Source organism: Streptomyces sp. NPDC097640, from assembly GCF_040302705.1.
Lineage (GTDB): Bacteria > Actinomycetota > Actinomycetes > Streptomycetales > Streptomycetaceae > Streptomyces.
On record NZ_JBEOSB010000048.1, the window covers coordinates 1 to 57,671 of the forward strand.

A 57,671-nucleotide genomic window follows, 5' to 3' on the forward strand; every position below is an offset into this window, starting at 1 on the left:
CAATTATTTTTTTTTTTTTTGTTTTTTTTGTTTTTTGTTTTTTTTTTATCTTTTTTACCTGATCTTCGAGGGCCCACACAAACCCGGCCCTGGGGTCGGGAAGGGGCGGGGTGGGGAAAGAGTCGGGACACCGCCCGTCGCCGCCGCGAGGCGAGCCGTGGCCTACAGCCAGCCCGCGAACTCCAGCAGCAGCTCACCCCGCCGCCGGTCGCCGACCGCCGCATGCCGCAGTCCCGCCTCGACCGCGCGGAACAGCGTCCACCCCCGCAGCCGCTCCCGGTCGACGTCCAGGGAGTCCGCCAGCTTCGCGACCCGCCGCCGCACGGCCGCGGCCGGTCCCGACCCGGCGGCCAGGTCCTCGAAGCGGTCGAGCACCAGCTGCGCCAGGTCGTACGCCCGCTCGCCGACGAGCGGCGCGGGCCCCACCGCCAGCCACGGCGCGCGCTCCCCGGCCAGCACCTTCCCCTGCCGGAAGTCGCCGTGCAGCAGGACGTGTTCGGGCGTCTGCCCGGACAGCTCGGCGCGCCGCTCAAGCGCCTCGTCGAGCAGCGGCCGCGCGTCCGCAGCCCAGGTCCCAGCGGCGATCAGCCGCAGCGTCTCGACCCCCGCGCCGGTCCGGTCCGCGACCGAGGCGAAAGGGTGCCCCTCAGCGGGCGGCACCCACAGCCGGCGCATCGTGCCCGCCGCCTCCAGCAGCGCCTTGGCCTCGGGCAGCGAGCGCAGCGACACCGCGCTGTGGAGGCGCTCCAGCAGCAGCGCGCCGTCCTCCGGGTCGGCGCGCAGCAGCTGCGCCGCGCCCCAGCCGTTCCAGTGCGCCAGCGCGGCCCGCTGCTGCTCCGCGTGCGAGCCCGGCGCGGGGAGCTTCAGCGCCGCGGGGGTGCCGTCGGCCTGCCGTACGAGCGCGATCAGGCTGCTGCGGCCGCCCGGGCTCGGCACCCGCTCCAGCGTCAGCTCCCAGTCGTGCAGCCGCCGCGCGACCAGCTCGGGCAGCCGGGCCAGCCAGGCGCGGCCCGCGCTCTCGGGGTCGTTGCTCAGCGAGTCCAGCAGCCGCTGCGGCAGGGTGATGGGGGCCGCTTCAGGGCCTCCGGGCTGCGGTGCCGATGCCATCGCCGCGCTGTCCCCTTCATCTCATCTTCATACGTTTCGCGCGCGGTCTGCCGCCGCACCCGTCCGCCCGCCCACCGGGCACACCATGATCCAACAGTCGTGGCCGACCGTCACAACTCGTCCGCGGCACCGCTCGGCGTCGCCGACGGACTTGCCGCGGCGGCGCGTTCGGTGAGCCCAGGGAAGGCTACGCCGCTGCCCCGCCAGCGCACCGCCCGGACCGCCGCCTCACGCAGCGCCCCGGCCGCCTCGCGGCGCAGGGCGCCCTCGGCGGCCCGGACCAGATCGGCGTAGACGGCGGCCACCCGGCTCTCCAGCTCCGCCGCGAGCCGCACCGCGGCCGCGGCGTCCGGCACCGCGAACGGCAGCGCGTACGCGGGCGCCGCGCCCTCGGGCGTGCCGCCCAGGTCGTGCACCGTGCGCGCGAGCGCGTCCCGCCGCGCCCGGTGCGCGGCGTACCCGTCCCGCGCCTCCTGGAGCCGGTCGTCGCCGATCCGCCCGCCGACCACGCCGTATCCGTAGACGGCGGCGTGCTCGGCGGCGAGCGCCGCCTGCGTGGCCTCCAGCGCGAGAGCGCGTGCCCCGCGGCGCGCGCGGGCCGTCGAGGCGGTCATGTCAGTCCCCTTCCGCGGCGGCGCGTGCCGCCGATCGGTGTGGAGGCGGCCGGGGTCATGAGCCGCCCGCCGTGAGGAGGTACGCGTGGGCGGCGCCGCAGGCGGCGACCGAGGCCAGGAGGCGGGCGAGCTCGGGCGGGGCGTCGCGGAGGGCTGCCGTGCGGGCGTCGGCGGTGCGGCGCTCGGCGCGGGCGAGTGCCGTCAGGGCCTCCTTCTCGTCCTTCGGCACGTCCGCCGCACGCGCCTTGCCCGCGGAGGCAGACGCGGAGGCAGAAGCAGACGCAGACGCGGACGGCAAAGCGGAGCCAGACGCGGGCCGGTCGGCCGAGCGGAAGGCCTCCAGGTGGCGGGCGGTCTCCTCGCGCAGCGGCCCCAGCCGGTCCGCCAGCCTCGGATGCACGTCCGCGGTCGCGTCGTAGCGTGCCAGGAGCGCGGCGGAGTCGCGCGCGCTCCGGGTCCGCAGCCGCTCCTCGTCCGACCGGGAGCCGGACGCGTCGGGCCGGGACCCGGAGTCGCCGGAGCAGCCGGCCAGCAGCGCGGCGCCCGCCGCCGCGCCGCCGCCCAGCAGAAGGTTCCGCCGACCGGGCGAGAATCGGCCAAAGGAGAGCGGGCCAAAGGAGAGCACGCCGGAGGGGCGCGGGGGCGTGTCGGAGGGCAGGGGCGCGCCGGAAGGGCGCGGGTGCGGTGAGGGGGTCGTGATCGTCACGTTCCTCTTTCCGGGCTGCGACCGGTCCCGGCCGCCGTTGGTGATCACAGCAGGCGAGCGTACCCGCGCGCGGGCCGACCGCCGGGCACCAGCCACCGAATCGTCAGTCGGCCGCCGGAACGGATAGGCTTTGACCTGACACGCGACCTTCCCACAACAGCACACGCGGCCGAGGAGTCACCCGGATGAGCACCACCCAGAGCGAGAGGCTGCGCGGACTGCTGGAACCGCTGGTCAGCGCGCGGGACCTGGATCTGGAAGAGGTCGAGGTGACACCGGCCGGGAAGCGGCGCGTGCTCCGTATCGTGGTGGACTCCGATGACGGCGTGCAGCTGGACGCGTGCGCGGAGCTGAGCCGGGCGATCTCGCAGACGCTCGACGACGCCGATGCGATGGGCCAGCACCCGTATGTCCTGGAAGTCACCTCTCCCGGCGCCGACCGCCCCCTGACCGAGCCGCGCCACTACCGCCGGGCCACCGGCCGGCTGATCAAGGCGCGGCTGGCGGAGGGCGGCGAGCTCGTCGCGCGGATCACCGCGGTGGACGACGAGGGGCTGGACGTGGAGGTGCCGGGCGTGAAGGGGCGCAGACCCACGGCCCGGCGGCTGGCCTTCAAGGAGATCTCCAAGGCGCGCGTGGAGATCGAGTTCAACCGCAAGCCCGCCGAAGAGGCCGCGGGCGAGAGCGACGCGAGCAGCGACGAGAGCAAGGAGGAGGCGTAGCCGTGGACATCGACATGAGTGCCCTGCGGGGTCTGGTTCGGGAGAAGGAGATCTCGTTCGACCTGCTGGTCGAGGCGATCGAGTCGGCCCTCCTCATCGCCTACCACCGCACGGAGGGGAGCCGCCGCCGGGCCCGTGTGGAGCTGGACCGGGCCACCGGCCATGTGACGGTGTGGGCCAGGGAGGACGCCGAGGACCTGGCGGAGGGCGAGGAGCCCAGGGAGTTCGACGACACCCCCTCCGGCTTCGGCCGGATCGCCGCGATGACCGCCAAGCAGGTCATCCTTCAGCGGCTGCGGGACGCCGAGGAGGAGATCACCTTCGGCGAGTACGCGGGGCGGGAGGGCGATGTCGTCACCGGCGTCGTCCAGCAGGGCAAGGACCCGAAGAACGTTCTGGTGGACATCGGCAGGCTCGAGGCGATCCTGCCGGTGCAGGAGCAGGTCCCGGGCGAGGACTACGCGCACGGCACCCGGCTGCGCTCGTATGTCGTACGAGTGGTCAAGGGGGTGCGCGGCCCGTCCGTCACCCTGTCGCGCACCCACCCGAACCTGGTGAAGAAGCTCTTCGCGCTCGAGGTGCCGGAGATCGCGGACGGCTCGGTGGAGATCGCGGCGATCGCACGCGAGGCCGGCCACCGCACCAAGATCGCCGTCCGGTCCACCCGTTCGGGCCTGAACGCCAAGGGCGCGTGCATCGGCCCGATGGGCGGCCGGGTCCGCAGCGTGATGGCCGAGCTGCACGGCGAGAAGATCGACATCGTGGACTGGTCCGACGACCCGGCGGAGCTGGTGGCGCACGCGCTGTCACCGGCTCGGGTGAGCAAGGTCGAGGTGGTGGATCTGGCGGCGCGCTCCGCGCGCGTCACCGTGCCGGACTACCAGCTCTCCCTCGCGATCGGGAAGGAAGGGCAGAACGCCCGGCTGGCCGCCCGGCTCACGGGCTGGCGGATCGACATCCGGCCCGACACGGAACAACCAGCCGATCAAAGCTGATTCACGGGATGGCCCCCGAGGATTCAGCCGAAAACATCTGACTGTTCGATCACATCCCCCAAGGGGTGCGGTCGGCTCAGGGAGGTAGACTTAAGCAGTGTCTGGCCGCGCGCGTGCTGGCGCATGCCCTGAGAGGACCTGTGTGGGTTGCCGGGAGCGGGCGGCCAAAGACGAACTGCTGCGGATCGTGACGGCCGAGGGCGTTTGCGTCCCCGACCGGCGCGGTACGCTGCCCGGCCGGGGTGCTTATGTACACCTCACACGGGTCTGCCTCGACCTGGCGGTTCGCCGCCGGGCTCTTCCTCGGGCCTTCAGGGGGCCGGGGCCGCTCGACACCACGGCACTGCGCCGCTACGTCGAGCACGCCGAGCAGGCAGCGGCGCCGTAAGAAGTTGCAAGAACGGCACGGGACACCGTGCGGTCAGGTACCTCGCGAGTCGGAAGTAGGTCGAGATTGCGATGAGCACTCGATGAGTACGCGATGAGTACGCCCATGAAGTAGCGACGGTCCGGCGGACGACCACCCCGGACCAGAAGGAGCGAAGTGGCTAAGGTCCGGGTATACGAACTCGCCAAGGAGTTCGGAGTGGAGAGCAAGGTCGTCATGGCCAAGCTCCAAGAACTTGGCGAATTCGTCCGTTCGGCGTCTTCGACGATCGAAGCGCCGGTTGTTCGCAAATTGACTGACGCTTTCCAGCAGGGCGGCTCCGGCCGGGCCGCTGGCAAGCCCTCGGCGCCGCGCAAGGCTGCGCCCGCCAAGCCGTCCGCGCCCACTCCGGCGTCGGCGGCACGTCCCGCTGCCCCCAAGCCCCCGATGCCCGGCCCCAAGCCGGTCGTGGCCGAGGGGCCCAAGAGCATGCCGTCGGCGCCCACCCCGGGCCCGCGGCCTACCGCTGGTGCCCCCGGTGCCCCCGGCGCCCCTGGCGCGCGGCCGACCCCCGGCCCCAAGCCGGCCCCGGCCCAGCCCGCGGCTCCGGCTCAGCCCGAGTTCACCGCCCCGCCGTCGCCGGCCCCGGCGGCCCCCCGGCCCACCGGCGCCAAGCCGGGCGGCCAGGCCAGGCCCGGTGCCGCTCCCGGCCCGCGCCCCGGCTCCCGTCCGGGCGGCCAGGGACAGGGCCGTGACCAGGGTCAGGGCGGGCGTCCCGGCGGCGCTCCGCGCCCCGGTGGCGAGCGCGCCCCGCGTCCGGCCGGTCCCCGTCCGGCCGGTCCGCGTCCGGGCAACAACCCCTTCACCTCCGGCGGCTCCACCGGCATGGCGCGCCCCCAGGCGCCCCGTCCCGGCGGTGCCCCGCGCCCCGGCGGCCAGGGCGGCGCCGGCCCGCGTCCGCAGGGCGGTCAGGGTGGCGGACAGCGTCCTGCCGGAGGCCCTGGCGGCGGACACGGCGGCGGTCACGGCGGCGGTCCCCGTCCCACCCCGGGCGGGATGCCGCGTCCGCAGGGCGCGCAGGGCGGTGGCCCGCGTCCCGGCGGTGGCCCCGGCGGCCCCCGTCCCAACCCGGGCATGATGCCGCAGCGTCCCGCCGCGGGCCCGCGTCCGGGCCCCGGTGGCGGCGGTCGCGGTCCCGGCGGTGCCGGTCGCCCCGGTGGTGGCGGCGGCGGTCGTCCGGGCGGCGGCGGCGGCTTCGCCGGCCGTCCCGGTGGCGGTGGTGGCGGCGGTGGCCGTCCCGGCTTCGCCGGCCGTCCGGCTGGTCCCGGTGGCGGCGGTGGCGGCGGCTTCGGTGGCGGCGGTGGCCGTCCCGGCTTCGGCGGCCGTCCCGGCGGTCCCGGTGGCCGTGGTGGCACGCAGGGCGCCTTCGGCCGTCCCGGCGGTCCGGCGCGTCGTGGCCGCAAGTCGAAGCGGCAGCGTCGCCAGGAGTACGAGGCCATGCAGGCCCCGTCCATCGGCGGCGTGATGCTGCCGCGCGGCAACGGCCAGACGGTCCGGCTGTCGCGGGGTGCCTCGCTCACCGACTTCGCGGAGAAGATCAACGCCAACCCGGCGTCCCTGGTCCAGGTGATGTTCAACCTGGGCGAGATGGTCACCGCGACGCAGTCCGTCTCCGACGAGACGCTTCAGCTCCTCGCCGACGAGATGAACTACAACATCGAGATCGTCAGCCCGGAGGAGGAGGACCGCGAGCTTCTCGAGTCCTTCGACATCGAGTTCGGCGAGAACGAGGGCGGCGAGGAAGCGCTCGTCTCCCGTCCGCCGGTCGTGACCGTCATGGGTCACGTCGACCACGGTAAGACCCGACTGCTGGACGCGATCCGCAAGACGAACGTCATCGCGGGCGAGGCCGGCGGCATCACCCAGCACATCGGTGCGTACCAGGTCACCACCGAGGTCAACGGCGACGACCGGAAGATCACCTTCATTGACACCCCGGGTCACGAGGCGTTCACCGCCATGCGTGCCCGCGGTGCCAAGTCGACCGACATCGCGATCCTCGTGGTGGCGGCCAACGACGGTGTGATGCCCCAGACGGTCGAGGCGCTGAACCACGCCAAGGCGGCCGATGTGCCGATCGTGGTCGCGGTCAACAAGATCGACGTCGAGGGCGCGGACCCGACCAAGGTGCGCGGTCAGCTGACCGAGTACGGCCTGGTGGCCGAGGAGTACGGCGGCGACACCATGTTCGTCGACATCTCCGCCAAGCAGGGCCTGCACATCGACAGCCTGCTGGAGGCCGTGGTCCTCACCGCGGACGCCTCGCTCGACCTGCGGGCCAACCCGGAGCAGGACGCGCAGGGCATCGCGATCGAGGCGCACCTCGACCGCGGCCGCGGCGCCGTGGCCACCGTGCTGGTCCAGCGCGGCACCCTGCGGGTCGGCGACACGATGGTCGCCGGCGACGCGTACGGCCGCGTCCGGGCGATGCTCGACGACAACGGCAACGCCCTGGAGGAGGCTGGCCCCTCGACCCCGGTCCTGGTGCTCGGTCTCACCAACGTCCCGGGCGCGGGCGACAACTTCCTCGTCGTCGACGAGGACCGCACCGCCCGCCAGATCGCCGAGAAGCGCGCGGCGCGCGAGCGCAACGCGGCCTTCGCCAAGCGGACCCGCCGGGTCTCGCTGGAGGACCTGGACAAGGTGCTCAAGGCCGGCGAGGTGCAGCAGCTCAACCTCATCATCAAGGGCGACGCGTCCGGTTCGGTCGAGGCTCTCGAGTCCTCGCTGCTCCAGCTCGACGTCGGCGACGAGGTCGACCTGCGCGTGCTGCACCGCGGCGTGGGTGCGGTCACCGAGACCGACATCGACCTGGCGACCGGCTCCGACGCCATCGTCATCGGCTTCAACGTGCGCGCCGAGGGGCGTGCCACGCAGATGGCCGAGCGCGAGGGCGTGGACGTCCGCTACTACTCGATCATCTACCAGGTGATCGAGGAGATCGAGGCGGCCCTGAAGGGCATGCTGAAGCCGGAGTTCGAAGAGGTCGAGCTCGGTACGGCGGAGATCCGCGAGGTCTTCCGCTCGTCCAAGCTGGGCAACATCGCGGGTGTCCTCATCCGCTCCGGCGAGGTCAAGCGGAACACCAAGGCGCGCCTCCTCCGCGACGGCAAGGTCATCGCGGAGAACCTCAACATCGAGGGTCTGCGCCGCTTCAAGGACGACGTCACCGAGATTCGCGAAGGCTTCGAGGGCGGTATCAACCTCGGCAGCTACAACGACATCAAGATCGACGACGTCATCGCCACCTACGAGATGCGCGAGAAGCCGCGCGGCTGACGCGCTGCTGCTCATCCGGGGCCGGTCGGCGGAAGTATTTCCGTCGATCGGCCCCGGCCATTGCGTGTACGGTTTCGGAGTCTGCACGCTTACGCAGGCACACGCCTAAGGCCCCACGGGTGGCTTGACCCGGACCGCATGTATGTAGGGACGCTGTCCTTCGACCTGCTCCTCGGCGACGTTCGGTCGCTCAAGGAGAAGCGCTCTGTCGTCCGTCCGATCGTCGCCGAACTGCACCGCCGCTATGCGGTGAGCGTGGCGGAGGTCGGCGACCAGGACCTCTACCGCAGGGCCGAGATCGGCCTCGCGGCGGTCTCCGGGGACGCGAGCCACCTCACGGACGTGCTCGACCGCTGCGAGCGCTGGGTCGCCGCACGGCCCGAGGTGGAACTGCTGTCGGTGCGCCGCCGGTTCCACGGCGCTCACGATGAGTGACGCATGACCGCACGACCGCTTGACCGCGTGACCGTCCGACCGCGTGGCCGCCCGGACGGGTGAGCGCCCCCGATCACCGATTGTCGAACCGAAGAAGAGAGAAGAAGACGCATGACCGACACCGCGCGGGCACGCAAGCTGGCTGACCGCATCCGGGTCGTGGTCGCGGAGACCCTCCAGCGGCGGATCAAGGACCCGCGGCTCGGCTACGTCACGATCACCGACACCCGGGTTACCGGTGACCTGCGGGAGGCGACCGTCTTCTACACGGTCTTCGGTGACGACGAGGAGCGGGCGGCCTCCGCGGCGGCCCTGGAGAGCGCCAAGGGGGTGCTGCGGACGGAGGTCGGCCGGCAGACCGGGGTGCGCTTCACCCCGTCCCTGACGTTCGTCCCGGACGCCCTGCCGGACAACGCCCGGACGATCGACGACCTGCTGGCCAAGGCCAAGGCGGCGGACGCCCAGGTGCGCCAGGCCTCTTCGGGCGCCACGTACGCCGGCGACGCCGACCCGTACCGGAAGCCCGGCGAGGCCGCCGAGGAGGCCGAGGAGGCCGCTGAGGGCCCCGGCGCCGCGGGCGCCGACAGCACCGACAGCACCGACGGCAAGGGCTCCCCGGACGCATGACGCGCAAGGAAAGGGCCCGCTCCACGGCCCCGGACGGCCTGGTGATCGTCGACAAGCCGGCCGGCTTCACCTCACACGACGTGGTGGCCAAGATGCGCCGCTTCGCCGGGACCCGGCGGGTCGGCCACGCCGGGACGCTGGACCCCATGGCCACGGGCGTGCTCGTGATCGGCGTGGAGAAGGCCACCCGGCTGCTCGGGCATCTGGCGCTGACCGAGAAGGAGTACGAGGCGACGATCCGGCTCGGCCAGGCGACGGTCACGGACGACGCCGAGGGGGAGATCACCTCCTCCTCCGGCGTCGCCGGGACCGCCCTGACCGCCGTCGAGTCCGGAATCGCGGCGCTGACCGGGGACATCATGCAGGTGCCCTCCAAGGTCAGCGCCATCAAGATCGACGGCAAGCGCTCCTACGCGCGGGCCCGGGAGGGCGAGGACTTCGAGATCCCGGCGCGGCCGGTGACCGTGTCGTCCTTCACCCTCCACGCGCACCGCGAGACCAAGGCCGAGGACGGCACGCCCGTCCTCGACCTGGACGTCACCGTGGTGTGCTCCTCGGGCACCTACATTCGGGCGCTGGCCCGCGACCTGGGCGCCGGGCTGGGCTCCGGCGGCCATCTGACCGCACTGCGGCGCACCCGGGTCGGACCGTACGGGCTGGCCGCCGCCAGGACGCTGCCGCAGCTGGAGGAGTCCCTCCAGGTCATGCCCATCGCGGAGGCCGCGGCCGCCGCCTTCCCGCGCTGGGACATCGACGCCGACCGGGCCCGGCTGCTGGGCAACGGCGTACGGATCGACATGCCGGAGCGCGAGGAGGCCGGGCCGGTGGCGGTCTTCGGCCCGGAAGGGCGCTTCCTGGCCCTGGTGGAGGAGCACAAGGGCAAGGCGAAGAGCCTGGCCGTCTTCGCCTGACTCCGCCTGAGACACGCGCTCCTGTGGCCGCTCCGCACCGCGGGGCGGCCTTCGCCGTCCCGTGGTGCGTCGCGCCCCCTTTACCCCCCTGAGGTCTCTGTCCACCGCCGAGCCCGAATTCACCCCATCGGGCAGGCGCTCAGGTGGGTTCGAGGGTGTGGAAGGGGGCGCGTTCCGGTTCGCCCGGCACCGCCGCCACCTGCGGGGACGCCGGTCCGGGCCGCCCGTCGTGCCCACCGATGCGAAGCACACGGCGACGACATGGCAGTCTTAGACCTGCGAAGTCGACATACATGAGTTCGGGCGAGGAGCGGGCACAGTGCAGCGCTGGCGTGGCTTGGAGGACATCCCCGAGGACTGGGGACGCAGCGTCGTCACCATCGGCTCCTATGACGGGGTGCACCGGGGGCACCAGGTGATCATCAGCCGTACGGTGGCGCACGCTCGTGAGCTGGGCGTCCCGGCGGTGGTGGTGACCTTCGACCCGCACCCGAGCGAGGTCGTACGGCCCGGCAGCCACCCGCCGCTGCTCGCCCCGCACCACCGGCGGGCCGAGCTGATGGCCGGTCTTGGCGTGGACGCGGTGCTGATCCTGCCGTTCACGGCGGAGTTCTCCCGGCTGTCGCCCGGCGACTTCGTGGTGAAGGTCCTGGTCGACAAGTTGCACGCGCGGGCCGTGGTGGAGGGCCCGAACTTCCGCTTCGGCCACAAGGCCGCCGGAAACGTCGCGTTCCTGAAGGAGCTCGGCACCACCTACGACTACGAGGTCGAGGTCGTCGACCTCTACCAGCGCGGGGCGGCGGGCGGCGGCGAGCCGTTCTCCTCCACCCTGGTGCGCAGACTGGTCGCCGAGGGGGACGTCGCGGGCGCCATCGAGGTGCTCGGCCGGCCGCACCGCGTCGAGGGCATCGTGGTGCGCGGCGCCCAGCGCGGCCGGGAGCTGGGCTTTCCGACGGCCAACCTGGAGACCCTGCCGCACACCGCGATCCCCGCCGACGGCGTGTACGCGGGCTGGCTGACCGCCCAGGGCGAGGCCATGCCGGCGGCGATCTCGGTCGGCACGAACCCGCAGTTTGAGGGCACCGAGCGCACGGTGGAGGCGTACGCCATCGACCGCGTGGGCCTGGATCTGTACGGCCTGCACGTCCAGGTGGACTTCCTCGCCTATCTGCGCGGCCAGGAGACCTTCTCGTCCATCGAGGCGCTGCTGGAGCGCATGGCGGACGATGTGAAGCGGGCCCGCGAGCTGGTCGAGGCGGCCGGCTCCCCCGAGACCGCCTTCCGGGCGGACGACGGCCACTGACGACCCCTCCGGAGGCGGCCTGAGCGGCCGACCGGAGGCAACCGACGAAGAACGCCGGACGGGCTGGATCCAGCCCGTCCGGCGTTCGCGTACCCGGTGCCGCTGCCGGCTCAGCCGCCCTGCGGCCCGCCCGGCTGCTGTGGCTGCTGCCAGGCCTGGGCCGGCTGTCCGGCCTGCCATGGCTGCCCGGGCTGGCCCGGCTGGCCCTGCTGTCCGGGCGCCGCCTGCCCCGGCTGACCCGGCTGCGCCTGCTGGCCAGGGTGCGCCGCGCCCGGTTGGGGCTGCTGATACGGCTGCTGCTGCCATGCCTGTTGCTGCGCCCCCGGGTAACCGGGCTGGCCGGGCTGACCAGGTTGGCCGGGCTGGCCAGGCTGACCGGGCTGCGGATACATCGGCTGACCCGGCTGTCCGGGCTGGCCCGGCTGCCCGGGGTACGGGGGCTGTTGCTGCTGCGGGTACGGCGACGGCTGCTGTTGCTGCTGAGGCTGCTGCGCGTACCCGCCGCCGTACTGCTGCTGCCCCGGCATGGGCGGCGCCATCTGCGGCGGCAGTGTGTTGCCCTCCGCCGTCCACAGCCCCTGTGCCTGCTGCGCGCGGGCGAAGTCCTCGGCGACCATGGCGGAGAGGTTGAAGTACGCCTCCCGGGTCTTCGGACGCATCATGTCCAGGTCCACCTCGGCGCCCGCCGCGAGATGCTCGTCGAACGGCACGACGACCACACCCCGGCACCGGGTCTCGAAGTGCGACACGATGTCCTCGACCTTGATCGTCTTGCCGGTCTCCCGGACCCCGGAGATGACCGTGATGCTGCGCGCGACCAGATCCGCGTAGCCGTGGGCGGACAGCCAGTCGAGGGTCGTACTGGCGCTGCTCGCGCCGTCCACGGACGGGGTGGAGATGATGATCAGCTGGTCGGCGAGGTCGAGGACCCCGCGCATGGCACTGTAGAGCAGGCCGGTGCCCGAGTCGGTGAGGATGATCGGGTACTGCTTGCCCAGGACGTCGATGACGCGCCGGTAGTCCTCGTCGTTGAAGGTCGTCGAGACCGCCGGGTCCACGTCGTTGGCGAGGATCTCCAGGCCGGAGGCCGCCTGGGAGGTGAACCGCCGGATGTCCATGTAGCTGTTGAGATAGGGGATCGCGGTCACCAGGTCGCGGATCGTCGCGCCCGTCTCACGCCGCACCCGGCGGCCGAGCGTGCCCGCGTCCGGGTTGGCGTCGATCGCGATGACCTTGTCCTGCCGCTCGCTGGCGAGCGTGGAGCCGAGGGCGGTGGTGGTCGTGGTCTTGCCGACACCGCCCTTGAGGCTGATCACCGCGATCCGGTAGCAGGACAGGACCGGCGTACGGATCAGCTGGAGCTTGCGCTGCCGCTCGGCCTCCTCCTTCCGGCCACCGATCTTGAACCGCGAAGGCCCGCTGTTGTTGTTCTTCTTGGGCTTCTGCTTGCCGCGGATCAGCCGGTCCGAGGACAGCTCGACGGCGGCGGTGTAGCCGAGCGGGGCCCCCGCGCCCTGGCCCGCCGGGCGCTGCCGCTGCTCGGGGCTGATGACGGGCCAGCCTCCGGTGCGCGGGTCGAGGGGGGAGTCGTTGCCGCCGCTGGGCGCGCTCGCGCCGTCGCCGGGGCGCGGATAGCCGTAGCCCTCCTGCCCGGGCTGCTGCGGGTAGCCGTAACCGGCCTGCGGGCCGGGCGCGGCGGGGCCCGGCTGCCCGGTCGGCGTGCCGGGGGCGCCGGGCGCGCCCGGGCGCTGTAGCGCGGCGGCGGGGACGCCGCCGGTGGGCGTGGGCTCGGCGGCCTCGGCGGGGCGCGGGAAGCCGTAGCCGTCCTGCGGGCCGGGTGCGGCCGGTCCCTGGCCGGGGTGGGCCTGCGGGTTCCCCGGGCCGCCGGCGGGCGCCGGGAAGCCGTAACCGCCCTGCTGGGCCGCCGGGTTCTGGCCGGGCATTCCGGGCTGCGGGTATCCGTAGCCACGGTGGTCGGGACCCGGCTGGGCCGGGCCGCCCTGGCCGCCGGGGCCGCTTGGAGCGCCTGGACCACCGGGGCCGCCCTGCGGGAAGCCTCCGTGCGGGCCGGGCGCGTTCACGGCCTGGACAGGCCCGGCCTGCCCGGCGGCGGGGGTGCCGTCGGGGGGAGTGCTGCCGGCGGGGCGCGGGAAGCCGTAGCCGCCCTGCGGGCCGGGTGCGGCCGGTCCCTGGCCGGGGTGGGCCTGCGGGTTCCCCGGGCCGCCGGCCGGTCCCGGGAAGCCGTAACCGCCCTGCTGGGCCGCCGGGTTCTGGCCGGGGACCGCGGGCGAGGGCTGGGGGTTGGCCGGGGTGCCGGGGGCGGGCTGCCCCTCGGCGCCCGGGGCCGGCGGCGGCCACGCGGCGGCCTGCTGCGCGAACGAGCCGTCCGGACCGGGTCCGCCGGGTCCGCCGGTCGCGCCGGGCGGCTGCTGCGGGGCGTCCGTACGCTGCTGCGGCAGCGGCGCCGGCCCCGCGGCACCGGCGCCCTGGCCCGCGGCGCTCTGCGGCGCGGCGGGCTGGAAGTCCGGCGGCAGCGGGGGCAGTCCGGCCTGCGGCGCGGCGGGCGGGGGCCACCCGGCGTGCTGCTGGGGGGACTGCGGCGGTTGTGCGGCGGGCGGCGCGTCCTGAGGCCCGGCCTCGGCGCCCGCCGCTTCTGTGCTCTTGGCCCTGCGATCGGCGATGTCGCGGCGGAGGGAGGCCGTGGAGAACCGCAGCGTGCCCTCGCTGCGCACATCGCCGCTCTGGGGTCCCTCGGCGGGCGGGGCGGCGTCGGCGGGCGCGGGAGGCGCGTCAGCGGGAACGGCGTTGGACGGTTCGGGTGCGCCGGTGCCACCGGCCCCGCCGGCCCCGTCGCCCGCCCGATCCGCGATCTCGCGGTTCAGGGCGGCCGGGGAGAACCGCATCGTGGCGTGGGCACCCAGATCGCCGGATGCGGAGCCGGGTTCGGCGGCCTGTGCCGCCCCGTCGTCCCGGACGCCACCAGGAGCGGCGGCGGCCCCTGCGGCCGCGTCGTCCGCCGACGCGGTGTCCTGGCCACGGCCGCCGTCAGCGGCCTCGGGAGCCGCGGGCTCCTGGGCCTCGGGGGCGTCGGCTGCCGCCGGGCGCTCCGCGTCGGCCCCGGACGGCGACGCCGCGTCAGTTGCCGGGGCGTCAGCCGCGGGGCGGGCGGGCGCGCTCGGCTGAAGGGTGAAGTCGGATGAATCCGACGAATGTGGCGGCGCACCCGGCGCTTGAGGGCGCTCGGCACCGGGCTCGCGCGCGGCTTCCGCCTGTGCCGCGCCCCCCTGCGCGGCCTCCGCCACGGGGGTTCCGGCGGCAGGGGTTCCGGTCGCGGGAGCACTGGCGACGGGAGTTCCGGCGGCCGGGGTTCCGGTCGCGGGAGTTCCGGTGGGTGGAGTTCCGGGGGCGGGCGCACCCGCCGCCGGCCACGCGGGCGTGAAGCCGTTCGGCTCGGGAACCCCGGGCGCGGCCACCGGGCCGCCCGCCGGGGGCGGAGGCGGGGGCGGCGCCGACGCGCTCCCGCCGATCCCCGTACCCGTACCGCCCGACGCCGCCGACGACGAGGAGGCGTTCTGCGTGTACCAGGCAGGCGGGGTGTAATCGATGGTGAATTCGCCCGTGTGCTCGGTCTCCGCGTCGGACCGATCATCGCCGGGTGTGGTTCCGCCCGCGCGGATCTCGTCCCGATCGCTACTCACAATGCCTCCTGGTGTGGTCGAGCACCTTTAAAAATCTTGGCGAGGCCGATCGTTGCCGATCGTTACTGTCGTCCGACCGCTCGGCTTTCCCCGTTGCGACGCCGGGAACCCGAGATCAGGTTCTCCATCGTGCACACCAAGACTAATCACCATGGGCGCCGCAAGGGCAGGCCCGTCCCCGCCCTCAAACCTGTTCAGTACCTCGCGCACGCCTCACGGCAACATCCCGTATGCCGCGCACACACTCTCCCCATGACTTTCCCGGCATCAACGGAAGGCTGCGCGACCGTCGGTGAGCCCCGGCGCCGGGTGATACAAAGATTCCCCGCTCGATTGCCGTTCGTACAGCGGGATCCCCGACCGACTCGCTCCTTTCCAGGAGGAACGGCCTTCTGGATCGCGGGGGGAGGCCGACCGGTCCGCGGATCCGGAAGAGGTGAGCGCGATGTCCCAGCCTCCCCATCCTCCCGACCGGCCACTCTCGACGCCGTCGCCTCCGCCGCCACCGGCGGGCGCCGGACCCGAGCGCGGCAGACGGCGGAGGACCCTCGTGGTCGGTGCGGCCGTGGCCGCCCTGCTCGCGGCGGGAGCGAGCGTGTGGGCCATGGCGGGGGACGACGGCGAGCGGCCCGCCGCCGCGCCGAAGTCGTCCGGGACACCGAATACCAGCCAAACCGGACAACACGCGAACACCCTCCCACCCGGCACCACCAGCGGCCGGCACGGCGACAGCGGCGGCCCCGGCGAGGCGCGCCGGCCGGGCGAGGCGAGGGTGCTGTTCCGGAAGCCCGCGCCCCGGGCTCTCAAGAGCGGCGCCGAACTCCCCGGCTTCTGGGCGATGGACGGCTATGTCGTGAAGCCCGTCCAGGACAGGGTCATCGCGTACGACGACCACGGCGGGCGGAAGTGGACCGTCAAGCTCGGCAAGGCGGTGTGCGCGGTCCCCGAAACCCCCACCGGCGGCAAGCTGGTCATCGCCTACGGAGGCCGCGGCAAGGACGGCTGCGGCCGGCTGGCGCTCATCGACCTCGACAAGGGCGCCAAGCTCTGGGACCGGCCCGCCCCCGCCGCCGGCGCCCCCGGCAGCGATCACCTCGGCATGGGGCTGGCCCAGAGCGGTGATCTGGCCGGTCTCTCCTGGTACGGCGGCTCGGCCGTCATCAGGGTCGGCGACGGCCGCCGGGTCGCGCCGGGCGCACTGGACCGGGGCTGCGCCGTGGACGGCTTCGCGGGCGGCCGGTCCCTGCTGCGCGCCTACTCCTGCGACGACGGCAGCGCCGGGCTCCAGAGGATCAACACCCACACCGGCGCGGTCTCCTGGACGTACCCCGTGCGCCAGGGCTACAAGGTCAGCACCATCTTCTCCACCGCCCCCGTCGTCGTCGCCCTCGCCGACGCCCGCCACAAGTCGGGCGGGATCCTCGCGCTGTCGGACCGCGGCAAGCGGCGCTCCGCCCTCGAACTGGGCAAGCGCTCCTATCAACCCGAGTGCGGACTGGACCTCTTCGGCACGAAGCTGGGCGGCTGCCGGGGCATCGCGGTGTCCCCGGACACCTTCTACCTCCCGACCGAGCTGACGCTGAGCGGCAAAGGGGTCCCGACGAGCGAGATCCACGCCTTCGACCTGCGGACGGGCAAGCGGAAGTGGGCGGCCAAGGTGCCCGGCCGGATGCTGTTTCCGCTGCGCGCGGACGGCGGGGACCTGATCGCGTACGAGGAGCCGACGGCCGGGGCGGCGGGCTCCGTCGTCAGCATCGGCGCGGGCGGCGGCAGGCCGAAGACGCTGCTACGGCTGCCGAGCACGACCAGGGACGAGGAGGCCGGCCTCGCCTCCGCCACCCGGATCTACCGGAACGGCGTTTTCTACCTCGCCTCGGACCGGTTCGCGGGTTCGGGGGCGGACGAGGAGATGATCATGGCCTTCTGCCCCTGACCGCCCGGCGAACCGTGCCTCACCGCGGGGCTTTACTGCAGGTCGAACTCGCCGTCCCGCGCGCCGAGCACAAAGGCGCGCCATTCGGCCTCGGTGTAGCGCAGCACCGTCTCGGTATCGGCGGAATTCCTCATGGCGACCGCTCCGCCCGGCAGATAGGCGATCTCCACCCGGTCTTCGGAGGCGCTGCCGGGCGCGCTGAGCCACTCGACATCGGAGATGTCGAGCGCGTACAGCTCGGCCTTCTCGTTGGCGTCGGCCATCGGTTCGTACGTCCCTTCGGAAACTGCGGAAACCAAGGTGCCCACGGGGAAAGCGGGGTGGACACTGTCGTCGACAGTGTCGTCGGCCGGGCGCGCCGAGGCAATCGAACTTGACAGCCGCCCCGGGGCCATGAAGAGCAGAAGGCCGACCCCGAACTCCCCGGGCTCAGTCCATACGACGCGGCGTGCCCAGCAGACCCGACTCGGCGTCGGTCGGCTGCGTCGCCACGTACATCCGCGCATGGCGGGTGCACCAGAGGGTGACCCCGTCGGCCAGCGTGGACAGCGCGGCCACGTCGACCGCGGGCAGCCCCATGATCCGGCCGATCTGCGTGGCCTCGTCCGGGGACACCCGCTGGACGCCGACCAGGCCCGCGTTCTCCATCAACCTGGGGGCGACCGGGCTCAGATACGGCAGCAGGGTCAGCACGGACTGCCAGGGACCCGCGGTCACCCGGCCGCGCGGCGGCCGCATACCGGCGTCCCGGACGACCAGCACCGGGCTGCTGACCGAGGCGCCCTGCGGCGGCACCCGCCCCACGTCGTGCAGGGTGATGCACTGCTGGTTGTTGTTCGCCGCCTGGGCCAGCGATGTCCACATCTGCTGACGGCCGGTCTCCACCGTCACCCGGGCGCCCGTGGCGACCGCGCGCAGGCCGATCACCTGCGCCGTCCACAGGCCGCCGACCAGCAGGATGTTGAAGGGAGCGGGGCGGTGCAGCCCCAGCACCGCGGGCTGTCCCTGCCCGTCCGCGCCGATCACGATGCCGTCGTCGCCGATGGGCAGCGCGAGCGACTCCAGTTGCTCGGGCGGCACCTCATGGCGCTGGCGGCGCGGCCCGAGCAGCCCGAAGCCGGACCACTGCTTGCGCGGCGGGGCGGGCGCGGGATCCGGCTCGGGGCCCTGCCCGGGGCCGGCGGCCGAGGGGAAGCCGGGGGCGGGGCCGGAGCCGGGGAAACCGGGGGTGGGGCCGGGGTGAACGGCCCCGTTCGGAGCGGTCATGGGCGTGGCCATCAGCGGGTCCCTCCCAGGGGCAGAGTGGCGAGGACGCCGGGCACCTGCTCGCGGTCCAGCCGCACCAGCCCGATCCGCACCCCGCGCGCCGCGCGCTCCAGCTCCTTGCGGATGGTGACCAGCTCGTCGGCGCTGCGGCCGGTGATCCGCACATGGCCGCTGATGGTCGGCGCGTGCCGGCCGCCCAGCTTGCCACCGCGGCGCAGGGTGAGGCTGAGGGTCGTCGACAGCGCGGGCAGCGAGGTCAGCAGCGCGACCAGCTGGGGGAGCGGAGCCGTCGCCGGATCCAGCAGCGGCCAGCGGCCGACCCAGTAAGCGGTGTGCCAGCGGTCGTCGCACCGCCAGGCCCGCGCGCTCTCCAGGGTGCGGCGGTTGAGCGTGTCCCGCCGCCCGGCCTGCGCCGTGGCCCGCTGGTTGGCGCTCGCCGCGGTCGCGACCGCGGCGGTCAGCGCCTCCTCCGCCAGCACCGTCACCCCGAAGCCGGCCCCCTGCAACCTGCTCGCCAGCTGGTCCGCCGCGCGCAGCAGACACCGCTGCGCGCCGCCCAGTCCGCCGCCGCGCGCGGCCACGGCCTCCGGGCACAGCTCCGGGTCGAACTTCAGCGCCACCCACGTCATCCGGACCGCGGGCGCGCCGGTCTGCGCCTGGAGCGGCGCGTAGTTGCGCAGGGCCAGCGACTGGGCCGGCAGATGGTACGCGGGCGCGGGCAGCGTGTGCTGGACCACCTGCACCGACTCCAGCAGGATCCCGTCCACCTCCATGGCGTCCCGCAGCAGGGACAGCGGGAGCGGCCGCTGGGCGCGCTGCGGCCGCAGCGGCGCGTCCACCGCCTCCACCTGAAGCACCGCCGTCAGGAAGGTGCCGTCACCGACCATGCCCACCGCGCGCCGGTCGCGGTCGATGAACGTCAGGGTCCGCAGCGCCGGTTCGCACTCCACGGCGATCGCGAAGCCCGGGTCCGTGCCCGCGTCGAGCGGCTTCGCCGCCAGCCGCTTGCGCCGCCGCAGCGAGGCGGCGGTGCTCAGCCACTCCGATATGGGCTGCTGCCGACGGCGTACGACGGCCAGCAGCACCAGCACCAGGCCCACCACGGCAGCCGGTACCAGCAACAGCTCGTCGACGACCCATGCGACCAGCACGACCGCCGCCGCCACCTCGATCAGCACCAGCTGCTGGAGCCGCACCGGCCCGAAACTGCCCGAATGGGAAGCCACCCGCGGCGTGACGGAGCCCGCCGCACCGCTCGCGCCGGGTGCGGCGGCGGATGCCGGAGCGGGCGGAGAGCCGGAGGGTGTCCCCGAGCGGGACTCGCCCGACCTCCTCCGGCCGGATCCGCTCCCCGCGGTGCGTGCGCGCGTGGCGGCAGCCATCCCCGTCAGCCCCTTAAAGTCCGAAACACACCCGAAAGACCCGGCGGACGTCCGTGGCCGGATCGTCCCCGAGCGACACGAGCCAATTCCTTCCCGGCATAGTAGAGGGTCGGTACGACACCCGGACCGAGGGCAGTGCCCGACGGCCGAGGCCGAAAAGCGGGGAGAAACGGCTAAAGATGGCATCACGGCGGGATGAGCTCAACGCCTACACATTCGCGAAGAAGCGGACAGTCGCCGCGTTCTTGCAACCCTCACCGAGCGGTACCGAGGAGGGCGCCCCGCGCCCGCTGCGCACGGTCCTCCCCGGTGTCGTCATAGGCGCGCTGATCCTCGCCGGGTTCGGCGCCTGGGGCATGTTCAAGCCGATCGCGCCCAAGGGCTGGGACCAGGTGGGCGCCCATGTCATCGTCGGCTCCAACTCGACCACGCGCTATGTGATCCTGAAGACCGACGGCAAGGTGCAGTTGCACCCCGTCCTCAACTTCGCGTCCGCCAAGCTCGTCCTGTCCGGCGACAACTCCAGCGTCGTCAAGGTGAAGGAGTCCGAGCTCGACAACGGCCACATCCCGCGCGGCCCGACGATCGGCATCCCCTACGCCCCCGACCGCCTCCCCGGCGCGGAGGAGGCCAAGGCGCAGAAGGAATGGGCCGTCTGCGAACAGCCCGGCGGCAACGGAAAGACCACCCAAAAGGCGGTTTTCCTCTTCTCCGACCGGGACCCGAAGGGCAAGAAGCTGCGCGGCTCGCAGCGGCTGAGCGGCGCCCAGGCCCTCTACGTCCAGGGGCGGGACGGCGCCCGCTACCTGGTCGACCCCCAGGGCACCAAGTACCTGATCGGCGGCGCCAAGTGGAAGCAGCTGCCGCCGAAGGACTACGACCTCCTGCTCCGCACCATCTTCCGGGACGGAGCCAAGCCGCAACGGGTCACCGACGACTGGCTGGCCACCTTCCCGGACGGCGCCCCCCTCGTCTTTCCCGAGGTCCCGGGCCAGATCGGCGCCGGTGCCGGAGTGAACACCCTCCCGGAACGGGCCAACCACGTCGGCATGGTCCTCGAAGCGAACACGGGAACCAGCACCCAGAACTACGTCGTTCTCCAGGGCAAGGTGCAGCGCGTCTCGGAATTCGTCGCCAAGTTGCTCCTCAACAGCGAGAAGCTCAAGGACCTCGGCCAGACCGGCAGGGCGGAGCGGGTGAGCACCGCGTCCTTCACCCCGGAGGGGGACTTCTACGGTCAGTACGAGTGGCCGATGCAGGTCCCGGAGCAGGTCAACTCGATCGAGCAGCAGCAGATCGCGGGCAGCGTCGAGCGGGACACCGTCTGCAGCATCATGAGCGGAATGACCTCCAAGCGCACCCCCAGGCTCGCCACCTGGGCGGGCACCGACTTCCCCGCCACCATTCCGGACGGGGCCACCAGCGCCTATGTCACCCCGGGCTCCGGCCTCCTCTACCGCCAGGTCACCGGCCGCCAGACCACGAGCGGCGCCGTCTTCCTGGTCACCGACACGGGCCTGCGTTACGGGATCCAGTTGAACAACGACAGCGGAACGGACAAATCGAAGATCGGTGCCGATGACTCCGACAAGTCGGGAACCGACTCCGCGCAGCAGGAAGCCGATCAGGCTCGGATCAAGCTCGGCTACAAGGACGTCATTCCGGTTCCGGTACCCGCCAACTGGTCGGAGTTCCTGCCGCGGGGACCGCGCCTGGACACCAACAGCGCCAAGCAGCCGCAGGGGTCGTAGCCGATGAGGAACAAGCAGAAGCGGCCCGCCCCGACAACGCGGCGGAACGCGAAGAAGGCGCTCTTCCTGTCGACGGCGGCTGCCCTCACGGCCCTCTCGGCAGCCCAGGGCCCGGTGGTACCGGCGGCTCCCCTCTCCCTCGCGGGCGCGGGCGAGTGCACGTACCCCGCGAAGCAGATCAAGGGCACTCCGTGGTCGCTACAGCGCGTGCTGCTCGACCAGCTGTGGCAGGACACCAAGGGCATCGACAAGAAGTCCGGCCGCCCGGTCCTCGTCGCCGTGATCGACACGGGCGTCGACAACAAGAACCCGCAGCTCAAGGACGCCGTCGACACCAAACTCGGCTTCGAGGTCCGCAAGTCAGGCAAGAACGCCCTGGAGAAGGGCAAGAAGGGCGACGGCACGGACGACCTGGTCGGCCACGGCACCAAGGTCGCCGGCATCATCGCCGCCCGCCCCCGCTCCGGCACGGGCTTCGTCGGCCTCGCCCCGGAGGCCAAGATCCTCCCGATCCGCCAGAACGACGAAAAGGGCTCGGGCACCACCGACACGATGGCCACCGCCATCGACGAGGCGGTCAAAAAGGGCGCCCGGGTCATCAACATCTCCCAGGACACCGTCAAGCCGCTGCAAGCCAACAACAACCTCGAACGCGCCATCAACAACGCCTTGGAGAAGAACGTCGTCGTGGTCGCCTCCGCCGGCAACGACGGCATCGACGGCAAGGTCAAGAAGACCTACCCCGCCGCCTACGAAGGCGTCCTCGCCGTCGGCTCCTCCGACCGCAACAACGAGCGCGCCCCCTTCTCCCAGGCCGGCGACTTCGTCGGCGTCGCGGCCCCCGGCGTCGACATGGTCTCCACCGTCCCCCGCGGCGGCCAGTGCGTCGACAACGGCACCAGCTTCTCCGCCCCCTACGTCGCCGGCGTCGCCGCCCTCATCCGTGCCAAGCACCCCGAATGGAAGCAGCACGAGGTCGTCGCCCAGATCGAGCAGACCGCCGAGCGCGCCGTCAACGGCCATGACCCCTACGTCGGCTGGGGCGTCGTGGACCCCGTCCGCGCCCTCACCGAAGACGACCACCGCATCGACCACGTCACCCTCGACAAAGGCGCCGCCCACAACGTAGACGCCCCCACCCCCGCCCCCCTCACCCTCGGCGAAACCCCCCAGGAACGCCAGGAGCGCCTCGCCACCTACGCCCTGGGCGGCGGAGCCCTCCTCGTCGCGATGATCACCGGCACGGCGGTCGTACTCCACGAACACAAGCGACGCCGCCGAGCCGCGTAGTTGAGTACGAGTACTCACGCAGGGTCGGGGCTGATGACTTAGAGTCGTGCCCCGTTGTCATCGTTGTCCTGGCTCGTCGGTAGGGTTGCTCCGCTGGTTTCCGTGAAGGGGGAATCGTCATCCATGGAACCGCTGCGCTCGGACGACCCCCGGCGGATCGGACCGTATGACGTCGTCGCCCGGTTCGATACGGATGGCGGCCAAGTGCCGCTCCCTGAGCGCCGCTTCATCGCATGGCTGCCGGGCGGGGACCGTACGGTCGTGATCAGCACGCCGCTGCCCGGCGTGGACGCGGGGCGCTTCGCGGTGGAAGCGGCGGCCGCCCGGCAAGGGCTGCCCGGGCCCTGGATCGCACCCGTGGCGGAAGTCGGCGGCACGCCCGGAGCCCCCTGGTACGCCTCGCCGTACCTTCCCGCGCTACCACTGACGGAGGCGCTCGCCGCGCAACGGGGCCCTCTCCCGGAGCGCACGGTCCGTGTGCTGGGTGCCTCCCTCGCGGAGGCCCTCGCGGCGTTACACGCGGCGGGCGTGACACATGCCGGCCTCTCACCCGCCACTGTCCTGCTCACCGCCGACGGCCCCCGGCTGACCTGCTTCGGCGCGGTACGCGCGGCGGGCCCGGACGGTGAGCAGCGATCGGGACTGCCGGGGCTCGCCTCGGGCAGTCTGCCTCCGGAGCAGATCGCGGGCGGTCGGCCTCGGCCACCGGGCGACATCTACGCCCTGGGCTCGGTGCTGGCGTACGCCGCGACGGGACATCTGGTCCCCGAACGGCGCGAACTGCCGGAGGGGCTGCGCAGGACGATCGCGCTGTGCCTCACCCGGGACGCGGCCTCCAGGCCGCAGGCGGCCCAGCTGCTGGACGAGTTGCTGCCCGCACAGGCGATCGCCGGGATGACGGGGTCCGGCTTCGCGTCACACGGGACCGTTCTGGACGGCGCGGTGAGCCGGGCATCCGCGGCTCTCGGACCCGGCTGGCTGCCGGGACGGGTCATCGCGGCACTCGCCCGGCAGTCCGCGGAGCTCCTGGCCACGGAGGCCGCGGCACCGAGCCCGTATGCCCCTGCCGGCGGTCTGGACGCGGACAGCATGGTGAGCCATATCCCAGCCCCGCAGCCGTACCCGCCGGCGGCCCTCGGATCGGCGTACCCGCCCCCGGCCTCCACCGGCTTCCCCGTCTCTCCCGCCTCATAACACCCGCGCGCCGCCCGCGCCCTCACCGTGGACCGACCTGATGGCCCTTCCCCTGACCCATGACGATCCCCAGCAGCTCGGCCCGTTCCGGCTCATAGCCCGGCTGGGCGGTGGCGGTATGGGCACCGTCTATCTGGGCCGCTCGCCGCGCGGACGCACCGTCGCGCTGAAGACCATGCATGAGCGGATCGCCTCAGAGGCGACGTTCCGCACGCGGTTCCAGCTCGAGATCGATGCCGCCCGCGTCATGGGCGCGCGGTACGGCGCCGAGGTCGTCGACGCCGACCCCTTCGCGGCCGTCCCCTGGCTGGCCACCGAGTACGTACTCGGCCCGCCGCTGAACGACACGGTGGCCCTCTGCGGCCCGCTCCCGGAGCGGTCGGTACGAGCTCTTGGCGCCGCTCTCTGCGCCGCGCTCGGGCAGCTCCACAGCTCGGACGTGGTGCACCGCGACCTCAAACCCTCCAACATCCTGATCACCGCCTTCGGGCCGAAGGTCATCGACTTCGGCATCGCGCGGGCCATCGGGGACGACAGGCTCACCAGCGTGGGGGTGACTGCGGGCACCCCGGCCTTCATGTCGCCGGAGCAGGCGATGGGCGGGGAGCACACCGCCGCGGGCGATGTGTTCGCACTCGCCGGAGTACTGATCTTCGCGGCCACCGGCCACGGCCCCTTCGGCAGCGGCCAACCGGCCGACCTCCTCTACCGCGTCCGCTTCGCGGAGCCGGACCTCGGCGGCGTCCCCGCCGGGCTGCTGCCGGTCCTGACCCGCTGCCTCAGCAAGGATGCCGCTCACCGCCCCGGCATGGCCGAACTCGCCGATCGGCTGAACCATGAGGAATCCGAATTCACCGACCACCTACCCGAGGCCGCCCTCGCGGAGATCGGCCGAAGAGCCACAGAGGTGTGGCAGATCCAGCCCACACGGCTGCCCGCACCACCCGGTGCCGCCGAGGATGCGTCTCCTCGGCCCGGCATGTCCAGACGCAAACTCCTGGCCCTCGCCGGCGGCTCGGTCCTTGGCGCGACTGCTGCGGGCGTCGGGACGTGGGCCAGGCTGACCCGGCGGGGAGAGCAGGGTGACACCGCCGGCCCACGGCCGAGTTCCACCGGGCGCCCGTCGAACGTCCCGTCACAGGCGGTGTGGTGGGCGGAGGTCAACAGCGCGGATGAGACCTTCACCCCGACGCCCGTCGGGGACCTGATCCTGGTGATGGATGACAACGGTCTTAGAGGACTGGACGCGAAGACCGGCGAAGAGCGCTGGATCCGTAAGTGGGTCTCCTGGCAACTCGTCTCGGATGGCGAGCGGGCCTATGCCTTCACCCCCGAAGTTTCTTCTACGGAAGGGCTGTCAATCCACTCCATCGACCTCAAGAACGGTAGTCCGCAGCGTCTGATAGGGCGGTTCCGGGACTTCTACGGGTCACGCACGGAGCAAGCGCAACCGCTGGCCGCCGCTCACGGAGTGATCTATTTGGCCGCCAGAATTCGAAAGGGAGGTAAGTCGTCCGCGGATAATGTAAAAGGCTGGCATGTGTTGGCTGCCGATCTCCGGAGCGGCAAGGAGCTATGGCGCCAGCCGTTCACGGGATCCTATTCCCCAAAGCCCCCCAACAGCGGACTCGTCGCCAACGCCGCCGGGACGCGCTTGGCCCTCACCTGGCCAATGGTCGATGTCCCCACGGAGGAGCAGGACGCGATCGGAGCCTGGGACACCCGCACGGGCAGGATGCGCTGGTCATGGAAACTTCCTAGGAAAGGTCTGGACTACGATTCCTCCCTCGGCCCCGGCCAACTCGTGGCGGACGACGAACGTGTCTACTTCGGGACCGGGCAGCTCTACGCGTTCCGGCTCTCCGATGGAGACATAGCCTGGGAGTTCGGCGAAGGCCGGGACAAAGGCTCCATCAAGGGAAGCACACGCCCGTATGGCAGACCCGCGGTGAAGGACGGTGTGGTGTATGTAACCGAGGGGAGCCGCGGACTCGTTGCCGTGGAGGCGAACAGCGGCAAGCCGCTGTGGGAGGCAAGCCTGGGCGGTATGCCCAATATCGATGTCACGCCCCTCATCGGCAAGAAATACGCCTACGTTGCTGTCGGTGGAAAGGCGAAGATCAGCGCTGTCGACCTGCGTACGCACAAAGTTGCCTGGACCCTCCCCGTCCCCGGCAATTTCGACGGCACCTTCGTGGCCCATGACCGTGCTGGGACCCTCGTGTGGATGAGCGGCGATTTCGTGTGCGCCATCCCCTTCGAGTGACCCGACTTATTCACGGTATCCGGAAAATCAGCAGGGAGACATTCACCCCATGAACCCTCTCGGTCCCGGCGACCCCCTTCGCCTTGGCCCGTACCGCCTCGTCGCCGTGCTCGGCGATGGCGGTATGGGCAGGGTCTACCTAGGGCGGGACGGCAATGGCCGGGCTGCTGCGGTCAAAGTGCTCCGTCCGGAGCTGGCGTACGACCAGAACATGGCTCAGCGTTTCGTCCGCGAGGCGCAGGTCGCGCAGGCCGTCACCAGTTCCGGTGTCGCGCGTGTCCTCGGAGCGTGGATCGAGGGAGGCCGGCCATGGATGGCGACGGAATTCCTGGTGGGCCCGACGCTGGACCAGGTCATCGAGGAGCACGGCCCCTTTGACGACCTCGGGGTGCGGGAACTGGGCGCCGCCCTTGCTCAAACGCTTCAGGACATTCACGCCGCAGGATTCGTCCACCGTGACCTCAAGCCGTCCAACGTCGTGATGACGTCCTCAGGCCCTCGCATCATCGACTTCGGCATCGCGCGCCCCGAGCACGGCCTCACCCTCACCATCACCGGCCAGATACCGGTCACACCCGGTTACGGCGCACCGGAACAAGTGCTGGGGCAGCGCGTCGGCCCGGCCGCCGATGTCTTCTCCCTGGGCGCGGTTCTGGCGTACGTATCAGGCGGAGAGCGAGCGTACGACGGAGAACACGCAGCGACGGTGCAGTACCAAGTGGTGCACGGCGAGCCCAACCTGTCGGAGGTGACGGAGCCGATACGCGTGCTCGTCGCCCCGTGTCTCGCCAAAGACCCGGCTCACCGCCCCCTGCTCAAGCAGATCATTACCGTCTTCGCCCCGCCGCCCGGCACCAAGGCCAGTGCTAAAAAGGCTTGGCAACTCGGCGAGTTGGCCGCTGAAATCAAGCGGCGCGAGACAGCCGCGAAGCAGTTGATCGGCTCTCCTCCCAGAGTACGTACTCCCTCCGAGCTCCCCCGACGCCGTCTCATCACCGCGCTCGCGGCGGGTGGCGGCACCGTACTGGCAGCGGGCGGAGGAGGAGTCGCATGGTGGCTGCTGTCCAGGGACGGCGGATCGGGAAAGGCCCGACCGACTGAAGCAGAGAGCACCGCACCGCCGAAGCCGTGGGACGCGAAACGTCTAACGGCTTCGGAGTACGAGGACGGTACGGCGCCGTCGTCGCTGTGGGGGCCGCAGAACGGCCCCTCGCCGCTCGCTATCCAGCCCATGCCTGTACGGGATCTCGTCCTGGTGCAAGAGGGAGGAAGCAGTACTCTGGGCGCCTATAGCGTGATCGACGGGACGCGCAAATGGGGCGCTGAGAACGCTGGCTGGCGCGCGCAATACGTCGCACCTTCCGACGAACTCGTTGTGACGGTTGGCCCTATAACTGGTGACCCAGAGGGAAAGCTTCTTACCCTCGACAGTGCTACAGGCGAGGAGAAGTGGACGGCCCCCGCCAACGCCGTCCATGTCATCGCCGCGGACGCCGAGAGCGTCTATTTCGCGGCTTCGACCGACTTGATACGTCGCGGTTTCAACCTTCTGCGCGCCTTCGACATCGCCTCGCGTTCCATGCGCTGGACGGTTCCGATACCTGTAGAGGGCGGCGCATCTTCGTATCCGCCCAAGGCCGCCGCGGGCAGCGGACGCTTGGTTGTCTGCGGGCAGAACGGCAAGGTGGTCGCACTCGACACTCGCACAGGGAAGGAAGTCTGGACCCTGCCAGGGCAGGCGATGGCCATCGAGCCCATCGCTCCCGCCATCTCCAAAGGCATGGTCTACTTGGGTGGGAAATCCCTGACGGCCCGTAAGCTTCAGGACGGGCGAGAGGTGTGGTCTTTGCCTGCCAGGAGCGAGGTGGGGAAGAACTCGGGAGGCTGGGGTGCACCGGCGCTCGACGGTGATGCCCTCTACACTCTGGACGGCGCGGAGATCAGTCGTCGCGACAGGAGGAATGGGGAAGCTGACTGGACACACTCCTTCGGTGATGTCATCCCGCCGCACCATCCTCCTGTGATCCAGGGCCGGTCTATCTGGGCGCAAGAACATATCACCAGTTCGGGTGGTATCGCGGTCTTGCACAAGGACACAGGCAAACCGGCATGGACCTACACTGGGGAGGGTCGCGGCGACTGGGCGATGATGGGTTCAGGAAACCGCGTATTCCTAGTGAATGGCGGGAGTTTGACGGCAATGCCTGTGTTCTGACAGTAACCGCTACCTGCCCGGAACCCTGGATGCCATGGCCGACCACAAAGGATCTGTCCACTGCGCTGGAACCGCCCTGGAGCGTGCAGTTCGGTCGCCTTCCACCTCGACGGCCCTCCCGATCCACGCGGACCGTGCCGTGGCCGGCGGGCGCAACAGTGCCCATCGGCCGTGGTCTGGCAGGCGCAAGCAGCGCGGGGGAACGCACGGATTATCTACGCCGGGCAGTCGGTTGTCGTAGATCTTCGCGGCCCACCCGGATCGCGAACACGAGACCACCTGCACCTGCGGCCGCAGACTGGTCGACACCCACAGCCGACTGTCCGAGATGCTGTCACCTGCCCGCCCTGGCCGACCTCGGCTACCAGAACGCCGGGCCCAGCTTCCCTCAACCGGCCATAAGCTCACCCGCGGTCAACTCGTCGGGCCAAGGCGTGGTGTTTCAGTGCTGTCATCCGATGGGCTGACGGCGTCCACGGTGTCGTCAATCATCCGAGCTAAGATCACCAAGCGTTACGAAAGCATCGCCGAGAAAGGTTGAAACTGGGACGGGGCGCTTCACCCAAGAGGAGAAGGGCGGGTTTACCAGCGAGAACCTTAGGAGCCACTGGGGGGCGATGCTCGCCGTAGCGGCAGCTAGGTCCATGGCTGACGGAGCGGTGCATGTGTGGGGTCCGCTGGGCGGCGATCTGTTACAGACTCGTCGATCTACTTTGACCATATGATAGTTGGGCCACGTCGGCGGGATCGCTAGAGTGGTTCAGGGCATCGTCGGTGTCACACGGGGAGGACGCGGTGGAGACGCCACCAGATCCGGGCGGTTCGGTTGAGTCGCCGTTCGGTAAACGCATGGCCAAAGAGGCCGAGACCTTGAAGAAGTTCAAGGGTCGGATTGATGAAGTTTTGTCCGAACTTGAGAAGTCGCCTGCGGCTAAAACGACTATTGACGCGCAGACCCTCTCCAGGGGCGTCTATGGCGGCGATCTCGATTCGGCTCAGAAATTGTACGAGCTTTACAATACCGCTCATGAAAGCATCAAGGCCTGGTCCAAGACCTTCGGTGACCAGATTGAGGCGATGGGCATTGCGGCGCTGATCGCTGAAAACGGATACGACGAAATTGACGCCGAGCAGAGGCGCCGCATGCAGGAGATCCAGGCGGAGGCCCAGAAGTACTACCGCGACCCCTCCACTGGCAAGTCGACGGCGAAGGATAAGCACGGCAGTCGCTCCAGCGATGGACCATAAGGGGGTAGGGGCAGATGGGGAAGTACGACCACACGAGTCACTTTGAGCTATATGCCATGGTGCAGGGTGCTGACCCGATCAAGATGAGCGATGTCGGTATCGCGCTGGATAAAGCATGGAATGACATAAGCGGTATCGCGGACGAGATGCGGGCGCATGCTGAGCGCGTTATCTGGGACGGCGAGGGAGGTGATGCCTTCCGTGGCTGGGTCGAGGAGTTGTCCAAGCAGACCCACAAACTGGCTACCTATACGATGTTGGTGGGTAAGAACATGTCCGCCGCTGCAACAGGGCTGGCTTTCGTCCAGGGAGGCATGCCCGATCCGCCCGATAAGTGCTACGTGGAAGAGAACGCGGCTCGGCGGAAAGAGCGCGAAGAGGCCATCAGGCAGATCGAGGCGCTGGACTCGCATTACACGACAGCGCAGAGGCTTATTGGCGACCTAGAGGGGCCAAACTTCCCAACTCTGCCGACCAGCTTTGCCCCGCGTGATGCTGGCGGCGAACGCGTAATTCCCGGGACCGGAACCGAGCCGTACGCGACGGGCCGCGAAAATAGCGTTGCGTCTGCATCGGTGCTGTCTGCTGCTGACCGCTCTGTCCTGGGCCCGAAGGCCGCGCCCATACACCCTGCCGATGTGAGCCCTCACACGCCGGTGATCCCGAACGGCGGCAGCGTGGTCCCCGGGGTGGACGTCCCGGATCCGACCAACACGGCTATCGACTCCGTCAAGACCCCGCCAGTGCCGGACGCGATCGATAGGCCCAGCACTCTTCCTCCATTGCAGGATGTTCCCAACGTCCCGTCGAATGGCCCCAAGGTGCCCCCGGTCATTGGCCTCCCGGGGCCGCGGCCGGTCATCCCCACTGCTCCGCCTATCAGCCGAACCACACCGGTCCCCGGACCTGGGCAGTTGGGCAAGCTGCCCCCGACCGCACCAACCACACCACGGCCGTCGAGTATGCCTCCGCGTATTCCGACGAACGATGGAATCGTCGGAGGGAAGCGCAACGTCGGGCCGACCAACGCGCCCCGGATTCCGCGTGGCATGGTGGTCGGCGAAGAACCGCACGCCCCGATGACCCGTGGCCCTGTCGGACCTGGCGGTTACATGCACCATGGCCCCATCTCCACCGGCCCCAACGCTCCCGGACGACGACTTGTGACGGAGCCCGGAGGCATGGTTGACCGCCCGAAAGGAACCAACCCGCCTGGGCGGAGTCTGCCGCGCAGCATGGTTGTGGGGGAGGAGCGCAATGTTCTGCCTCGTGGGCCTCTGAGCGCGGGAGTCCACCCGGTCGACGGCAGTGCGCACACCCCTGGCGGCACAAGCTCGGGCCGACGTTTGACGTCGGAGCCTGGGGGTGTCACAGGAGGGCCGCGGGTCCCGCGCGAGGGACGCTCCGAGTTCACCCAGGGAGGTTCGGGGCTCGTGCGTGGGAGCCACGGCCCTGGGGCGGCACCGCACTCCTCGGCTCTTCCGCACGAAAACCGGCGCAACGCCGGGGCCAGGCCGGACTACCTCGAAGAGGATGAGGAAACTTGGTCCGGCGGCCGGCGTAACACGGTCCCGCCGGTTATCGAATAGCCTTCGGAAAAGCTGCTCACGCGAGGAGTAACCACTAGATGCTGCTTTCATCCCTCGGGGTACGGCGTCGGGCCCTTTTGGCGCTGGCCGGTGCCGTACTCGTTTCCGCAGGAGGTATCGCACCTCCTGCGGAGGCACAGGATATTCGCTCGCGACAGTGGTACCTCGACGCGATGAAAGCGGACGACATGTGGAAGGCGAGTCGAGGAGAAGGAGTGACCGTCGCTGTCATTGACACAGGCGTCGATGCCTCACTACCGGAGTTGAGAGGCCAGGTACTGCAGGGCACTGACCCCGCCGCAAAGCCCAAGGACCCTCGTCAAGACTCGGACGGTCATGGCACCAACATGGCTGCGCTGATTGCTGGTACGGGTGCTGGTGGAGGGATTCAGGGGCTCGCTCCGAAAGCTAAGATTCTTCCCATCAGGAACGTGCCAGATGACAGGGTAGACACTGCTGACGAAGTTATGGGTAGGGCTATTCGGTACGCTGCTGATCACGATGTGCAAGTCATCAACATCTCGTCAGGGGCAATCGCTCTCCCGGAACGGTTCCCTCTCACAAAAGCAGCCGTTCAACACGCAATTAAAAAAGGGAGTTTGATCTTTGCCGCTTCGGGCAATAGCGGTGATAAGGGAAATCCGATCGAACTTCCTGCCGGGATTCCCGGGGTTGTTGGTGTAGGTGCGATTGATAGCGACGGCACGGCGCCCAGGTGGTCTACCGCTGGCGATCAAGTTGTGTTGGCGGCACCTGGGGTTAATATGGTCACCCACTGTACGAAGTCCGAGGGGCTCTGCAGTTCGCGAGGTACCAGCCAGGCCACCGCCATCGCCTCGGCTTCTGCCGCTCTCATCTGGGCCAAACATCGCAAATGGAACAGTAATCAGGTCCTGCGCGTCATGATGCAGACCGCTGGCAGGCCGAAGAGCGGTGAAGTTCCCAGTTCCTACGTCGGCTACGGAACCATCCGCCCCCGCAAGGTCCTCCTGGACGGCGAGGGAGACCCCGGCCCAGCCAACGTCAACCCTCTCCTGGCCCGCGAAGGCGCGACAAAGCCAGACCCCTCCGCATCGGCCTCCGCCTCCAAGTCCCCAAGCGCCGACCCACAGTCGACACCCACGGCCACGGACGACAAAAAGGGCGACAAGGAAACCATCGCGGAGCCCAAGAAAAACGACGACAGTAACAGTACTCTCTGGATCGTCATTGGCGCAGGCATCGCCGTTCTCCTAGCGGCGGCCGTCGCGATCGCGCTTGTCCGCCGCCGCGGCAGTGCATCGGCCGGCCTATGACGAGCCGTCACTGCCGCGTACCGGACCGGGTACTCCGCCAAGACACCCCTGGGGAGCCGGGGTGCTGTCGAGCACCTAGCTCTCGTTCAACAAATGAAATAAGCGTGAACGCTGAGCGAGGTGTTGCGGACGCTTACTACAATGTGTAGGACACCTAAAAGCAGTACGATGAACCCCAAGGGGTTCGCGCACAGCGGTGAGTTGAAGAGCGAAACCCCATGTCAACTCGCCAACAATTCATGGGGGAAGGTGGAACATGGCTGGCACACAGCGGCTTGATAGCGCGGCATTCAACTCCTTCGAGCAGGCCCTTGCGCAGGCAAGCCAGGAGCTCTCGGCCAACCTGCGCACTCTGGCGAACGCCATCGCCACGGTCGACGCGGCTTGGACCGGTGGCGGCGCCAATGCGTTCAAGCAGGCGCAGATGGCCCTCAACGACGACCACGATGCCTGCCGTCGACTGCTCGACGGCATCAACGAGGCCGTTATCATGACCCAGCGCATCGGTGGTACGAACGACGACGACATCGCCGGTCAGCTCAAGAGCATCGACGTCAACGGCGCGGCCGCAGGCGGTCACCTCGTGGCGGGTAGCAACGTCGGTGGCCTCGGTGCCGGCACCGAAAGCCGGATCGACAGCTACATGTAATTCAGGCCCGGTATTCGGGTGCCTTGGCATTCCGGGCGATCGACAAAGCACACACGACAACCCAAAGAGTGGGGGAGAAGTGGCCGGAGCAGAGGACCTCAAGGTCCATTACGGATCGGTCGAGCAGACCGCCAACGACATCGACAGCGGTGCAAAGGTCGTTCGCAAGCAGATGGACGATCTCCTTGCCGCGGTCAAGCGAGTCACCGACGGCTGGGAGGGTGAGGCCCACCAGATGATGCAGTCTGCTGAGAAGCAGTGGAACGCCAGGGCCACCCACATCGAGGCCACCCTCAAGCAGGTCGCGGCCAAGATTCGTGACGGCAGCATGGCCTACCAGGCCACGGACAAGAAGGCCTCCACGCTGTTCGACATCAGCTACTGAGGGTGTTAACGCCTAATGGGGTGGGCAGCGGCTACAGCCGCTGCCCACCCCATTAGCATGTCAGATGACGGTAGATCAGCACGAGGGAGCGAGTCGGCTCCCTGATTATCAGTCCAGGTAAATCAGTGCCTCCGTCCGTGCGCTGTCGTAACGTTCCTGCCCGGAGCCGACGAGATGCCGTGACAGACCGGTGTCGACACCGTGGCCGTTCGCCTGGGCCCAGCCCGAGACCAAGTGGTTCACCTGCTTCTGTCCGGTGGTGAAGTGATACTCGGTCTCCTGCGCCGCCGCAGCGTTCGCCTGAGCGATCTGGTCCTCTTTCCAGTCATAGGCCCCCGCGTAGAGGATGCGGTAGACGGCATCCGAGATGAACCCGATGGGCTGGCCTTTGAGCGCACTGGCGGCAGCCTGCATACCGCCGGTGATGACGAATTCGGCCGTCTGGGCATGGTTGGCAAACGAGACGGCGTCGTTCTTCTTGTCGCGCGCGATGTCGGAGCTGATGCCGTCGTAGAAACCGAAGGCGTGCGAAGCCCCTTCGATGGCCGCGGCACGTTCGTTGGGGTTGGCGAAGTCCGTCTGGGAAAGAGTCCCAGCGGCGTAGAACCGCTCGGCCTCGAACATCTCGCCGAACGCCTTACCGTCATCCGCCACACCACGCATGATGCGGGTCAGGCTCTCCTTCGGGACGGACATATGGGAGTCCTTGCCACCCGTGCCGTCGTGCCACACGCCGTCCTTGTCCATGTATGGACCGGTGCCGGTCAGGATCTCATGGGTTTCGGGCGTGTAGTCGACGAGCATGCGGCCCAGGTTCGTCCGCAGGTTGTCGGGTATATGGGTTCCCTTGCGACCGTCGTCGAGGATCGTGATCGTGTCGTGCATCACCCGGGACTCGGCTTCAGTGTGATAGCCGAGAACGTGGTCCGCGCCCGGGACATCCCCGGTGGCGGCCGCCTCCAGCGCCGCGCCAAAGCCCACACGATTGAAAGGGAGGTCGGACGTGTGGACCGATATGCTGCTGGGCGTGGCCGTTGTCGGCCAGTCACGATCCTTGAGTAGATATTTCAGGTGATCGTTCTTGCCGTCCGCGCCGGGGTCGAGGAACGATGTCGCGACGTTCGGCTGCTGGCTCATGATGCCGAGCAGGCTGTCGAGCGGGTCGGTCGCTATGCCCTTGTGGGGGGCCAAACCGGCGCCCTGCCACATGGCCCACCGGCCGGTCCCGTACTTGTCGCTCTTCTCCAGGGCGATGATGTCGTTGCCGACGTCAGTCAGGAACTGCTTCCCGTAATTCTTTCCGTGAGTCATCAGCTCCACGAACGACTGATAACCGAAGAGCGGGACCGTCCCCCCGTCGAAGTCCCTCGCACCCGCCTTGCGCAGGCCCTCGCGCCACTTGTTGTAGAAGGGGTCGGAGGGTGACTTGGTCGCGGTGGCCAGCGAGGTGGCGACGCCTTCCTGGAGGGCGCGGAAGTCCTTCTCAGCGTCGCCCTTGGCCCGATCGTTGAACTTGAGGTTCAGATCGATGACGCCCTTGGGGCCGATACCGTCCAGAAACGTCTGGCTGAACGCCTTGTTGTACTCGTTGTCCCGGAACAGCCGCTTGAACTCGGCCATCTCCTTGTCGCTGAGCTTGTCACCGGAGTTGATTCTGGTCGCGAGCTCCTCGGCTTCCTTGCCCTCGACCTTCTCGATGTCGCCTTCAGCCTTGTTGTTGAACCCGTTGACCGCGCCGTCGATGGGATTGGGGTCCTCCACGGCTGCCTTGAGCGCGAGCTTCACGCCCTGGTCCGCGTCGTCGACAGCTCTGACCGCCGCCTCGATGTGCCGGGTCCACGACTGCTCGACATTGCGCAGATCCGGGTCATGGCGTGCGGCATTCGCAGCGGTCGCGCTGGCCTTCGAGTAGTCGTAACTCGCAATGCCGGCGTCCGAGACCTTCATCCCGGCCTTCTCCGCGTCCGCGACCGCGGACTTCACCTTCCCGCGCAGCTCCACGAACTGGCTGTGCGCGTCCCGTAGGATCGAGGCGATAGCGCGGGCCTCCTTGGGCGCCGCGGTGAACTGGTCGTGGGTCACTTGCATGTTGGGGCGCGCGACGAAGTACGCCTGACCGGACCAACTTCCGTCGGTCGAGACCGATTTGACCTTGCTGTCGTAGATCTTCTGGACTGCCTCGAACTTCTTGGCGGCCTCGTCCCATTTGGTGGCGGCCGTCTCGAGGAGGGACAGGTCGATGGTCATGACCTGGTGGTACGTGAGCAACGAGCCCCCCTAGCGGTAGTAGTCCGAGATGCGAGACGAGAACGGAATGTTGTCCGAGGACTGGGTGGGCGGAACGGCCGTGGTGAGATCTGACCCGACGAGGAAGTCATTGGTCAGGAAATACTTGTTGGTCCCACTCAGCGCGGATTTCTCCTGCGTGAGGCGCGCCTGAAGCGCCTTGACGGAGGTGTGCCACCCCTTGAGGGCATCGGTGATCCCACTACCGGTGGCCCAGTCCTTGAACTCCTTCTCGGCCTTCTCGGTTGATTCGTCGACGCACTCGCCGGCCGTCTTCGTCTGCGGCTGGACATCGTCTTCCAGGGCCTTGACGGCGCTCTTCTTCTTGGATGCGCTGGACTTCAGGTTGAGCGATCCAGGGAGACTCGGGCCAGGGGGGTCGGTCTGGTTAAGCCGCATGTAGGTGGACTTCTGCCCCGCCGCAGCGTCGGTGCGGAGCTTGGACCACTCGTCCTCAAAGGTCATGATTCCCCCATGGCTAGGCTTCAAGTGGCGCGTCGCGTACGGCGATTAGCCTTCCGAAGTTAGCATGCTGATGCCTTGTTATTCACCCCTTTCCGGGCACACTGGTCGAACGATCGGTCGGTTTGTGTGCTTCGGCCCTTGCCTGTACCGGTTCTCCTTGCGGAGGATGACGTAACGATTACGCCGAGTGCCGGAGGCTCGAACCAGGAGTGTCCGAAGGGGAAACTTACGGGGTTAGACGCGAGTTCGTCTACGCGGGTTCCGGGTTGAACTTCATTCACAGGTTACGAGTTGCCTGCGGCCCTGGCGTTGGCCTGGACCTTAAGTCATCGCGTCCGTGCTGTGGGTTAGCGGAGTGTTAAGTTGAGGGCGCTTCTTGTTCTGTGCCCTCAGTCGAGAGTGCCCGCCGCGGCAGCCGAGACGAAGGCGCGCCAGGCGGCAGCGCTGAATGAGGTGTGGGCCAGGTCCGGGCGCTTGGAGTCCCGGAGGGTTATTCGCCCTTGGACTGTCGAGATTTCTATGCAGTTGTCGTTCCCGCCGCTGTACGAACTTCTCAGCCATTGGCGACTGTCCAGCTCGTGAGGTGTCGGGCTCGGGGTTCCTATGCCCACTATTCGAGCTCCTTGATGAGTTTGCGGAACCGTCGTTGAGTATCCGAAGGACCTAGCGCACGTGCCCGTAGATGGTCGAAGACGTCGACGTAGCGGTCGACATCTTTTGGATCCTCGAAGCAGACGGAGTTGGTCAGGTTTTCAACCCACACTACTTCGGGAGTGGGGTTCGGGAAATCCATGAGCACGAACGAGCCGTAGAGCCCTGCGTGCGCACCCTGCTCAAGGGTGAGGAACTGCAGCGTGATGCGGGGATGTTCGCAAACCCCGATCAGGTGCTCGATCTGCTGCTGCATCACTTCGGCTGATCCGACGTGGCGGCGGATGGCGGCTTCATCGATGACGACCCACAGCTTGGGTGCTGCCTCTCCGCTGAGAAGCTCTTGTCGTCGCAGACGGACCTTGACGAGTGCTTCGGTCTGACGCGCAGCAAGGTCGCTTCGCATCTCGGTGATGATCGCCCGCGCGTAGTCCTCGGTCTGCAGCAGACCCGGCACCAACAGGGGCTCATAGCTGCGCAGGGAAACCGCACTGCTCTCAAGGGCCAGGTAGCCCCCGTACTGCGTCGTGTTGACCACTGCGGCGTACTTCTTCCACCACGGTCGCTTCTGGGCCTGGTCCGCCCGCACCAGGTCGAGGATGTCTTCGCGCCCTGCTGGATCGTTGACCCCGTAACAGTCGAGAAGTGCCTTGACGAGGACGGGGGTGGTGCCCCGATCGCCGGTCTCGATGCGGCTGAGCGAGCCGGCGCTGACCTCTACGCGGTCTGAGACCTCGGCGAGTGTCAGCTCCGAGTCCTCGCGCAGCTCCCGCAAGCGAACAGCAAGTTGACGGCGGTACACGGACTTTGGCTTCACGCTCTTCTTCCATGTCATGGGTTCAGTGTGGTGACCGGAGGACGTGCCTGGCAACTTAGTCGGGCAATTTTCCCGACTAGCTTGCCTCGATGCGTACCGCAGTGCCATGGTTGCCCTGCGTGACAGCCTGTGTGTGCTGTGTACGCGACTCTCCTTCGCCACCAACCCTCTTGCGAGGTGATCGCATGGGCGCGCCCTCTCGCCCAACCTTGTCCGGATGCCCACCGACGCGAGTCGGCTGGGAGGGCCCGGTACTGGGCCGTGACCGTGTCGTGGCGCACGCGCGACACAGAACTGCGTCATGGGTCCGCGAACAGTGGCGCCTACCCGAGGCGGCCTTCCAGGCCGAATCCGTTGTGGGTGAGCTGTGCGCAAACGCCCTGCGGCACGGTGGTGGCCTCGCCTCGCTGGACTTGATCCTCTGCGAGGAGACGGCCTACTGCCCGCCCAGCCTGCGCATCCTGGTCGGCGACTACCTGCCGTATGCGCACCCGCGGCTCGCCGACGATCCCAACGCTGATCTCGGTGAACATGGGCGAGGCCTGCTCATGGTCACGGCGCTGACGGCCGGCTGGGGATGGCACCGCATCGGCGCGGACCTGAAGCAGGTGTGGTGCAAAATCATCCTGCCGCTCGACGCGCTTCCGTGGCTCACTCGATCTTGAAGGAGACTCCTCCAAGGCGGGATGCCTCTGCCTCTGAGGTGAAGTTGACGGGATCCGGCATCCCTGCCGCATGGCGAGATTGGATGACGGGATGGCGCGGTACTCGTGTTACCGACTGGGTGACCACCCTGTGTCCGAGGACCTCCGCGTGCTGCTGACGGCTCACTGGGAGGGCCGCAGCGGGCTGGCCCAGTAGTTGCTCAGCATCACCCTTCTGGAGCCGGATCAGGTCCACCCGTTGACGGATGACAGTTACCTCGGCGACGGGGAACGCGACGACCCTGTTCGACGGCGGCCATCGCGCGTCGGCGCCAGCTCAGCGCCCACGCCGGTTACCCGCAGTAGCTTGGCGCGGGTGTCGGCGGGATCGACCTCGCGCTCGATTATCCAGGTCCACTCTTCGGGGTGGCGTCTTTGGTGAGGCGGTCTTCCGTGTTCCAGATGAGGGTCGGGCTGTAGAGGAGCGTGTGGGTCTTGCGGATCAAGTGGCGATGCGGGTGCCCTGGTGGGCGCGGTCTCCGGTCGTGGGATGGTCAGGTGCGGTGGCGTGGGTCTGCTTGCCTGCCGTGTCACGCGATTAGGCGATACCAGGAATGATCGTCCGCATCGGTCACGATTTTCGTCTCGGTCAGCCCCCTGCGACCGGATTGACCAGCAACACCCCGCCGGCAATGTCCATCTGCCACAACTGCATTTGTCGATCCCGCTGCCAGCACTTGTAATCCGCCCGCCGCCGACGCTGAGCACCCAGCTCCACCAGCCCATGCCGCACCATGGCCCGATACACCGTCATCCGGGACGGCACCCGGATCGACCGTCCCTGCCCGCTCCAACACATACGCGATCCGCCGCGGCCCCAACCGGGATACTCGCGCTGCAGCTCGCACACCGCCGCCTACCTCGGCAGAGGCCTGAGGCGGACACGAGACCGACGTGCGTGAGCGATCCGCCAGCCCCGCCAGGCCCGAGGCGGCATACCGTGACTTCCAGCCGCTAACCGTCTGTCGCGATCTCCTTAGTTGAGCGGCGACTTCCGTCACTGTCACACCCGCCAGCACCGCCCGATGCCTCTGCTCGACAACCGACAACTCCACCGGTACCAGTCCCGGCCTCCTGCCACACGCCGCAACGACGCGTACAGAAGAGCCGATCACGGCCACTGTCAACCATCAGCTCGGACCGGACATTATCGCCAGTGAGGTATGTGTGAAGGTGACGGTTAATCAGGCAGGAAGTACATGATCTGATGGGGTCGGCAGAAAAGACCTTTCTTGACAGTCGACCGCTTTTCGTGCATAACTGGCCATTTGGATCGTTATGTTGGCGAGTCGCTGCCTCAGCTCTTGCCCGTCGATGCGCATACTACCTCGTACGTGGGTCTCAATCATGAGAGCGAACTCCCCTACGGGCTTACGGTCTGCCAGTTTTGGATTGCACTGCACATACATGATCGATCTGTGTGGCCAGGAGATGGCGCCTCTGCCTGCCTCGAACTGGATCGCTTTGCCGTCGTCGCCCGCCATTCTTTTCTCATCTTCGATCCATCCATCGAATGTTGTGTCCCGAACCCTTGCTTCAACATGGATGCCCGACTTTTCGTGGGTAAATATATTGCATGTTGCCTCCCAGAAGGTGAAGCCAGATTTTGTTTGGAAATTCCGCAAGTTGACGCTCTCGGTGTCCTGGAGGGTTTTCTTTATCGTCTCCCGAGAGATAGCGCCACGGCAAGGCTTGGCTGGCAACTTGTCCAGGCCGTCTTTCTGGAAGAAAGACACGTAGATGCTTGCCCCAAGGGCAATCGCAGCGACTGAGAGAAGAGCCGTTACAAGGATCATTGCTCTTCTTGAGAGGCTTCGGAACGGTTTCATCTGTCTCGATCCATGGGTCGCTATGGACGGTTTTCGTAATCATCCAAGTTGTCGTTCGACCAGCCCCATCCCTCTCTCACGCCCTCGCTGATTAGTAGGTCCATTGATCCTCTCTGAATGGATGAATCGTGGGCGGCAAGCGCTTCCTGGCCCGACCATTGGGTTGAACTAATTGCAGATTCTTTGGAGCTAGCCAAATCGTGGCCGGTACGGTAAACGGCTTCATCTCTGGTGTCAATCTCTCGAGCACCGCTAATGTTGTCGATTATTTGGCTGGCTGCCGTTGACACAAAGCCACTCCCGAGTGCGCCCAGCGCGCCACCTGTGGGATCGTTAGGCGTGAGGGATGCAAAACCCGTAGAGATAGCTGCGGAACAAAAACTATTGGCCCACTGGGATTGGCGCTGGAAGCCCTCGTTCGTAGCCTTGTCAGCGTCAATTGCATCGGTTTTTGCGGCGTCGGCCAGAGAGTGGCCCAAAACTCCCTGCACGTGCCCTGTGTTTATTGCGATTTCCTTGATTACCTCCTCGGGTTTTCCATCATATGCTTCGGGGTGAATCAGATGATATTCCATCAGAGTGGCGGCGTAGGCATTCTGTCCGTAGGTGACCGCGGCGTAAGCATCTGGATCCCGCGCGAGAGCGTATAGGAACCGATTGGTGTCAGCTTCGTTGAACCTATCAGCAGGGCTACTCGTTGGGAAAATTACATCTATGGAGTATTTGCCCCCGCCTGCAATCGATCGATTGACTTCCGGCATGTAAGCGGCGGCCATGCGGCCGAAACTATCTCCAATTTCCTTGTTGACGAGAGAAGCATCCTTAGAGATCGCCTCTATGACGTTCCGCATGATGTGGCCCTGAGCGCTGTTGCGTTCCGGAGCTGTCAGCGGTGGAGCTTCGGCATCGTAGCGGTACCCATATACGGCCGACTCGAGAGCGTGACCCAGTACATTCGGGCGCTGGCCGCCTTCCGGGGAATGCAGCAGGTAGTTCAAGTCGTCCTTGTTTTTGAATAGATCTTGTGCGGCCTCGGGGTTTCGGGAGTTGGCGTCGAGAAGTCCGGCGATCGGATCACCTCCGAGGGACTTTCCGTAATTATTTTCGGTGTTGAGATCAATGCGCCACCTGCTATCGCTTGATGTTGGCCAATTCCAATCCTCTCTGTCCATCTTCAGCATGTCGTGGTTGATCCGCTTGAGGAAATCAGCGCTGAAGTTGCCATGTTTGAGCAGGGGGCCGAGGGATTGGTATCCATAAGGCATGGCTTGGTGGAGGAGGCCAGTGCCATCGGTGCGCATGTCGATGCGCTCATGGCCAGCCTTCTTCAGGCCTTCCACCCACTTGGCATCCAAATATCCGTCCTTGCCGACGTGCTTGGTGGCGGCTGCGAGCGTGGTGCCCAGGTGTTTTTGAATGTCTGCGGCTGTCTTGTTTTCACTTGCGTCGCCGTGCAGGCTTATGGAAGTGGCGAGCCAGGCATTGAAGTGGAGTGCTTCTTTGGGACCCAACTGCCCGTAGAACCTCGTCGCGAAGACTTTGTCGTTCGCATGTATATCGAAGAGGTGATCCAGCTTGAGTAGATCTTCCTTCGACAAGTCCCCACGCTTGCGAGCAAGACGCAGAGCCGTGTTGGCGTCCGCAGTTGACAGCTTGGTGTCGGCTGCGCGAAGCGAGTCGTAGCGGACGTCGGCAAAGTCGTACGGGTTCTTATCGACAAGGGTGTGGAGAGCCCGCGATGCCGCTTTGTCTGCTTCGGTCGCTTCTCTGACCACCTTATCAATTCGGGCTTGATACTTCTCGATTTCAGCTGCGCTCGGCAGATCTTCTTTATTGTCCTTGCTCAGGCTGTCCGTGCGGGTGTGGCCAACAATGCCGCCGGGGCTGATGGTCATATGTGCCGGCATTTCGTCGACCAGTGAGTGAAGTCGACTCTTGGCGTCCTTGAAGGCGGTGTGCACATCGCGCAGGATATTGCGACGGCTCGTGGCCTCGGCGATGGCGTGGTGAAACTCTTTGGTGGTCTTCTCGATGAAGGGCTTGGTCACGCCGGCGTTCTTACCCGCCCAGTCGGCACCTTTCGCCTTGGCCAACATCCCTTTGTCGGCTTCTTCTGCGAGCGTTTTGAGCTTCTTGACAGTCTCTGTCCAGTCGGCGACCGCCTCACTGAGAGACTTCAGCCTGAGGTGATAGAGGTCCTCGAATGATGGCACTGAAGCTCCTCAGTGGAAGTACTTGTTGATTTTGGACAGGGTCAGCCGTTCGCCGTTGATGTCGCGCATCGTGTAGGCCAGGTCAGCGTCGTCTTTGGCGTGTGACTTGGCGGAGAAATCGAGGTGATTGGAGATGTGGGCGCAGGCTTCCTGCAAGGTGCCGAGCTTTGTGTGCCACACTTCATCGGCTTTGCTGAGTGCCGCCCCTGTCTCAAGGTGGCCTTCCGTGAGGTCGGTGGACGCCTGGAGAGTGGTGATCTGAGCCCAGCCCCCGTCCGACATGATCCTGTCGTACAGAAGGAACGCGTCGTGCCCGATCCTGCCGAGCTCGTCGCTCTTCACGCTCAGGTCCGGCTGTGTCGACCCGCCGCCGCTTGGGAGGCCCCGACCGCCGCTTCCGTCATCGACGTGGTTGAGCCGCATCTGGGCTGGTTGTCCTTGCGCTGCCTGCGAGCGAAGTTCACTCCACTCCTCGTCGAACGACACGCTTCTCTCCCCTGGTGTGCGTGTTTGAGACCCAAAGTCACAAGTCACGTTCAGCTTAGGACAGTTGACCGTACGTGCGGGTAGCCGGGCGGGCGTGTCGCCGTGAAAAACGCTCTGCCCCGGGCCAGTTCGGCCCGGGGCAGAGGTTGGTGAGTGCTGGGTGTGCTTCGCCGCGCCGTGAGCGAAGCAGGAGCGCTTACTGGTCCGGCAGCCAGCCCAACTGGACCAGCGGGGTTCCGCGCTTGCGGGAGACGAAGAAGCCGCGGCCCGGGGGCATGGGGCGGGGGCGGACGCCGCCTAGGAGGTCGCCTTCCGTCGGGTCGCCGGAGAGTAGTACGCCCTGGGCGCCGAGTTCCTTGATGCGCTGCATGAAGGATTCGAACATCGACCGGGAGGCGCCCGCGGAGTTGCGGGCGATGATGAAGCGCATGCCGACGTCGCGGGCGAAGGGGAGGTTGTCGGTGAGGACGGCCATGGGGTTGCCGCTGCTGGTGGAGACGAGTTCGTAGTCGTCGATGATGACGAAGAACTGCGGTCCGCTCCACCAGCTGCGGTCGCGCAGCTGCTGGGGGGTGATGTCGGGCTTGGGGGCGCGGCGTTCCATGAGGCCGTTGAGGGCGGTGGTGTGGACCTGGAGGGCCGAGGCGATCGGCGCGTACTCCAGGAGGTGGGTGTCGGGGATGACGTCGAGCAGGGAGCGGCGGTAGTCGCCGACCACGATCTTCGCCTCGTCCGGGCCGTAGCGTTCGGTGATCTGCTTGGCGATGAGGCGCAGCAGAGCCGTCTTGCCGGATTCGCTCTCGCCGAAGACGAGGAAGAAGGGGTCGGATTCGAAGTCGACGAAGACGGGTTCGAGGTTGGTCTCGTCGATGCCGATCGCGATGCCGTGCTGGGGGTATTCGAAGCCCTTGGGGAGGTCTTCGGCGCGGAGCCGGCGGGGGAGGAGGCGTACGCGGGGGGCGTGCGGGCCGTTCCAGCCGCTGCGGACCGCGCTGATGAGCTCGCCGAGGGCGTCCGTGATGTCGTCGGGGTCGCTGCCCGAGTCGATACGCGGCTGGGCGCCCATGAAGTGGAGCTTCTCCGGGAGCTGGCCGCGGCCGGGGACGCCCGGGGGCACGTTCGCGGCGACCTTGCGGTCGAACTCGGAGTCCATGGTGTCGCCGAGGCGCATCTCGAGGCGGTTGAGGAGCTGGTCCTTCAGAGAGGCGCGGACTTCCATGTTGCGGGAGGCCGTGACGACGATGTGGATGCCGTAGCCGAGGCCGCGGCCCGCGATATCGGCCACGACCCCTTCCAGCATGTCGTACTCCTGCCGGAAGTTGGCCCAGCCGTCGATGACGAGGAAGACGTCGCCCCAGCCCTGTTCCGTGTGCTCACCGCGGGACCGCTGCCGCCGGTAGGTGGCGATCGAGTCGATGTTCTTGGCGCGGAAGTACTCCTCGCGCCGGGCCAGGATGCCCGCGACCTCGGCGATGGTGCGGCGCACCCGCTCCGGGTCCAGGCGGGAGGCGATGCCGCCCACATGCGGCAGGTCGGCGACGGTGCTCATGCCGCCACCGCCGAAGTCCAGACCGTAGAACTGCACCTCGGCCGGGGTGTGGGTGAGCGCGAAGGCCGAGATCAGGGTGCGCATCAGCGTGGACTTGCCGGACTGCGGGCCGCCGACGACCAGCATGTGGCCCGCGGCGCCGGAGAAGTCGCGGTAGAGCACGTCACGCCGCTGTTCGAAGGGCTTGTCGATGAGGCCGAGCGGGACGACGAGGTTGCCCAGGCGCGGGTATTCGGGCGCGGTGAGACCCCGGCCCTCGACCGGGGACAGCGGCGGCAGCAACTGGTCCAGCGAGGGCGCCTCGTCCAGCGGCGGGAGCCAGACCTGGTGGGCCGGGGCGCCCTGGCCCTCCAGCCGGCGGACGATGACGTCGAGGACCGTGTCGGCCAGCGCGTCGTCCTCCTGGCGTGACGGGGTGGTCAGCGCCGCCGGGTCCGGGGTGGTGTAGGTGACCGGGACCGGGGAGGCCGTGAAGAGCACCGGCCGGCGTTCGATGGGCAGCGAGGTGCCGTCGAAGTCGGCCGGCGCCACCCCCGTGCGGTACACGCCGGAGACGTACGCGGCCTTGAAGCGCGTCATTTCGTCCGTGCCGAACTTCAGATAGCCGGAGCCGGGGACGGACGGGAGGTGGTAGGCGTCCGGCACGCCCAGTGCCGTACGGGACTCGGCAGCGGAGAAAGTCCGCAGACCGATGCGGTACGACAGGTAGGTCTCCAGGCCGCGCAGCCGGCCCTCCTCCAGCCGCTGAGAGGCCAGCAGCAGATGCACACCCAGGGAGCGGCCGATACGGCCGATCTGGATGAACATGTCGATGAAGTCGGGCTTGGCCGTCAGCAGCTCGCTGAACTCATCAATCACCAGGACGAGTGAGGCCACGGGCTCCAGCGGGGCGCCGGCCGCCCGCGCCTTCTCGTAGTCGTGGATGTTCGCGTAGTTGCCGGCCGCGCGCAGCAGCTCCTGGCGGCGCTGGAGCTCACCGGTGATCGAGTCGCGCATGCGGTCGACGAGCGTCAGGTCGTCCGCGAGGTTGGTGATGACCGCCGCCACGTGCGGCAGGTGTGACATTCCCGCGAAGGTCGCACCACCCTTGAAGTCCGCGAGGACGAAGTTCAGCGTCTCGGACGAGTGGGTGACCGCGAGCCCCAGCACCAGGGTGCGCAGCAGCTCGGACTTGCCGGAGCCGGTGGCGCCGACGCACAGACCGTGCGGGCCCATGCCGTCCTGCGCCGCCTCCTTGAGGTCCAGCATGACCGGCGAGCCGTCCTCGCCGACCCCGATGGGCACCCGCAGCCGCTCGGCCACCGAGCGCGGCCGCCAGGTGCGCGTGACATCCACCGAGCCCGCGTCGCCGAGCCCCAGCAGATCGGTGAAGTCGAGGTTGGCCAGCAGCGGTTCGTCGTCGTCGCCCCCGCCCATCCGCAGCGGTGCCAGCTGCCGGGCGAGCGCGTCCGCGGCCTCCAGGGACAGCAGGTCCGGGACGCCGTCGTACGCCGCGACCTGCGACAGCAGCTCGAGCTTCCCCGGCCGCACGATCACCGAGAGACCGCCGCGCAGCTCGTCGAGGTCGCCCGGCACCACCTCGAGGACAGTGACGCCCTGAAGGCCCTCCTGCGCCGCGAACGCCGACTCCGGCGGCACCATCCCGCCGTCCAGCACGACCACCACATGCGGTTGGTCGAGCAGCGGCTGCGCGTCCTTGCTGAACCGGGAGCGCCCCTCCAGGCGCCCCTTGAGCAGCTCCTCCAGCTCCGCGAGGGAGTCGCTGAACAGCCGTCGCGAGCCGGCCCCGTCGATCGCGCCCGGCACCTGGAGGTGCGGCAGCCACTTCGTCCAGTCCCAGTGGGGCGCCGCGCTGCGCGGCGCGACCACCGCGATGACGAGGTCCTCGGGCGAGTGGAGGGTGACCAGGTGGGCGACCAGCGCCCGCGCCGCGCCCCGCACCGAATCCGGCTCCCCGGACACCGTCACGTGGTAGAAGGCGCGCAGCGACACCGCCATCGGCATCTGCTCCAGCGACCCCTGGGTCGCCAGGAACTTCTGCATGGCGCCCGCCGTCAGCGGCTCGAGGTCGTCGACCGCGGCTGTGTCGGGGGCGACCAGCGGGGTGGACAGCTGCTGTGAGCCGAGCCCGATCCGGATCTGCCCGAAGTCGTTGTCGCTCGCCCGCCGTTCCCACACCCGGCTGCCCTGGGCCACGATCGACCACAGCTGGTCGGGGGAGGGGTGCAGGTAGAACTGCGCGTCGCGCTGCGACCGTGCGGTGCGCCGGATCGTACGGCGGGTCTGGGCGAGGTACTTGAGGTAGTCGCGGCGCATGTCCGCGAGCTGCCCCTGTGAGCCCTGCCGGTGCCGGATGAACATCGCCACGGTCATGCCGAGCGTGGAGAACATCATCATCACGCCCATGATCTTCATCATCGGCGCGGCGCCGGGCATGAAGAAGTAGACCATCGACGAAGCCATGCCCAGCGTGGGCAGCAGCTGCATCAGAACGCCCTCTTGCTGGCCGCGCGGCAGCTCAGGGGGCGATTCGAGGCGGAGTTCCTCGCTCGGCACCTCGGGCGGGAGGGCCCGCGGTTGGCGCTTGACGACGACCTGGCTCACCGGATCCCTCAACCCCTCCACGCAGATGAACAGTTCCTCTCCGGCACCCCCGTGGCGACGGACTCCCTCTGCGAGACGGCGATCCTACCGACGTATGAGCCGCTCGGCCCCGGTAGGGTGGCCGCCGCGCGTGCGGTGCCGTGCGCCGCTCCACAGCGAACAGGGGGCCATAAAGGTGAGTACGTCCGCTACGACCGGCTTCTGCAGGGTGACCGTGGTCGCGCCTGACAGTCGGATCGATGTGGCTCTTCCGGAGGACATCGCCGTCGCCGACGTCTACCCCGAGATCCTCCGCCTGACCGGACAGACTCAGCCCGTGGGCGCCCCCACCGGTTACCACCTCGTACGCCGCGACGGCACCGTCCTTGACGGCTCGCTGTCGCTGGGCGCCCAGCAGGTGCTCGACGGCGAGCTGCTGTCCCTGCGTCCCTTCGCCGAGTCGCTGCCGCCCGCCGTCTACGACGATGTGTCGGACGCCATCGCCTCCGCCGTCACCCGCGACCGGACCCTGTGGAGCGACGGGTACCTGCGCGCCTTCGGGCTGTTCGGCGGCTCCCTGTTGCTGGTCCTCATGGGCTTCGTGCTTTGGTTCGCCGATCCGCTCAAACATGACATGCACGGTCTGCCGGGCATCATCGCCGCCGCCGTCGCGGTGCTGCTCGCGGCCCTTGCGGGGGTACGGGCGCGGGTCTACGAGGACCGCGCCTCCGCGATCGCGCTCGGCCTCGCTGCCCTGCCACACGCCATGATCGCGGGCTCGGGGCTGCTCCCCCTCGACCCGGGAGAGGGCATCGGCCGCCTCCAGTTCCTGCTCGGCTGTGTCGCCGTCCTCGTCGTCTCGGTCGCCCTGGTGGTCGCCATGCCCACCGGCGACGCCCCGTTCGTCGCCGCGGTCTTCGCGTCGACCGTCGGCACCCTCGCCACCTTCTGCGCGATCCTCACCGAGGTCAGCCCCACCGAGACCGCCGCGGTGTGCGCCGCCGTCGCGATCGGCGCCATCGCGTTCCTGCCGGGCCTGTCGGCGCGCGTCGCCCGCCTGCCCATCGGATACGCCGCGCCGCGCTCGGCGGCCGAGGACGACGAGCTGGACTCCGGGTCCGGGTCCGGGCCCGCCCCCGAGCCCGTCGACGCCGACCGCATCGCCGCCCAGGCCCGCCGCGGCCACGAGATGCTGCTCGGCCTGGTCGGCGGCTGCTCCGCCATCATGGTCGGCGCCTCGTCCGTGCTCGGCTTCTCCGACAATGTCTGGGGCCAGGTGCTCGCCCTCGTCTCCGGCCTCGCGATGCTGCTGCGCGCCCGCCTCTTCCGCTACACCGCCCAGGTCGCCGCCGTTCTCTCCGCCGGCCTGATCGGCCTGGGGCTGCTCGTCCTCGGGCTGTCCCTGAACCCGCCGGCCGACGCCATGTTCAAGCTGCTGGTCCAGCACGACAGCGGCCCGTTGGACGTCCGTACGATCTGGCTCGCCGCCTCCGTCACGGCGGGCGCCGCGCTGATCACCGGCATCGCACTGATCATTCCGAAGAAGGGGCTCTCGCCTTTCTGGGGCCGCTTCTCCGACCTGGCCGAGAGCGCCCTGCTGCTCTCCCTGGTGCCCCTCGCCCTGGCCGTGCTGGACGTCTACAGCTCCGCGCGCAGCCTGACCAGCGGATGATGCGCAGCCTGACCAGGGGATGATGCGCGGCCTGGTCAGAGGATGAAGGTCGGCGGTCAAGAGGGTGGCCGTCGGCTGGTAAGGTGTGCGGCGGCCGTTTGTGTACGCGCCCCCGGAGCTCTCGTACGAGCACTCTGGAGACAGCGCCCAGCGGACCTCGCCTCCCGAGTCACGGAAGCTCCCCTGAGACCAAGACCAGGGGCACTCGGTGGCCGAACAGAAGAACCTGAAGGAGTACCGCGTGTCGCTCGACGCCGCTACGAAGAAGCAGATCATGGCCGAGTTCGCCACCAAGGAGGGCGACACCGGTTCCCCCGAGGTCCAGGTCGCGCTGCTCTCGCGCCGCATCTCCGACCTGACCGAGCACCTCAAGACCCACAAGCACGACCACCACTCCCGTCGTGGTCTGCTGCTCCTGGTCGGCCAGCGCCGCCGCCTGCTGCAGTACCTGGCGAAGAAGGACATCACGCGCTTCCGTGCGCTGGTCGAGCGCCTGGGCATCCGCCGCGGTGCGGCGGGCGCCAAGTAAGACGCCGTGGCAGGGAGCGGTTCCCGGGACAGGGGACCGCTCCCTTTGCCGTACACGCCGCGGACCGGCGGCCGTACGCGCTACAGAACCGCGGCCGCATGGGCGGCGGAACCCGCGCGGCGCGCCGCGCACCGGGACCAGCCGCCGTCCGCGCACCTCGCCCACCGTCGGCGCCGATATCCACAGCCGTCGTGAGGATGGGCGAAGCTTTGTAGTCTGGTCCCAACAACGTCATAACGAACGAGGAGGAGCGCCTCATTCCCGTGGCACCGGCGCCATAGGAGCCGGTCCTCGGTAGTGGCTCCCGGAACTGGCAATTCCGGTAGCTTCGATCGAAGACCGGCCCGGCCGCCGGAGCAAGGCCAGGGGCGCTGCTCCACCACCGTTCCTCCGTCACACGGACGAGGGACGCAGAAGAGGAGATTTTCCTGGTGGAGAACGAGACCCACTACGCCGAGGCCGTCATCGACAATGGCGCCTTCGGCACCCGCACCATCCGTTTCGAGACGGGCCGCCTGGCCCGTCAGGCCGCCGGCTCCGCCGTGGCCTACCTGGACGACGACACCATGGTGCTGTCGGCCACCACCGCATCCAAGAACCCCAAGGACCAGCTCGACTTCTTCCCGCTCACGGTCGACGTCGAGGAGCGGATGTACGCCGCCGGGCGCATCCCCGGTTCGTTCTTCCGCCGTGAGGGCCGCCCGTCCGAGGACGCGATCCTCACCTGCCGCCTGATCGACCGCCCGCTGCGCCCGTCCTTCAAGAAGGGCCTGCGCAACGAGATCCAGATCGTCGAGACGATCATGGCGCTCAACCCCGACCACCTCTACGACGTGGTCGCGATCAACGCCGCCTCCTGCTCCACGCAGCTGGCCGGCCTGCCCTTCTCCGGGCCGATCGGCGGCACCCGGGTCGCCCTGATCAAGGGCCAGTGGGTGGCCTTCCCGACCCACTCCGAGCTCGAGGACGCCGTCTTTGACATGGTTGTGGCCGGCCGCGTCCTGGAGGACGGCGACGTCGCGATCATGATGGTCGAGGCCGAGGCCACCCAGAAGACCATCCAGCTGGTCAAGGACGGCGCCGAGGCGCCGACCGAGGAGGTCGTGGCAGCGGGCCTCGAGGCCGCGAAGCCCTTCATCAAGGTGCTCTGCAAGGCCCAGTCGGACCTCGCCGCCAAGGCTGCCAAGCCCACCGGCGAGTTCCCGATCTTCCTCGACTACCAGGACGACGTCCTGGAGGCGCTCACCGCCGCCGTCCGTGACGAGCTCGCCCAGGCGCTGACCATCGCGGGCAAGCAGGAGCGCGAGACCGAGCTGGACCGCGTCAAGGGTCTGGCCGCCGAGAAGCTGCTGCCGCAGTTCGAGGGGCGCGAGAAGGAGATCTCCGCCGCGTACCGGGCGCTGACCAAGACCCTGGTCCGCGAGCGCGTGATCAAGGAGAAGAAGCGCATCGACGGCCGCGGCGTCACGGACATCCGTACGCTGGCCGCCGAGGTCGAGGCGATCCCGCGGGTCCACGGCTCGGCGCTGTTCGAGCGCGGCGAGACCCAGATCCTGGGCGTCACCACGCTGAACATGCTCCGCATGGAGCAGCAGCTGGACACGCTGGCGCCCGAGACCCGCAAGCGCTACATGCACAACTACAACTTCCCGCCGTACTCCACCGGTGAGACCGGCCGCGTCGGCTCCCCGAAGCGCCGCGAGATCGGCCACGGCGCGCTGGCCGAGCGGGCGCTGCTCCCGGTGCTGCCGTCCCGCGAGGACTTCCCGTACGCCATCCGCCAGGTCTCCGAGGCGCTCAGCTCCAACGGCTCGACCTCCATGGGGTCGGTCTGCGCCTCGACCATGTCGCTGCTGAACGCCGGTGTGCCGCTGAGGGCCCCGGTCGCCGGTATCGCCATGGGCCTGATCTCCCAGGAGATCGATGGCGAGACCCACTACGTCACCCTCACCGACATCCTCGGTGCGGAGGACGCCTTCGGCGACATGGACTTCAAGGTCGCCGGCACCAAGACGTTCGTGACCGCCCTCCAGCTGGACACCAAGCTGGACGGCATCCCGGCGTCCGTGCTGGCCGCGGCCCTGAAGCAGGCCCGCGACGCCCGGCTGCACATCCTCGATGTGATGAACGAGGCCATCGACGTCCCGGACGAGATGTCGCCGAACGCGCCGCGGATCATCACCGTCAAGATCCCGGTGGACAAGATCGGTGAGGTCATCGGCCCCAAGGGCAAGATGATCAACCAGATCCAGGAGGACACCGGCGCGGACATCACCATCGAGGACGACGGCACCATCTACATCGGTGCCGCCGACGGCCCGGCCGCCGAGGCCGCCCGCACCACCATCAACGGCATCGCCAACCCGACGATGCCCGAGGTCGGCGAGCGCTACCTGGGCACGGTCGTGAAGACCACCACCTTCGGTGCCTTCGTCTCCCTGCTCCCGGGCAAGGACGGCCTGCTGCACATCTCGCAGATCCGCAAGCTCGCCGGCGGCAAGCGCGTGGAGAACGTCGAGGACGTGCTGAAGGTCGGCTCCAAGGTCCAGGTCGAGATCGCCGAGATCGACCAGCGCGGCAAGCTCTCGCTGATCCCGGTCATCGAGGACGAGGCGGGCTCGGACGCGAAGGACGCGAAGGACGCCAAGGACGAGCCGAAGGACGAAGCCGCCCAGTGACGTCCCGTGTTCACGCGGCGACGGCCCGCCCCTCCTCGGAGGGGCGGGCCGTCGCCCGTACCCAAACGCTTCTCAAGGGCGAGAACGGCATCGGGACGGTCCGCAGGACCACGCTGCCCGGGGGCCTGCGCGTCGTCACCGAAACCCTGCCGTCCGTGCGCTCGGCCACCTTCGGGATCTGGGCACACGTCGGCTCCCGCGATGAGACCCCGGTGCTCAACGGCGCCACCCACTACCTGGAGCATCTGCTCTTCAAGGGCACCCGGCGGCGCACCGCGCTCGACATCTCCTCCGCCATCGACGCGGTCGGCGGTGAGATGAACGCCTTCACGGCGAAGGAATACACCTGCTACTACGCGCGGGTGCTCGACACGGATCTGCCGTTGGCCATAGATGTCGTCTGCGACATGCTGACCGGCTCGCTGATCGACGCCGCGGACGTGGACGCCGAGCGCGGCGTCGTCCTGGAAGAGATCGCGATGACCGAGGACGACCCGGGCGACTGTGTGCACGATCTGTTCGCGCACACCATGCTCGGCGACACCCCCCTCGGCCGCCCGGTCCTCGGCACCGTCGACACGGTCAACGGGCTCAGCCGCGACCAGATCGCCCGCTTCTACAAGAAGCACTACGACCCCACCCACCTGGTGGTCGCCGCCGCGGGCAATGTGGACCACGCGGCGGTCGTCCGCCAGGTGCGCAAGGCGTTCGACAAGGCGGGTGCCCTGTCCCGTACGGACGCGGTCCCCGTCGCCCCGCGCGACGGCACCCGCACCATCCGGGCGGCCGGTCGCGTCGAGGTGCAGGGCCGCAAGACGGAGCAGGCGCATGTCGTCCTCGGCATGCCGGGGATCGCGCGCACCGACGACCGGCGCTGGGCTCTCGGCGTCCTCAACACGGCGCTCGGCGGCGGCATGAGCTCCCGCCTGTTCCAGGAGGTGCGGGAGAAGCGCGGGCTCGCCTACAGCGTCTACTCGTACACCTCGGCCTTCGCCGACTGCGGCCTGTTCGGCGTCTATGCGGGCTGCCGCCCGAGTCAGGCGCCGGACGTCCTCAAGATCTGCCGTGACGAGCTCGACCACGTCGCCCAGCACGGGCTCACCGACGAGGAGCTGCGGCGCGCGGTGGGCCAGCTGAGGGGCTCCACGGTGCTGGGCCTGGAGGACACCGGCGCGCTGATGAACCGCATCGGCAAGAGCGAGCTGTGCTGGGGCGACCAGATGTCGGTGGACGACATGCTGGCCAGGATGGCGGCAGTCACCCCGGACGAGGTGCGCGAGGTGGCTCGCGATGTACTGGGGCAGCGACCTTCGCTGTCCGTCATCGGCCCGCTGAAGGACAAGCAGGCGGCGAGCCTGCACGAGGCCGTCGCCTAGCCCGTCGGCCACGCAAGAGCGCACGATCAGCACGATCTTCAGGTAGCAGAGGGAAGCGAACGATGAGCAAGCTGCGCGTGGCCGTTCTCGGCGCCAGGGGCCGGATCGGCTCCGAGGCCGTACGAGCCGTGGAAGCCGCCGAGGACATGGAGCTGGTCGCCGCGCTCGGCCGGGGCGACAAGCTGGAGACGATGGTCGAGGCGGGCGCCGAGGTCGCGATGGAGCTGACCGATCCCGACTCGGTGATGGGCAATCTCGAGTTCTGCGTCCGGCACGGCATCCACGGTGTCGTGGGCACCACCGGCTGGACGGACGAGCGCCTGGCGCTGCTGCGGGGCTGGCTCGAGGCCGCGCCGGGCACCGGTGTGCTCATCGCGCCGAACTTCTCCATCGGCGCCGTGCTGACCATGCGGTTCGCCCGGCAGGCCGCCCGCTTCTTCGAGTCGGTCGAGGTCATCGAGCTGCACCACCCGAACAAGGCGGACGCCCCCTCGGGCACCGCGGCCCGTACCGCGCAGCTGATCGCGGAGGCCCGGGAAGAGGCGGGGTGCGCGCCGCAGCCGGACGCGACGAGCACGGCGCTGGAGGGTGCCCGCGGCGCCGACGTGGACGGGGTGCGGGTGCACTCGGTGCGGCTGCGCGGGCTCCTGGCCCACCAGGAGGTCCTGCTGGGCGGCGAGGGCGAGACCCTCACCATCCGCCATGACTCCACACACCACAGCAGCTTCATGCCCGGCGTGCTGCTGGGGGTGCGCCGCGTGGTGTCCGCTCCCGGCCTGACCCTCGGCCTGGAACACTTCCTCGATCTGGACTGAGACAAGCGGTGCGCGCAAAGATCACGTATTTCGTCCTCGCGGCCGTCCTGGTCGTGTACTTCGTCCTGGTCGGCAGCCGGGGCGTCCTGCTCATCGAGCAGGGCACGCCGCTGACCGTGGCCTTCGGCGCGGCCGTGCTGGTGCTGCCGGTCATCGGCGGCTGGTTCCTGTGGAAGACCACGGAGTTCGCGCGCAGCGCGAACAGGCTGGCCCGCGAGCTGGAGGCCGAAGGCGGCCTCCCGGTCGACGAGCTGGTACGGACGCCCGGCGGGCGGATCGACCGGGACTCCGCGGACGAGGTCTTCGCCAAGCGGCGGGCCGAGACCGAGGAGTCGCCGGATGACTGGCGCTCCTGGTTCCGGCTGGCCGTCGCCTACTACGACGCGCGTGACACGGTGCGCGCTCGTAAGGCGATGCAGCGCGCCATCGCCCTGCACGACGGCCGGCCGGTGCGGGCCCAGGGCTGACCCCGGGCCCGGTGGCTCAGCGCCCCGGCAGGTGACCCCGGTGCCGCCGGCTCAGCGGTACCGGGCCGCCGAGCCCTCGATCGCGTCGGCCGCCATGGCGAAGGACTCGGGGCGGCCGAGGAAGTCGGCGCTGTGGTCGGTGACGGCCACCCGGGGGGAGGAGCCTCCCGCCACCTCGATGAGCACCGCCTGTCCCTGGACACTCCGCGGCAGCCCCAGCCACCGCACCGGCTGCTGAGTCGTGCGTATCGCGGTGATCTGCGACCAGCGCATCGTCGTGGCCGAGAAGAGGCCCGTCAGCCGCAGCCCCTCCTCGTCCATCCACACGCCGGCCCGCACCAGTCGGACGGCGCACACGATCGCCAGCGCGGCGACCGCCACACACACGCCCGCGGCGGGCACCGAACCGGCGAGGGCGATGATCATCGCCGAGAACAGCACATACGAGGCGAGCAGCAGCAGGAGCGCGGCTCCGCCGACCCTCCAGGGACCCGGCCGGTACGGGCGCCGCCTGCGGCCCGGGTCCTCGTAGGGGAGGGCCGCTCCGGCCTCCGGCCCGTCGTCGTCAAGGGCGCGGTCCGCTGTCAGGAAGGGCAGGGGCACGAATGGTCCTCACTCACACACATGTCCGGATGGGCCTGTGGTGGGTGAGGCTATCCCAGGGGCTCAGCGTCCGTCCGACGCCTCCGACTGCTGCGACTGCTGCGTCTGGTGAGTGGTCCGCGGCCCGCTCTCGAGCGCGGGCAACCCGAACATGAGCGAGCCCACGAACCCGGCGACGATCGTGAGGGTGATGAGGATGCGGCCCGCTAGCTGCGACGGGGTGGCGCGGGGGCGGGGCGGCGGGGTGACATTGCTGCGGAACCGGTCGGCTTCTGCGACGAAGGCGAAGGGCACGGACTCGCGCCGGCGGAACATGATGGGGGCTCTCCTTGGAACCTCGAACGTGGGCACTTCAGTAGGTAGGACGCATGATCGGGTGGTGAGGTGCCCTTTTTCATCGACTTCTGTTGAGATTTTCAGGGTTGCGACCGGTCGGAGGGGATGTCGGAGGCGGCCCGTAAGCTGGGCGAGCCCCGAGCGAGCAAGACATGGAAGGACCCGCCGGTGACCGATATCCCCGCCGAGAGCGAGAAGGCCAGTTTCCGCAGCGACGTGACCGTCGAGCTGGTCAAGCACAGCGCGGCCGACTCCGATGTGCTGTGGGCCGCCCGGGTGTCCACCGCCGGCGAGCAGTCCCTCGAAGAGCTCACCAAGGACCCGGAGCGCTCCAAGGGGCTCATCAACTACCTGATGCGGGACCGGCACGGCAGCCCCTTCGAGCACAACTCGATGACCTTCTTCATCAGCGCCCCGATCTTCGTCTTCCGCGAGTTCATGCGGCACCGCGTGGGCTGGTCGTACAACGAGGAGTCCGGTCGCTACCGCCGGCTCGAGCCGGTCTTCTACGTCCCCGGAGAGGCCCGCAAGCTGGTCCAGCAGGGCCGCCCGGGCAAGTACGAGTTCGTGGAGGGCACCCAGGCGCAGCACGAGCTGACCGGCCGCGTGATGGAAGACGCCTACCGCCACGCGTACGAGGCGTACCAGGAGATGCTGGCGGCCGGAGTCGCCCGTGAGGTGGCCCGCTCCGTCCTGCCCGTGGGCCTGTTCTCCTCCATGTACGCGACGTGCAACGCGCGCTCGCTGATGCACTTCCTCGGCCTGCGCACCCAGCACGAGCAGGCCGCGGTGCCCTCCTTCCCGCAGCGGGAGATCGAGATGGTGGGCGAGAAGATGGAGGAGCACTGGGCCGGGCTGATGCCGCTCACCCACGCCGCCTTCAACGCGAATGGGCGCGTCGCCCCGTAGCGCTCCCTGGACACTCCTCGGACACTCCCCGGACGGGCCATGCGTGAGAGGTGTCCGTATTGCGGCGTTTCGTGAAGTTCATCTAGGCTGAACAAACGGATCCGGCACTGCCTGAACCCCCGAGCAGGCAGTGCCGGGTCCCATACCGCCGCCCCCGGTCGCCGCCCCGAGCGAGCACGGCGAGGCGCGCTACGAGTAGCGTGGGACCCATGGCACCGACATCCACATCGCAGACCCCTTTCGGGCGGGTGCTGACCGCCATGGTCACGCCATTCACCGCTGACGGCGCGCTCGACCTTGATGGCGCTCAGCGGCTCGCCGCCCACCTGGTGGACGCCGGCAATGACGGCCTGATCGTCAACGGCACCACCGGTGAATCCCCGACCACCAGCGATGCGGAGAAAGTCCAGCTCGTACGAGCCGTGGTGGACGCGGTCGGCGACCGCGCCCATGTCGTGGCAGGAGCAGGCACCAACGACACCCGGCACAGCGTCGAGCTCGCCCGTGCCGCCGAGCAGGCCGGCGCCCATGGCCTCCTGGCTGTCACGCCGTACTACAGCAAGCCCCCGCAGGAAGGCATCTTCCGGCACTTCACCGCCATCGCCGACGCCACCGACCTGCCGGTCATGCTCTATGACATCCCCGGCCGCAGCGGTGTGCCGATCAGTACCGAGACCATCGTGCGGCTCGCCGAGCACCCGCGCATCGTCGCCAACAAGGACGCCAAGGGCGACCTCGGCCGTGCCAGCTGGGCCATCGCGCGCTCCCGCCTGGCCTGGTACTCCGGCGATGACATGCTGAACCTGCCACTGCTGTCCGTCGGTGCCGTCGGTTTCGTGTCCGTGGTCGGCCACCTCGTCACCCCCGAGCTGTGCGCGCTGCTCGAAGCCCACACCTCGGGCGACGTGGCGAAGGCCACCGAGATCCACCAGAAGCTCCTCCCGGTCTTCACCGGGGTGTTCCGCACTCAGGGCGTCATCACGACGAAGGCCGCGCTCGCCCTTCAGGGCCTGCCGGGCGGGCCGCTGCGCCTGCCCCTCGTGGAGCTCACCGGCGAGGAAACGGAGCAGCTCAAGCGCGATCTGGCTGCTGGCGGGGTACAGCTGTAAATAGAGGCGATTTTCGCAACTTCGTACTTCACAAGTTCATACAGACACATCAAGCAAGTGCACGAATGTCACGCGCGCCATGTGCCCCACGGGGGCACGTGGCGTGTGTGGTGAGGAGAGTCTTTTGAGTCATCCGCATCCTGAACTCGGCCCTCCGCCGAAGCTCCCCGAGGGGGGACTGCGCATCACCCCGCTCGGCGGGCTCGGCGAAATCGGCCGCAACATGACGGTCTTCGAGTACGGCGGCCGGCTGCTGATCGTCGACTGCGGAGTGCTCTTCCCCGAGGAGGAGCAGCCCGGAGTCGAC

At 68.9% G+C, this 57,671-nt stretch carries 46 protein-coding genes and 1 pseudogene (1 of these 47 running past the window's edge); 28 read left to right on the forward strand and 19 right to left on the reverse strand.

What is annotated here, in order from left to right:
- Window positions 1–162 precede the first annotated feature (162 nt).
- The 3 genes from ABTY62_RS45110 to ABTY62_RS45120 form a co-directional block, all read right to left on the reverse strand.
- Complete coding sequence (locus tag ABTY62_RS45110) at window positions 163–1,107, reverse strand: aminoglycoside phosphotransferase family protein (RefSeq protein ID WP_352135206.1); 945 nt, start codon at window positions 1,105–1,107, stop codon at window positions 163–165.
- Window positions 1,108–1,217: 110 nt separating this feature from the next.
- Window positions 1,218–1,721 carry a ferritin-like domain-containing protein gene (locus tag ABTY62_RS45115; RefSeq protein ID WP_352135207.1) on the reverse strand — a complete coding sequence of 168 codons (504 nt, stop codon included), beginning with the start codon at window positions 1,719–1,721 and terminating at the stop codon, window positions 1,218–1,220.
- 55 nt (window positions 1,722–1,776) lie between these two features.
- Window positions 1,777–2,427, reverse strand: a complete 651-nt coding sequence (locus ABTY62_RS45120) for a hypothetical protein (protein ID WP_502997650.1) — start codon at window positions 2,425–2,427, stop codon at window positions 1,777–1,779.
- Window positions 2,428–2,612: 185 nt separating this feature from the next.
- Between ABTY62_RS45120 and rimP the strand changes: the two genes are divergently transcribed.
- The 8 genes from rimP to ABTY62_RS45160 all read left to right on the forward strand — a co-directional run bounded on the left by rimP (window position 2,613) and on the right by ABTY62_RS45160 (window position 11,126).
- On the forward strand, window positions 2,613–3,149 hold the full coding sequence (gene rimP / locus ABTY62_RS45125) for a ribosome maturation factor RimP (RefSeq protein WP_352135208.1): 537 nt from the start codon (window positions 2,613–2,615) through the stop codon (window positions 3,147–3,149).
- Window positions 3,150–3,151: 2 nt separating this feature from the next.
- Complete coding sequence (gene nusA / locus ABTY62_RS45130; RefSeq protein ID WP_352135209.1) at window positions 3,152–4,144, forward strand: transcription termination factor NusA; 993 nt, start codon at window positions 3,152–3,154, stop codon at window positions 4,142–4,144.
- 97 nt (window positions 4,145–4,241) lie between these two features.
- Entirely contained in the window at window positions 4,242–4,532 is a 291-nt protein-coding gene (locus ABTY62_RS45135; protein ID WP_352135210.1) for a YlxR family protein, read from the forward strand.
- 156 nt (window positions 4,533–4,688) lie between these two features.
- Window positions 4,689–7,850 carry a translation initiation factor IF-2 gene (infB, locus tag ABTY62_RS45140; protein ID WP_352135211.1) on the forward strand — a complete coding sequence of 1,054 codons (3,162 nt, stop codon included), beginning with the start codon at window positions 4,689–4,691 and terminating at the stop codon, window positions 7,848–7,850.
- A 138-nt stretch (window positions 7,851–7,988) separates the two neighbouring features.
- Window positions 7,989–8,285, forward strand: a complete 297-nt coding sequence (locus tag ABTY62_RS45145; RefSeq protein ID WP_352135212.1) for a DUF503 domain-containing protein — start codon at window positions 7,989–7,991, stop codon at window positions 8,283–8,285.
- Window positions 8,286–8,396: 111 nt separating this feature from the next.
- Window positions 8,397–8,912, forward strand: coding sequence for a 30S ribosome-binding factor RbfA (rbfA, locus tag ABTY62_RS45150; protein WP_352135213.1), 516 nt, complete (start codon window positions 8,397–8,399; stop codon window positions 8,910–8,912).
- Entirely contained in the window at window positions 8,909–9,823 is a 915-nt protein-coding gene (gene truB, locus ABTY62_RS45155; RefSeq protein ID WP_352135214.1) for a tRNA pseudouridine(55) synthase TruB, read from the forward strand. The genes rbfA and truB overlap by 4 nt, the downstream gene beginning before the upstream one ends.
- A 319-nt stretch (window positions 9,824–10,142) precedes the next feature.
- Complete coding sequence (locus tag ABTY62_RS45160) at window positions 10,143–11,126, forward strand: bifunctional riboflavin kinase/FAD synthetase (RefSeq protein ID WP_352135215.1); 984 nt, start codon at window positions 10,143–10,145, stop codon at window positions 11,124–11,126.
- Between the two features lie 110 nt (window positions 11,127–11,236).
- On the opposite strand, the gene ABTY62_RS45165 is transcribed toward ABTY62_RS45160, so the two are convergent.
- Window positions 11,237–14,824: an SCO5717 family growth-regulating ATPase gene (locus ABTY62_RS45165; protein ID WP_352135216.1), complete on the reverse strand. Its 3,588-nt coding sequence runs from the start codon at window positions 14,822–14,824 to the stop codon at window positions 11,237–11,239.
- A 550-nt stretch (window positions 14,825–15,374) separates the two neighbouring features.
- Between ABTY62_RS45165 and ABTY62_RS45170 the strand changes: the two genes are divergently transcribed.
- Entirely contained in the window at window positions 15,375–16,757 is a 1,383-nt protein-coding gene (locus ABTY62_RS45170; protein WP_352135217.1) for a PQQ-binding-like beta-propeller repeat protein, read from the forward strand.
- 32 nt (window positions 16,758–16,789) lie between these two features.
- Here ABTY62_RS45170 and ABTY62_RS45175 read toward each other — a convergent pair whose 3' ends face one another.
- From ABTY62_RS45175 to eccE, 3 genes are all read right to left on the reverse strand, one after another.
- Window positions 16,790–17,020 (reverse strand): DUF397 domain-containing protein, encoded by a 231-nt coding sequence (locus ABTY62_RS45175; RefSeq protein WP_352135218.1) that lies wholly within the window; start codon window positions 17,018–17,020, stop codon window positions 16,790–16,792.
- 166 nt (window positions 17,021–17,186) lie between these two features.
- A complete protein-coding gene (locus ABTY62_RS45180) occupies window positions 17,187–18,035 on the reverse strand; it encodes a hypothetical protein (protein ID WP_352135219.1) in 849 nt (282 codons plus the stop codon).
- On the reverse strand, window positions 18,035–19,405 hold the full coding sequence (gene eccE / locus ABTY62_RS45185; protein WP_502997651.1) for a type VII secretion protein EccE: 1,371 nt from the start codon (window positions 19,403–19,405) through the stop codon (window positions 18,035–18,037). The genes ABTY62_RS45180 and eccE overlap by 1 nt, the downstream gene beginning before the upstream one ends.
- 179 nt (window positions 19,406–19,584) lie before the next feature.
- On the opposite strand from eccE, the gene eccB reads away from it, so the two are divergent.
- The 6 genes from eccB (at window position 19,585) to ABTY62_RS45215 (ending at window position 29,369) form a co-directional block, all read left to right on the forward strand.
- Window positions 19,585–21,156 carry a type VII secretion protein EccB gene (gene eccB, locus ABTY62_RS45190; RefSeq protein WP_352135221.1) on the forward strand — a complete coding sequence of 524 codons (1,572 nt, stop codon included), beginning with the start codon at window positions 19,585–19,587 and terminating at the stop codon, window positions 21,154–21,156.
- 3 nt (window positions 21,157–21,159) lie between these two features.
- Window positions 21,160–22,446: a type VII secretion-associated serine protease mycosin gene (gene mycP, locus ABTY62_RS45195; RefSeq protein WP_352135222.1), complete on the forward strand. Its 1,287-nt coding sequence runs from the start codon at window positions 21,160–21,162 to the stop codon at window positions 22,444–22,446.
- Between the two features lie 123 nt (window positions 22,447–22,569).
- Window positions 22,570–23,640, forward strand: coding sequence for a protein kinase family protein (locus tag ABTY62_RS45200; protein WP_352135223.1), 1,071 nt, complete (start codon window positions 22,570–22,572; stop codon window positions 23,638–23,640).
- Window positions 23,641–23,680: 40 nt separating this feature from the next.
- The gene (locus ABTY62_RS45205; RefSeq protein ID WP_352135224.1) at window positions 23,681–25,906 is read left to right on the forward strand and encodes a protein kinase domain-containing protein; all 2,226 of its coding nucleotides are present in this window, start codon (window positions 23,681–23,683) and stop codon (window positions 25,904–25,906) included.
- A 49-nt stretch (window positions 25,907–25,955) separates the two neighbouring features.
- Complete coding sequence (locus ABTY62_RS45210) at window positions 25,956–28,121, forward strand: protein kinase domain-containing protein (RefSeq protein ID WP_352135225.1); 2,166 nt, start codon at window positions 25,956–25,958, stop codon at window positions 28,119–28,121.
- A gap of 795 nt (window positions 28,122–28,916) precedes the next feature.
- Entirely contained in the window at window positions 28,917–29,369 is a 453-nt protein-coding gene (locus tag ABTY62_RS45215; protein ID WP_352135226.1) for a DUF2563 family protein, read from the forward strand.
- 47 nt (window positions 29,370–29,416) lie between these two features.
- Here the strand turns inward: ABTY62_RS45215 and ABTY62_RS45220 are convergent, their stop codons facing one another.
- A complete protein-coding gene (locus ABTY62_RS45220; protein ID WP_352135227.1) occupies window positions 29,417–29,782 on the reverse strand; it encodes a hypothetical protein in 366 nt (121 codons plus the stop codon).
- A gap of 1,214 nt (window positions 29,783–30,996) precedes the next feature.
- Here ABTY62_RS45220 and ABTY62_RS45225 point away from each other — a divergent pair.
- The 3 genes from ABTY62_RS45225 to ABTY62_RS45235 all read left to right on the forward strand — a co-directional run bounded on the left by ABTY62_RS45225 (window position 30,997) and on the right by ABTY62_RS45235 (window position 33,287).
- Window positions 30,997–32,253 (forward strand): S8 family serine peptidase, encoded by a 1,257-nt coding sequence (locus ABTY62_RS45225; RefSeq protein ID WP_352135228.1) that lies wholly within the window; start codon window positions 30,997–30,999, stop codon window positions 32,251–32,253.
- 256 nt (window positions 32,254–32,509) lie between these two features.
- Window positions 32,510–32,902 carry a WXG100 family type VII secretion target gene (locus tag ABTY62_RS45230; RefSeq protein WP_352135229.1) on the forward strand — a complete coding sequence of 131 codons (393 nt, stop codon included), beginning with the start codon at window positions 32,510–32,512 and terminating at the stop codon, window positions 32,900–32,902.
- Window positions 32,903–32,981: 79 nt separating this feature from the next.
- A complete protein-coding gene (locus ABTY62_RS45235) occupies window positions 32,982–33,287 on the forward strand; it encodes a WXG100 family type VII secretion target (protein WP_352135230.1) in 306 nt (101 codons plus the stop codon).
- 108 nt (window positions 33,288–33,395) lie between these two features.
- On the opposite strand, the gene ABTY62_RS45240 is transcribed toward ABTY62_RS45235, so the two are convergent.
- The 4 genes from ABTY62_RS45240 to ABTY62_RS45255 form a co-directional block, all read right to left on the reverse strand.
- A complete protein-coding gene (locus tag ABTY62_RS45240) occupies window positions 33,396–35,534 on the reverse strand; it encodes a DUF6571 family protein (protein WP_352135231.1) in 2,139 nt (712 codons plus the stop codon).
- Between the two features lie 30 nt (window positions 35,535–35,564).
- Window positions 35,565–36,038: a hypothetical protein gene (locus tag ABTY62_RS45245; protein ID WP_352135232.1), complete on the reverse strand. Its 474-nt coding sequence runs from the start codon at window positions 36,036–36,038 to the stop codon at window positions 35,565–35,567.
- Window positions 36,039–36,427: 389 nt separating this feature from the next.
- Complete coding sequence (locus ABTY62_RS45250) at window positions 36,428–36,649, reverse strand: DUF397 domain-containing protein (protein WP_352135233.1); 222 nt, start codon at window positions 36,647–36,649, stop codon at window positions 36,428–36,430.
- The gene (locus ABTY62_RS45255) at window positions 36,649–37,524 is read right to left on the reverse strand and encodes a helix-turn-helix domain-containing protein (RefSeq protein WP_352135234.1); all 876 of its coding nucleotides are present in this window, start codon (window positions 37,522–37,524) and stop codon (window positions 36,649–36,651) included. Before ABTY62_RS45255 ends, ABTY62_RS45250 begins: the two co-directional genes overlap by 1 nt.
- Before the next feature lie 254 nt (window positions 37,525–37,778).
- On the opposite strand from ABTY62_RS45255, the gene ABTY62_RS45260 reads away from it, so the two are divergent.
- The gene (locus ABTY62_RS45260) at window positions 37,779–38,171 is read left to right on the forward strand and encodes an ATP-binding protein (protein ID WP_352135235.1); all 393 of its coding nucleotides are present in this window, start codon (window positions 37,779–37,781) and stop codon (window positions 38,169–38,171) included.
- A 572-nt stretch (window positions 38,172–38,743) separates the two neighbouring features.
- Here the strand turns inward: ABTY62_RS45260 and ABTY62_RS45265 are convergent.
- The 5 genes and pseudogenes from ABTY62_RS45265 to eccCa all read right to left on the reverse strand — a co-directional run.
- A pseudogene (locus tag ABTY62_RS45265) lies at window positions 38,744–39,274 on the reverse strand (helix-turn-helix domain-containing protein); the annotation flags it as partial.
- 120 nt (window positions 39,275–39,394) lie between these two features.
- On the reverse strand, window positions 39,395–40,039 hold the full coding sequence (locus tag ABTY62_RS45270) for a hypothetical protein (protein ID WP_352135237.1): 645 nt from the start codon (window positions 40,037–40,039) through the stop codon (window positions 39,395–39,397).
- Between the two features lie 20 nt (window positions 40,040–40,059).
- On the reverse strand, window positions 40,060–42,252 hold the full coding sequence (locus tag ABTY62_RS45275; RefSeq protein ID WP_352135238.1) for a hypothetical protein: 2,193 nt from the start codon (window positions 42,250–42,252) through the stop codon (window positions 40,060–40,062).
- Window positions 42,253–42,261: 9 nt separating this feature from the next.
- Complete coding sequence (locus ABTY62_RS45280; RefSeq protein WP_352135239.1) at window positions 42,262–42,738, reverse strand: hypothetical protein; 477 nt, start codon at window positions 42,736–42,738, stop codon at window positions 42,262–42,264.
- Between the two features lie 196 nt (window positions 42,739–42,934).
- A complete protein-coding gene (gene eccCa / locus ABTY62_RS45285; protein WP_352135240.1) occupies window positions 42,935–46,891 on the reverse strand; it encodes a type VII secretion protein EccCa in 3,957 nt (1,318 codons plus the stop codon).
- A 175-nt stretch (window positions 46,892–47,066) separates the two neighbouring features.
- Here eccCa and eccD point away from each other — a divergent pair, with 175 nt between their 5' ends.
- From eccD to ABTY62_RS45315, 6 genes are all read left to right on the forward strand, one after another.
- Complete coding sequence (eccD, locus tag ABTY62_RS45290) at window positions 47,067–48,542, forward strand: type VII secretion integral membrane protein EccD (protein WP_352135241.1); 1,476 nt, start codon at window positions 47,067–47,069, stop codon at window positions 48,540–48,542.
- 241 nt (window positions 48,543–48,783) lie between these two features.
- The gene (gene rpsO, locus ABTY62_RS45295) at window positions 48,784–49,071 is read left to right on the forward strand and encodes a 30S ribosomal protein S15 (protein ID WP_030414166.1); all 288 of its coding nucleotides are present in this window, start codon (window positions 48,784–48,786) and stop codon (window positions 49,069–49,071) included.
- 431 nt (window positions 49,072–49,502) lie between these two features.
- Complete coding sequence (locus tag ABTY62_RS45300) at window positions 49,503–51,749, forward strand: polyribonucleotide nucleotidyltransferase (RefSeq protein ID WP_352135242.1); 2,247 nt, start codon at window positions 49,503–49,505, stop codon at window positions 51,747–51,749.
- Window positions 51,746–53,125: a M16 family metallopeptidase gene (locus tag ABTY62_RS45305; RefSeq protein ID WP_352135243.1), complete on the forward strand. Its 1,380-nt coding sequence runs from the start codon at window positions 51,746–51,748 to the stop codon at window positions 53,123–53,125. Before ABTY62_RS45300 ends, ABTY62_RS45305 begins: the two co-directional genes overlap by 4 nt.
- A gap of 62 nt (window positions 53,126–53,187) precedes the next feature.
- Window positions 53,188–53,940 (forward strand): 4-hydroxy-tetrahydrodipicolinate reductase, encoded by a 753-nt coding sequence (gene dapB, locus ABTY62_RS45310; RefSeq protein ID WP_352135244.1) that lies wholly within the window; start codon window positions 53,188–53,190, stop codon window positions 53,938–53,940.
- 8 nt (window positions 53,941–53,948) lie between these two features.
- Window positions 53,949–54,407: a tetratricopeptide repeat protein gene (locus tag ABTY62_RS45315; RefSeq protein WP_352135245.1), complete on the forward strand. Its 459-nt coding sequence runs from the start codon at window positions 53,949–53,951 to the stop codon at window positions 54,405–54,407.
- A 51-nt stretch (window positions 54,408–54,458) separates the two neighbouring features.
- Here ABTY62_RS45315 and ABTY62_RS45320 read toward each other — a convergent pair whose 3' ends face one another.
- Complete coding sequence (locus ABTY62_RS45320; protein WP_352135246.1) at window positions 54,459–55,010, reverse strand: SCO5741 family PH domain-containing membrane protein; 552 nt, start codon at window positions 55,008–55,010, stop codon at window positions 54,459–54,461.
- A 63-nt stretch (window positions 55,011–55,073) separates the two neighbouring features.
- Window positions 55,074–55,325, reverse strand: a complete 252-nt coding sequence (locus ABTY62_RS45325) for a hypothetical protein (protein ID WP_352135247.1) — start codon at window positions 55,323–55,325, stop codon at window positions 55,074–55,076.
- A gap of 189 nt (window positions 55,326–55,514) precedes the next feature.
- Here ABTY62_RS45325 and thyX point away from each other — a divergent pair, with 189 nt between their 5' ends.
- From thyX to ABTY62_RS45340, 3 genes are all read left to right on the forward strand, one after another.
- Entirely contained in the window at window positions 55,515–56,255 is a 741-nt protein-coding gene (gene thyX, locus ABTY62_RS45330; protein ID WP_352135248.1) for an FAD-dependent thymidylate synthase, read from the forward strand.
- A 209-nt stretch (window positions 56,256–56,464) separates the two neighbouring features.
- Window positions 56,465–57,364, forward strand: a complete 900-nt coding sequence (gene dapA, locus ABTY62_RS45335; RefSeq protein ID WP_352135249.1) for a 4-hydroxy-tetrahydrodipicolinate synthase — start codon at window positions 56,465–56,467, stop codon at window positions 57,362–57,364.
- A gap of 124 nt (window positions 57,365–57,488) precedes the next feature.
- On the forward strand, window positions 57,489–57,671 hold the 5' portion of the coding sequence (locus tag ABTY62_RS45340) for a ribonuclease J (RefSeq protein ID WP_352135250.1). The gene runs 1,503 nt beyond the window's last position; 183 of the gene's 1,686 nt are visible here — the first part of the coding sequence; it begins with the start codon at window positions 57,489–57,491; its stop codon lies beyond the right edge, outside the window.

What these genes read in the sequence shown, in the direction of transcription:
- ABTY62_RS45110 (WP_352135206.1), bottom strand. Translation starts at nt 1,107, where the DNA reads ATGGCATCGGCACCGCAGCCCGGAGGCCCTGAAGCGGCCCCCATCACC.
- ABTY62_RS45115 (WP_352135207.1), bottom strand. Translation starts at nt 1,721, where the DNA reads ATGACCGCCTCGACGGCCCGCGCGCGCCGCGGGGCACGCGCTCTCGCG.
- rimP (WP_352135208.1), top strand. Translation starts at nt 2,613, where the DNA reads ATGAGCACCACCCAGAGCGAGAGGCTGCGCGGACTGCTGGAACCGCTG.
- ABTY62_RS45145 (WP_352135212.1), top strand. Translation starts at nt 7,989, where the DNA reads ATGTATGTAGGGACGCTGTCCTTCGACCTGCTCCTCGGCGACGTTCGG.
- rbfA (WP_352135213.1), top strand. Translation starts at nt 8,397, where the DNA reads ATGACCGACACCGCGCGGGCACGCAAGCTGGCTGACCGCATCCGGGTC.
- truB (WP_352135214.1), top strand. Translation starts at nt 8,909, where the DNA reads ATGACGCGCAAGGAAAGGGCCCGCTCCACGGCCCCGGACGGCCTGGTG.
- ABTY62_RS45175 (WP_352135218.1), bottom strand. Translation starts at nt 17,020, where the DNA reads ATGGCCGACGCCAACGAGAAGGCCGAGCTGTACGCGCTCGACATCTCC.
- ABTY62_RS45180 (WP_352135219.1), bottom strand. Translation starts at nt 18,035, where the DNA reads ATGGCCACGCCCATGACCGCTCCGAACGGGGCCGTTCACCCCGGCCCC.
- eccE (WP_502997651.1), bottom strand. Translation starts at nt 19,405, where the DNA reads ATGGCTGCCGCCACGCGCGCACGCACCGCGGGGAGCGGATCCGGCCGG.
- eccB (WP_352135221.1), top strand. Translation starts at nt 19,585, where the DNA reads ATGGCATCACGGCGGGATGAGCTCAACGCCTACACATTCGCGAAGAAG.
- mycP (WP_352135222.1), top strand. Translation starts at nt 21,160, where the DNA reads ATGAGGAACAAGCAGAAGCGGCCCGCCCCGACAACGCGGCGGAACGCG.
- ABTY62_RS45200 (WP_352135223.1), top strand. Translation starts at nt 22,570, where the DNA reads ATGGAACCGCTGCGCTCGGACGACCCCCGGCGGATCGGACCGTATGAC.
- ABTY62_RS45205 (WP_352135224.1), top strand. Translation starts at nt 23,681, where the DNA reads ATGGCCCTTCCCCTGACCCATGACGATCCCCAGCAGCTCGGCCCGTTC.
- ABTY62_RS45210 (WP_352135225.1), top strand. Translation starts at nt 25,956, where the DNA reads ATGAACCCTCTCGGTCCCGGCGACCCCCTTCGCCTTGGCCCGTACCGC.
- ABTY62_RS45220 (WP_352135227.1), bottom strand. Translation starts at nt 29,782, where the DNA reads ATGCGAGTCCAGCGCCTCGATCTGCCTGATGGCCTCTTCGCGCTCTTT.
- ABTY62_RS45225 (WP_352135228.1), top strand. Translation starts at nt 30,997, where the DNA reads ATGCTGCTTTCATCCCTCGGGGTACGGCGTCGGGCCCTTTTGGCGCTG.
- ABTY62_RS45230 (WP_352135229.1), top strand. Translation starts at nt 32,510, where the DNA reads ATGGCTGGCACACAGCGGCTTGATAGCGCGGCATTCAACTCCTTCGAG.
- ABTY62_RS45240 (WP_352135231.1), bottom strand. Translation starts at nt 35,534, where the DNA reads ATGACCATCGACCTGTCCCTCCTCGAGACGGCCGCCACCAAATGGGAC.
- ABTY62_RS45245 (WP_352135232.1), bottom strand. Translation starts at nt 36,038, where the DNA reads ATGACCTTTGAGGACGAGTGGTCCAAGCTCCGCACCGACGCTGCGGCG.
- ABTY62_RS45255 (WP_352135234.1), bottom strand. Translation starts at nt 37,524, where the DNA reads ATGACATGGAAGAAGAGCGTGAAGCCAAAGTCCGTGTACCGCCGTCAA.
- ABTY62_RS45270 (WP_352135237.1), bottom strand. Translation starts at nt 40,039, where the DNA reads ATGAAACCGTTCCGAAGCCTCTCAAGAAGAGCAATGATCCTTGTAACG.
- dapB (WP_352135244.1), top strand. Translation starts at nt 53,188, where the DNA reads ATGAGCAAGCTGCGCGTGGCCGTTCTCGGCGCCAGGGGCCGGATCGGC.
- ABTY62_RS45325 (WP_352135247.1), bottom strand. Translation starts at nt 55,325, where the DNA reads ATGTTCCGCCGGCGCGAGTCCGTGCCCTTCGCCTTCGTCGCAGAAGCC.
- dapA (WP_352135249.1), top strand. Translation starts at nt 56,465, where the DNA reads ATGGCACCGACATCCACATCGCAGACCCCTTTCGGGCGGGTGCTGACC.